Genomic DNA, 47729 nt, shown 5'->3' on the forward strand with positions numbered 1-47729 from the left:
GCCGATACCCAGATAACCTTTCAATTGTTTTTCTACAAAGGGTTGTCCGTCTTCCAGAACTAGGATTTCGTCACAAGACTCGATCAATTGATGCAATTGTTTTTTAGGCAATGGATATTGGCCGATCTTGAGTACCGGATATTCGCAACCTTCCGGATAGTTTTCCATCAGATAATTGTAACCGATACCACAAGCTACGATTCCCAGCTTTTTGTTAGGACCGTCTGTATATTTATTATAGGGCGATTCTTCTGAAGCTTTGATAAATTCGTCTTGGCGGGCAAGCAATACTTTGTAGCGTTTGCGGGCATTTCCCGGCAACAAGATGAACTGACGCGGATCTTCGCTGAAAGAGATGCTGTTCTGCGGCTTTTGCTCTTTGCGTTCTACTCCTGAACGGGAGTGTGCCAGGCGGGTTACCATACGCATCAGGATCGGTTCGCCTACTTTTTCAGAGAATTCGAAACCACTGTATACCATATCATACGCTTCCTGCTGATTGCTTGGTTCGTACATCGGTATCAGTGAGAAGTCTCCGTAGAAACGGCTGTCCTGTTCGTTCTGCGAGGAGTGCATACTGGGGTCGTCTGCGGCTATCACAATCAATCCGCCTTTCACGCCTGTGATGGCAGAGTTGACGAAACAGTCGGCAGCTACATTCATACCTACGTGCTTCATACAAACTAATGCCCGTTTACCTACGAAAGACATACCCAACGCAGCTTCCATCGCTGTTTTTTCATTGGCACACCAACGGTTGTGTATATTCTGTTCGGTCGTTATAGGGGCCATTTGAATATATTCCGTAATTTCAGTTGAAGGAGTACCCGGATAGGCATAAACGCCTGAAAGTCCGGCATCCAGTGCAGCTTGTGCAATGGCTTCATCGCCAAGTAAGAGTTGCTTGCTCATATCTATTTCTTTTATTTAGTGTTGATCACAGTTTGTTAATCTATCGGGCAAAGATAGGCTTTTCCGTTCGTTTTATCACAAATTTACCTGAAAATCTTTCTTTCATTCAGGGCTTTCCGGTATTTTCTTGCATTTGCCATGTGGTCGGCGTAATTGGAGGCAAAGTTGTGAGTACCGGAAAAATCTTCTTTGGCGCACATGTAGATATAGTTATGTTTGGTATAGTTCAACACGCTGTCTATTCCCTTTTTAGAGGGAATACGGATGGGACCCGGAGGTAATCCGGTATTTATATAGGTATTATAGGGAGAATTGACTTTTAAATGCTCGTTGGTAATTCGGCGCAGGCCAAAATCCTGCAGGGCAAATTTGATGGTGGGATCTGCTTGTAAGGGCATATCTTGATGTAACCGGTTGATATACAATCCGGCTACCATTGGCTTTTCTTCGTTGTTGTTGGTTTCTTCTTCAACGATGGAAGCAAGTGTGCTGACTTCTTCCGGTGTCATGCCGATGGCGGTAGCTTGTGACAGGCGATCTTTATTCCAAAATCGTTCGTGTTCGTCCTTCATTCGTTTGAAGAATTCGTCTACGCTCATGTCCCAATATACCTGATAGGTTTCCGGTATGAAAAGGCTGGGGAGTGTTATGTTGGTATATCCCATTTGAGCTTGGAAAGTAGAGTCGAACAGTTGGCTCGCGATTTCGGCAGAGTCTATCATGAGTTGCTTGCCGATGCTTCGCGCCAATCGGTCTAATGTCCGGACGCTTCCGATAGTAAGGTTCATAGGCTCCTGATAACCTCTGGAAAAACGGCTATATACATGATAAACATTGTCATTGGGGCGAATGGCGTAACGACCGGTATGGATATTCTGATCGAAATCCTTGTATTTTGCCATCCACTGGAATCCGGTGAACTTATTGACATGCCCGAATTCTTTTATTTTATGGTAAATAGAATCGGCAGTATCATCCCGGTCTACATAAATATATACGGTTTTAGATGGGTGAAATTGGGGGGCAAACAGATAATAATAAAAGGTGCCTCCGGCAACTGCACAAAGGAGGAATGCTCCGATTAGAATTGATAGTAGAATATTTCTCTTTTTTTTCTTCATCTTTTGAGGTGTATTTAAAAAGTTCGTCAAAGATAAAAAGAATTTGGATAGGAGTGTTCTCTTTTTAGGATGAATCATAAGGCGACTACATCAAAAGTATATTTCTTTCGGTGCGATTGTGAATTCATTCTTTCACGTTACGTCTGCCTTGCTTGATTTATTCAGCTGCTTATTGTGTCTCTTTGTTTTCATTGTGATTATCTTTTTGTTTCCAGAGTAGTTCCATTATTCCCATATATTGTGGGACTATTTTCCCGCAATATATGGGAATGTTTTCTCATAAAATAAGGGAATACTTTCCCACAATATGTGGGAATAAGACAATCTCTTGACGTTACAATGGGAAACCTTGAGAGTAATACAACAACTCCCTTTTATTGAAGTGCGAGTCTGTTTGTAACTAGAATGCCATTGGCACAAGGAAATGAATTCATTTCAGAGAAACGAGTTTTGCTACTTAATTAGGCCACAGGGAGTAATTAATATCTGCTTCTATTTTGTTTTCTATCTCATCGGGCAGAGGTGCGAAGAAATCCATGTTAGTCAGGTTCTCGATGCTATCTATTGTTACTGCATAGGATGATAGAGGTTCTACTGCCTGCTCATTATTAAATAAGAAACCGATAGCTCGCATCGGCTTGACAAAAGGAGAAAGGACTACTTTAAAAAACTTTTGAGGGACTACGACTTTATTCTTTCCGATTGTTTTGGGATATTTTTCAATAATAGGTCCACATATAATAATGATGGCACTGTCTGCTATAGCCCAATCCCGGATCTTTTCTTCCAGATTTTTCCATCCTCTTCTGTTTAGTTGTGGATGTTGCGGACACATATTGCTGAAATAAAATGATTCTTTCATGGCTTCAGGACTCCATTTCATATCTGCGGCGGGAGCCATATGACCTTTGTCATATCCTGAACGGGTATAGTCGGCATTTGTGGCAATCGGACCTGTCACTAGTGGATCGGTAATAAAGCGATTACCTCTTTTTTCTTTTCCTTTGGTTTCTTTTCTTGTTAATTCGTAAGAAACCCAGTTGGGAATTTTTAAATCTTTGTTGTATGATACCGTATATCCGCTATGGCGGATGATTTGTTCTTGCCGGGGAACTAGTGATATAGGTGTCTCCAGATCTTTACCGGGTGGAATTTGAAAGGAAGTATCAGTTTGCGGTTCGTTATTTTTCTGGATATTAATCTGCTGGCAATACAAATAAACACCAAAAAGAATAGGAATGAGCACAATAATGGCGATGATACATCCTAATCTATTATTAGAGTGTGATTTATTTTTGAATAGTTTTCTGTTTTTACCTTTTTTATTTTGATTCATTGATTGGCTGGTGATGACAGGTTTGTTTTATTCTTCTTTTCTCATGCTGAATTCGCAACCGCAATATTGTTGGTTGTAAAAGTTATATTCTTTAATGATGGCAATACGTCGTTCGCTAAGTCCCCCTTTCCGCCAATTCTGTTCCCAGTACGTAACATCCGGGTAAGAGGCGGTAGCATATTGTCCGGCTTCATTGATCTGCTCCAGGCTTTTCCAACGACTGGAGGCAAGTGTCGTGGTAATTACAGAGAAACCATGTTCGTGTGCGTAACGGGCTGTCTCCAATAAACGCAGTTTAAAACAACGTAGGCAACGTGCTCCTCTTTCAGGTTCCTGCTCCATTCCTATTATGTGACATCGCCAGTTTTCATGATCGTAATCAGCATCTATAATCTCCAATCCCAATGATTGGGCATAGCGCGTACATTCTTCTTTTCTTATCATATACTCTTCCTGCGGATAAATATTAGGATTGCAATAATAAATGACGGGGGTGATATGATGTTGCATCATACATTCAATAATGGCTGATGAACAAGGAGCACAACAAGTATGAAGCAAGACTTTATCGGCTCCTCCCGGAACTTCGAGTTGGAATTTCTTTTTCATGCTGTAAAGTTAGTACATATTTACGATACGAGTCAATGGTTTATGTTTTATTCAGAATAGTTTTTTTAGTATCTTTGTCCACTCAAGTTTATAACAGAACAATAATGAATGGATTAAATTGCGGGCAGGAAGAGCAATATGCAGGCCCGGAGAAGAAAAAGAGTACCTCGAAAATTGTAAAGAGAACTTTAGTTGTGGCTGCATTAGCTTTGGCGGTATATGTTGTATATTCCGTAGTTTATTTATTTGTTTCACCTGATCGTAATATTCAGCAAATCTATCTGGTTCCCGAAGATGCTGCGTTTATCATTCAATCATCGGCCCCGATTGAAGATTGGGAAAAGTTTAGTGGAAGTGAAACATGGCAATGTCTGAAGAAAGCGAAATCTTTCGAGGAAGTAACGGAGAGTGTAGAGAAGCTCGATTCGGTAGTCAAAAGCAATAAAGTGTTATTGTCGCTTGTTGGTGAACGGGATATGCTTATTTCGCTTCACAAGACTCGTGCCACAAAGTGGGATTTTCTGCTGATTCTGGATATGCAGAAAACATCGAAAATGGATTTATTGAAAGACCAGGTGGAAACCGTATTGGTCATGAGTGGCTTTACTGTCACCAACCGGATGCATAACGGCATTAATATCCTTGAAATGCGTGATCCCGAAACAAGGGATATTTTCTATATTGCTTTTGTGGATAATCATTTGGTAGGATCTTATACGTCCGGGCTTGTCGAGTCGGCTATTGATTCGCGTAATAAACCCAAAATCGGACTCGACCAGTCTTTTATTGAAACGGAGAAGTTGGTTTCCGGTAAGGGGCTTGTCAGAGTCTTTATTAATTATGCGCGCGTACCTCAATTCATGTCTATTTATCTGGGGGCAAGAAACGAATACATTGATCTGTTTAGCAATTCTATGAATTTTGCCGGACTTTACCTAAATACGGATAAGGAGCGGATGGAAGTGAAAGGGTATACGTTGAGAAAAGATTCTGCCGATCCTTATGTCACTGCTTTATTGAATTCGGGAAAACATAAAATGAAAGCGCATGAGATTCTGTCCGGGCGGACGGCTCTTTATACCAATATAGGTTTCAACAACCCGATAACTTTTGTAAAAGAGCTGGAGAATGCAATGTCGGTTCATAATAAACAATTGTATGATTCTTATCAAAGTTCCCGGAAAAAGATTGAAGGGCTATTCGGAATATCTTTGGAAGAAAACTTTTTGAGTTGGATGTCGGGAGAATTTGCTATTACGCAATCCGAACCGGGGTTGTTGGGGCATGACCCAGAACTAATTCTGGCTATCAGAGCTAAAAGTATAAAAGATGCCCGTAAGAACATGGAATTAATAGAAAAGAAGATTAAGCGGCGCAGTCCGGTTAAGATAAAGACGGTTAATTATAAAGATTTCGAGATTAATTACGTCGAAATGAAAGGCTTTTTCCGCCTGTTCTTTGGAAAACTATTTGATAAATTTGAAAAGCCATATTATACTTATGTCGATGATTATGTAGTTTTTAGTAATAAGGCTGCATCTTTGCTCTCTTTTGTGGAAGATTACGAGCAGAAGAATTTATTGAAAAATAATCCGGGATTTGAAAATGCGCTTTCCTATTTAAAGTCAAGTTCTACCATTTTCTTATATACGGATGTGCACAAGTTTTATTCCCAACTGAAACCTATGATGAATCCTGCCACATGGAATGAAATACAATCCAATAAAGATATTCTGTATTCGTTTCCTTACTGGACTATGCAGGTTATAGGAGATGGACGGTCAGCTTCTTTGCAATATGTGATGGATTACAGTCCATATCAACCGGAGGAGGTTGTTGCCATTGCTACCGATGAAGATGATGAGGAAATGAACGAAGATGCTGAAACTGAAAAAGAACAGATGAGCGAATTGAAGCGTTTCTATGTCGAAAAGTTTGAAGGAAACGTTTTGAGGGAGTTTTATCCGGAGGGAGCGTTGAAGAGTGAAGTGGAAGTAAAGGAAGGAAAACGTCACGGTCGTTACCGTGAATATTATGAAGATGGGACATTGAAGCTTCGTGGAAAGTATGCAAATAATAAACCGAAGGGGACATGGAAGTACTATACCGAGGACGGAAAATTTGAGCGCAAAGAAAAGTTCTAGATTACGTCAACAAAAGTTGATTTAAAAATTATGCTCAAAAAATAATCGGATTCTTTTTGTTTTCTCAAATAAAGCTGTAATTTTGCACGCCGTAAACGAGAGACAAACGCCGCTATAGCTCAGTTGGTAGAGCAACGCATTCGTAACGCGTAGGTCGCCAGTTCAAGTCTGGCTAGCGGCTCTCAAATTAGAACGCTGATTATTAATTAATAATCAGCGTTCTAATTTTTACAGGATTCCCTATTCTTATTTTAAAAGGGAAATCCTGCGTATGTAATAGATGTGAAATATAAAAATGTAATCTATGTTGAGTCGTATTATTGTTTTAGTGGTTGCCGGAGTAGCCGTAGTCTATATCGTTCGCTTTATAGATAACTTTTTCTCCCAGCGTAGAAGATAAAACTAACTTTCAAACATTCTGCTGCGTGCGAGCATACAAGCGCCAACGATGCCGGCTTTGTCTTTCAGCTTAGATGTGATGATGGCTGAATCTTTATTAACCAGATTTAGAGAGTACTTGCGTACGGCTGTTTTTATGGGCTGGGTGATATAATCACCGGTTAAAGATAAAGTTCCACCTATAATGACCAGTTCCGGGTTGAAGATATTGATTAGCCCGGCGATCTGTTTGCCTAGTTTCTGTCCGATTTCTTCTACAATTTCAATGCAAAGCAGGTCTTCTTTATTCACAGCGGCAATGATCTCATCAAGAGTGATCGGGTTTTCCTCTGTGGCGATTCGTGTAGATAGAATGGAACTTTCCCCACTTTGAATACGCTCTAATAAGATACGATGAAGTGCCGATCCGGAAGCTTCCGTCTCCAAGCAACCTTTTTTTCCGCAATGGCAGATTATCTCATTATCATAAGCACTCATGTGTCCAAATTCACCGGAGAATCCGGATTTCCCGGTATAAATCTTACCATCAATAATAATTCCGATACCTACTCCCCAGCTTACATTCACAAAAATGATATCTTTTTCTCCTTTCACGCAGCCTTGCATGTATTCGCCATAAGTCATGGCGCGTGTGTCATTATCAATGGTTACTTTATATCCCAATTTTTCGGATAATACATCCGCCAACGGCCTTTCCTCAAAATTGAATTGACTGAAGCTATACCCTGATTCAGGATTTACACGTCCCGACACATTTACATTAATATTTAAGATCTTCTCTTTATTAATAGTGAGCTTCTTTATAAAATTGAGAATATGCTTGCATAACTCATTCATCCCTTCGATTGAGTTCTCAAACTTATAAGGTATATTCATTTTCAATTCTACCATATCGCCTTTGAAATTTATCAGTCCGATATTGACGGCGAATCTTTTGATGTCTACACCCAAAAAGTAACCGGATTCCGGATTAAGCCCATAGAGGTTGGGATGGCGTCCGCCACTAGTCTCCAATTTGCCATAATCATTAATATATCCGTCATCACACATTTCACCGATAAATTTGGTGACAGTTGGTACACTTAAATCCAGCTCTTTTGAAAGATCGGGAATTGTAGAACTTCCATTATATATATAATGTGTAATAATCCTCTTTTTGACGAGAGCACTTTTAGAGCCCTTTTCTATTTCTTTCAAGAATTGTTGGTTCATAACTATGCATATTTGGTAATTCACACAAAGATAATTAATTTTTTTATTAATACGTGGTTTTGAAGCTTTGAAAATTAGAATATCTTGAATGTTATATTTCCTATATACTATGTAATGGATTTATATATAGGATAATGTAGCTATGGATGATTGTGGATATAATAAATGAAATAAGATGATTTGTGAGGTAATTCCTCCTTCTATTAATTAATAATGCGAGAAATAATGATTTTATTAATAAAATATTTTATTATCTATTGTTTATTTAATAAATATAGCTATATTTGTACCGTGATATTATTAATAAAACTCTATATCCTTAAATGAATTTAGTATGAGAAACTATTTTTTAGGTCTGTGTTTATTATTTGCTTTGTGTTTTACAGCATGCTCTCATTCAGATGATTCTGTTGATGTGCTAATTATTGGTGGAGGTGCCAGTGGAGTGACTGCTGGTATTCAGTCTGCTCGAATGGGGGCTGCAACATTGATAGTAGAAGAAACTGAATGGCTGGGTGGAATGCTTACATCTGCAGGCGTAAGTGCTGTTGACGGAAACTATGATTTACCGGCAGGTTTGTTTGGTGAGTTTCGCGAACATTTGGCAGATTATTATGGTGGACTTGATTCTCTAAAAACCGGTTGGGTGAGTGCAGTGTTGTTTGAACCTTCAGTCGGAAATAAAATTTTCCATGAAATGGTTGACGCGGAGAAAAATCTAAAAGTATGGCATAATGCTACCTTGGTAAAGCTGGAAAGAGAGAAAGATGTTTGGATTGCTCAAATTCAGATGAAAGATAATACAATCAAAAAAATACATGCTAAAATATTGATTGATGGTACTGAATTGGGGGATATAGCAAAAATGTGCGGGGTGAAATATGATGTCGGTATGGAAAGCCGTCATGATACAAAAGAAGATATCGCTCCGGAAGAGAAAAATAATATAGTTCAGGATATTACATACGTAGCAATCTTGAAAGATTATGGTAAAGATGTGACTATTCCTTGTCCTGAAGGATATAATAAGGATGAATTTGCTTGTGCTTGTGCCAGTCATGTTTGTATCACGCCTAAAGAACCGGATCGTGTATGGTCTAAAGACATGATGATAACTTATGGAAAACTTCCTAATAATAAATACATGATTAATTGGCCGATAGAAGGCAATGATTATTATGTAAACTTGATTGAAATGACCCGTGAGGAACGTGAAGAAGCCTTGAAATATGCAAAACATTATACGATGTGTTTCGTTTATTTTCTGCAACATGAATTAGGTTTTAATACATTGGGCTTGGCTGACGATGAATATCCTACAGCCGACAAATTGCCATTTATTCCTTACCATAGAGAGTCTAGGAGAATCCATGGGCTAGTACGTTTTGATTTAAATCATGCTTGTGAACCGTTCAGGCAGTCTCAACCTCTTTATCGTACTTGTATTGCCGTGGGGAATTATCCTGTGGACCATCATCATACGCGTTATCATGGATATGAAGAGTTGCCTAATCTTTATTTTCATCCGATACCGTCATACGGTTTACCTTTAGGAACTTTGATTCCGAAAGATGTTGAAGGATTGATTGTTGCTGAAAAATCAATATCTGTTTCTAATATAATTAATGGTACCACTCGTTTGCAGCCGATGGTTATGCAGATCGGGCAGGCAGCGGGAGCATTGGCAGCTCTTGCGGTGAAAGAAGGTAAAAACATAAGAGAAGTATCTGTTCGGGAAGTACAAAATGCGATTTTGGATGGAAAAGGATATTTATTGCCTTATTTAGATGTTGAGTTAGATCACCCAATGTTTAAGTCACTACAACGTATCGGCTCTACAGGTATATTAAAAGGTATAGGTAAAAGTGTTGACTGGTCAAATCAAATGTGGTTCAGAGCGGATACATTATTATTGGCAAATGAGTTGAAAGGATTGGGTGATGTTTATCCTTTTGTCAATAAGCAAGTATTCGAAGGTAATAATACCATATCAATTCAGAAAGCTACAGAGCTAATAGGAGAGATTGCAGAAAAAGAAGGTATTGAGATGAAAGAGGGTAGGGTAGAAGAGATATGGAATGAATTTGAATTGAAGGACTTTGATATGAATCGAGACATCCTACGAAGTGAAATGGCAATTTTGATTGATCAGATATTAGATCCTTTCAATAATAAAAAAGTAGATATTACAGGACAATATATTCAATAGGTAATAATAATATAAGTGTTAACTGCTGTTTTAATTAAACTAATATGAAAACATTAGATCGAAGAGACTTTCTAAAAAAAGCCACATTGGCTGGCGCGTCAGCCTTGACTGTACCAACTTTGTTTGAATCTTGTACTTCAAAAGCTAGTGCCAGTACAGTAGTGGCAACTGATGGTTTGGAAAGTAAACTCATTGTTCCTAAAAACAATGGCTTAAAAATTACCGGAACTTTTTTGGATGAAATATCACATGATATTCCACATCAGAACTGGGGTGAGAAAGAATGGGACTTGGATTTTCAGCACATGAAAAATATAGGAATTGATACAGTAATAATGATCCGTTCTGGTTATCGTAAGTTTGTCACTTTTCCTTCTCCTTATTTATTGAAGAAAGGTTGTTATATGCCTTCCGTTGACTTGGTGGATATGTTTTTACGTTTAGCTGAAAAGTATGGAATGAAATTCTATTTTGGACTATACGATTCGGGTAAATACTGGGACACAGGGGATATGACCTGGGAAGTGGAAGATAACAAATATGTAATTGATGAAGTTTGGGAAAATTATGGTTCCAAGTATAAAAGTTTTGGAGGATGGTATATCAGTGGTGAAATAAGCCGGGCAACGAAAGGGGCGATTGGTGCTTTCCATGCATTAGGAAAACAATGTAAGGATATATCTAATGGATTACCGACTTTTATATCGCCTTGGATTGATGGCAAAAAAGCGATCATGGGAACGACAAAAATGACTAAAGAAGATGCCGTTTCTGTACAACAACACGAAAAAGAATGGGATGAAATTTTTGATGGAATTCATGATGTGGTAGATGCATGTGCATTTCAAGATGGGCATATTGATTATGACGAATTGGATGCGTTCTTTTCTGTCAATAAAAAATTAGCAGACAAGTATGGTATGCAATGTTGGACAAATGCCGAATCTTTTGACCGTGATATGCCAATTCGTTTTCTACCCATTAAGTTTGATAAACTTCGGATGAAGTTGGAAGCAGCTAAACGTGCCGGATATGATAAGGCTATTACTTTTGAATTTTCTCATTTTATGAGTCCGCAATCAGCCTATCTACAAGCTGGTCATTTATATGACAGATATAAAGAATATTTTGAAATAAAATAAATGTTATGAAGTCTACAATCAATTTTGGTTATCTTATATTCCTTTCTGTTGTGGCAGCATTGGGAGGCTTCTTGTTCGGATATGATACCGCAGTTATATCGGGAACAATTGCCCAAGTGACTCAACTTTTTCAATTAGATGCACTACAACAGGGATGGTATGTAGGATGTGCTTTAGTAGGCTCTATCGTAGGTGTTCTTTTTGCTGGAATCTTAAGCGATAAGTTAGGAAGAAAACTTACGATGGTTATTTCAGCTGTGTTGTTTTCCACATCAGCTCTAGGATGTGCTCTATCAGCCGATTTTGCCCAATTGGTAGTTTATCGGATTATAGGTGGAGTAGGAATAGGGGTTGTGTCCATTGTTTCTCCTCTTTATATATCAGAACTAGCTGTAGCGCAGTATAGAGGACGTTTGGTGTCATTGTATCAGTTGGCTGTAACAGTTGGTTTTTTGGGAGCTTATTTAGTTAACTATCAATTATTGGCATGGGCGGAGAGTGGTACGCAATTAAGTGTGGATTGGTTGAATAAAATATTTATAACTGAAGTATGGAGAGGTATGTTGGGTATGGAAACATTGCCGGCAATCTTATTCTTCATTATCATATTTTTTATTCCGGAAAGTCCCCGCTGGTTAATCGTACGTGGAAAGGAATTGAAAGCTGTAAATATATTAGAGAAAATATATAATTCGATTACAGAAGCGAAAAGTCAATTAAATGAAACGAAATCTGTGCTGACCTCTGAAACAAAATCGGAATGGTCTTTATTGATGAAGCCTGGAATTTTCAAAGCTGTTATTATCGGTGTGTGTATTGCGATTTTAGGACAGTTTATGGGTGTGAACGCAGTACTTTATTATGGCCCTTCTATCTTTGAAAACGCAGGACTTTCAGGAGGAGATTCTCTTTTTTACCAAGTTCTGGTAGGACTAGTCAATACTTTGACCACGGTTCTGGCTCTTGTCATCATCGATAAGGTGGGCCGCAAGAAGCTGGTTTATTACGGAGTTTCGGGTATGGTGCTCTCTCTGGTCCTTATCGGTCTTTACTTCCTCTTCGGAGATTCCCTGGGAGTATCCAGCCTCTTCCTGCTCATTTTCTTCCTGTTCTATGTATTCTGCTGTGCCGTATCCATCTGTGCCGTGGTGTTCGTACTCCTCTCGGAGATGTATCCCACCAAGGTTCGCGGACTAGCCATGTCGATAGCAGGATTTGCTCTGTGGATCGGAACGTACCTGATCGGACAGTTAACCCCCTGGATGCTCCAGAACCTTACCCCCGCCGGAACATTCTTCCTGTTCGCCGTTATGTGCGTACCATATATGCTGATTGTCTGGAAACTCGTGCCGGAGACCACCGGGAAGTCGCTGGAGGAGATTGAAAGATACTGGACCCGTTCGGAATAAATATAAAACAGACCTTAATAACAATAAACTAACATTTTATAAATATGGATAGTAAGAATAACATTGGTCATTCAGCAGACATCTCTTTAACTGCTGAATTACCCATACCAATCTATAATGGAAATACGATTATGGATTTCAAAAAACTGGCAAGTCTGTACAAGGATGAGCTTCTGGACAACGTCCTTCCTTTCTGGCTTGAACATTCACAAGATCATGAGTATGGTGGTTACTTCACCTGTCTGGACCGTGAAGGAAAAGTATTCGATACGGATAAGTTTATTTGGCTGCAAAGTCGTGAAGTATGGATGTTCTCCATGCTTTACAACAAAGTGGAGAAACGTCAGGAATGGCTGGACTGCGCCATTCAGGGGGGCGAATTCCTAAAAAAATATGGACATGACGGCAATTATAACTGGTATTTTTCCCTTGACCGTTCGGGTAGACCATTGGTAGAACCGTACAATATCTTTTCATATACATTTGCTACCATGGCTTTCGGTCAGTTAAGTCTTGCCACCGGCAATCAGGAATATGCAGACATTGCCAGGAAAACCTTCGATATCATCTTGTCTAAAGTGGATAACCCGAAAGGCAAATGGAATAAGCTTCATCCGGGTACTCGCAATTTGAAGAACTTTGCTTTGCCGATGATCCTTTGTAACCTGGCTCTGGAAATAGAGCATCTTTTAGATGAAAGTTATCTAAAAGAAACAATGGAAACTTGTATCCACGAAGTAATGGAAGTTTTTTACCGTCCTGAACTCGGAGGGATCATTGTTGAAAATGTAGATATCGACGGTAGCCTGGTTGACTGCTTTGAAGGCCGTCAGGTAACTCCGGGACATGCCATTGAAGCGATGTGGTTTATCATGGATCTGGGCAAACGCCTGAACCGTCCGGAATTGATAGAGAAAGCCAAAGAGACCACCCTTACAATGCTTAATTATGGCTGGGATAAGGAGTATGGAGGCATTTATTACTTTATGGATCGTAATGGTTGCCCACCTCAACAATTGGAGTGGGATCAGAAACTCTGGTGGGTGCATATTGAGACGCTTATTTCTCTATTGAAAGGTTATCAGTTAACGGGAGACAAACAATGCCTGGAGTGGTTTGAGAAAGTACATGACTATACGTGGGGCCATTTCAAGGATAAAGAATATCCCGAATGGTATGGATATCTGAATCGAAGAGGAGAAGTGTTACTTCCACTCAAAGGAGGAAAATGGAAAGGATGTTTCCATGTACCAAGAGGGCTGTACCAGTGCTGGAAAACATTAGAAGAAATAACAAATATCGTATCCTAATTAGTTCTAAATTTAATATTATGAGAAAAATTCTATTTTTAATTTTAATGTTAAGTTCTGTCGGTATACAAGCACAGAATTTAATCGTAAAAGGAGTCGTCTCTGATGAGTCCGATGTATTGCCAGGAGTAAGTATCTTTGTTGAAGGTACATCTAAAGGAACAATTTCAGATATTAATGGAAAATACTCTATTGAAGTAAAAAAAGGGAGCAAACTAGTTTTCTCTTATGTAGGTTATCGCACAGAAGAGCTGATAGCAAATGCTCCTGTACTAAATGTAAAAATGAAAGCTGACGCTATTCAGTTGGAAGAAGCAATAGTAGTAGGGTATGCTAAACAGAAAAAAGCAACATTAACCGGAGCTGTATCTTCTGTTAGTTCTGAAACTATAACAAAAAGAAGTGTAGCATCTTTATCTACAGCCTTACAAGGTGCTATGCCAGGGGTGACTATTCAACAGACTTCAGGTGAACCTGGTGGTGATGGTGGTTCTATTCGTATTCGCGGTATCGGCTCTATTAATTCAAATACGGATCCGTTAGTTTTGGTTGATGGAATTGAAATGAGTATCGATCAAGTAGATGCTAACACAGTAGAAAGTATTTCTGTTTTAAAAGATGCTGCTTCTGCTTCAATATATGGTTCCCGGGCGTCTAATGGTGTTATTCTTATTACAACCAAAAGAGGTCAAAAAGGAAAAATAACAACGACATATAGTGGTTACCTAACAATCCAGCGCCCAACTAATATGCCTGAACCTGTAGCTGCATGGGAATATTTACAAGCAGAACTAAATGCTTGGGATAATGCAGAAATTACAGTATCCGACGCGCAAAGAGCTCAACAACTGCAACAGATAGAAGAACAAAAAACATTACGTCCGGATAATTGGAACAGGTACGATACCGATTGGAAAGATGAAACGATGAAAAATCATTCAATCATGCACAACCATAATGTAACAATTAGTGGTGGTAGTGACAAACTGACTTTCTTTGGTTCTGGTACTTACCTATACCAAGATGGTTTGATACCTAATGATAATTATAGTCGTACTAACCTTCGTTTAAATGCAGATGCTCAAATACTTCCATGGGCTAAGTTTAGTATTGAAACAGCATTAAGACAAGGTAAAAAAGTAAATCCGGGTTTGAGTACTCCCAAACAGATTATCAATCAGTCTTTATATATGTTGCCCACTCTTTCTGCTGCCAGAGAGCTAGATGGGAATTGGGGATATGGAAAGAATGGTATGAATCCTACAGCTCAAGCATACGATAGTGGAGAAAAAATAACAAAAGGGACAGATGCTGTGGTAAACGGAACATTAACTCTTACTCCTATCAAAGGCTTAGAGCTTGTAGGACAATATTCTCGCCGTCAATCCACAAGTAGAGGGCGTACATTAATAACTCCATATACGACGTCTCTAAGAGGTCAAATCATGGGATCATACCCTACAGATGATTCACTGACAGAAAGCTGGAGTGAAACCGTTAGAAATTATTATCGTGCACAAGCTTCGTATGAAAATAAATTCTTTGACCATTATGGAAAAATATTAGTCGGCTTCCAGGCAGAAGATAATCTGAATACTTCCTTTTCTGGTGGAAAAAGAGGTTTCGATCTAGGGCGTTATTATTTAGGTAATGGAGATTCTGCAACCGCAACGTCCTCCGGTGGAGCAAATTCTTGGGCTATGATGTCATGGTATGCCCGCTTGAATTACAACTACAAACAACGTTATTTACTGGAGGTAAATGGTCGTTACGATGGCTCTTCCCGTTTTACCAGAGATAATCGATGGGGATTTTTCCCTTCGTTGTCTGCCGGTTGGGTAATATCTGAAGAGAACTTCATGAAATCTACTCGTAAAGTACTTGACTTCTTAAAAGTTCGTGCTTCTTACGGTCTTTTAGGAAATCAGAACATCGGTAATTATCCTTATGCTGCAACCATTGCAACCGGATATGGATACTATTTAGGTGGTGAAGAAGCAGATAAAGAATTAGTATCAGGTGTGGCTCAAACAACACTAGCCAATTCGGATATTAGTTGGGAAAAATCAAAGCAAATAAATTTTGGTATTGATTTTAGTTTGTGGAATGGTTTGTTAAGCGTTACAGCGGATTATTACATCAAAAATATTTATGATATGTTGATGAAGTTTCCATTACCATACTATGTAGGAATGAGTCCAGCATATACCAATGCAGGAGATATGTCCAACAAGGGTTGGGAAGTAAGTGTCAGTCATAAAAATAAATTAAATGACTTCACGTATGGGGTAACATTTACTTTAAGTGACAACCGCAACAAAATAACCAATCTAAACGGACTTAATTCTCAAGATAAAACAATGGTAGAGGGTTATCCTAACAAAGGTATTTGGGGATATGTGACTGATGGGTATTATAAAGATTGGGATGATGTTAACAATTCTCCTAAATTAGGGGATGCTCGTCCGGGATTCGTTAAGTATGTTAAAACTTATCAGGGTGAAGACTCTGACCCTATGACAATTGATACTCGTGACATGGTATATCTTGGTGACCCGTTCCCACACTTTGAATATGGTGTAACGTTAAATGCCGGTTGGAAGAATTTTGATTTCACAGCTTTCTTCCAAGGAGTCGGGCAACGTGTGAATTATATGAGTGGAGTTGGTCTTAAACCTTTTGCTAACGGTTCGAATCTTTTCAGACATCAAATGGATTCATGGACTCCGGATAATCAGGATGCAGCATACCCCATTTTGGTTCCTGAAGCTAATGCAGGTCCTAACTATCAAAAATCCGATAAATGGGTACGAGATGCCTCTTATTGTCGTTTGAAAAATGTTGTTTTAGGTTATACTTTACCTAATTCATGGACTAAGAAATTAAATATTGGTAGCTTGAGAGTGTATGCAAGCGGACAGAACCTATTTACCATCAGTAATTTCTATAAGGGATATGACCCCGAAGTTGCATATAGCGGCTCTGTTGGAGGGGAATTCTACCCCATTATGCAAACATTTACGTTTGGTATTGATTTAAAATTTTAAATAATCAAATATTATGAAAAAAGCAATCAAATATATATTTAATAACAAAGTTCTTGCAAGTGGGGCTTTGATATTATCACTAGGAATAGCAGGCTGTAGTGACTACTTGGATAAAGAGCCTATGAGCGAATATTTATCGTCCAATTTTTATAATAACGATGGCGCAATAGCACAAGGGGCTAATGGGTGTTACCAGCGTTTGCTGATGGATCATAGTAATACTAGTAGTATACCTTATTGTATATTATGGGATATGTATACGCCTTATGGCATCGAACGTGCGGACAACAGTTCTATTGGTGTTGGTAATATTGAGTTACGAACAAATTTCACAGTAGAACAAACATGGGCTATTTTATATACTTCTGTGGCAAGATGTAATTCTGTGTTGGATGGAGCTAAGCCTTTTTATAATGAATTAAGCGATAAGGCTAAAATTTATCTTGCAGAAATTCAAGTTTTGAGATCTCATTACTATATTCAACTAGTTTCTTTATGGGGGGATATTCCATATTTCACATCTGCAGTAACGGAAGAACAGACAAAGCAGGTTTCACGTACTCCCTGGAAAGAAGTTGTAGATGATATATTAAAAACATTGGACGAAGCTGCCGATATTTTACCTTGGACAGCGGCTAATTATGGACGTGTCGACAAATCAGTAGCATTAGGATTGAAAGCAAGATTGGCTTTATATGCCGGTTCATGGTGTAAATTTGGTTTTGGTATGGATGGTGAAAAAGATCAGGCTAAAGCTACAGAATATTTTAAGATTGCAGCAGCAGCTTCTAAAAAAGTTATAGACGAAAGTGGACGTGATTTGGCTACTAATTATGCAGATCTGTTTACACGGACAGGACAACTAAAAGAAGACGTAAAAAAAGAAACGATGTTATTTATGATGTTTTCAAACCAAATTCATTCGTTTACTCAATATATGTCTTTAGGTGAACAAGTTCGTATGATTGGACAAAGTGGACGTTTTCCTACCCAACAGTTAGTTGATACTTACGAAATGAAAAATGGTAAACGTATTGATGAGACTGGTTCCGGGTATGATCCTAAGAAACCGTTTGATAGTCGTGATCCTCGTTTAAAAGAAACAGTTTACACTCATCATGATGTTATCATCGGAAATACTGGGGGAGACAACAAAATGAAATTCCTGATGGAAGTCTATAATCCTCAAACGACCTCTTGGGATAAAGATGGTAATGAAAAGTTGGTTGCCAACTTAGATTATGCTGGTGCTGTTGCTCAATATGGTTACGTAAGTAGTGGTGTAGGATTTGCATGGAAAAAGTATAATCATTTCGATGATGAGGCAAATGCCAATCCTAGTTATAACATTCTGATCATGCGGTTTGCAGAAATTCTTTTGACTTACGCCGAGGCTAAAATAGAACTTAATGAATTAGATGCAACGGTTGTAAATGCAATTGATCGAGTTAGAGCTCGTGTAGATATGCCTGGTATCTTATCTGTTGATCCGACACGTGAGAATGATCAATTAAAGATGCGCCAAATTGTACGCCGTGAACGTAAAGTGGAATTGGCCAAAGAGGCGTTAATGTTATTTGATATGCGTCGTTGGAGAACTGGTGATATTCAAAATGCCGAACCCACTTATGGTTACCCTAAAGCAACAGGGGTAGATCCGACCACAGGAAAATACCCCGATGGGTATGAACAGGCTACTCCAGATATGGTTCCTTCTTATGGCGCTTCAGGATCGGACAGAGATATAAACGATATTGCCAGTTATGCTGCATACGGTGATAAACTAAGATCTCGTGATAAAGGTCGTAGCTGGAATAACAGACATTACTTATGGCCTATCCCGCAAACAGAGCGAAATAAATGCCCTTGGCTGGAACAGAATAAAGGATATGGTGAGTAATATATAACGCATTTAGTATGAATAGATTAATTATTTTATTATCATTACTGTTAGTGCCGGTTTTTATATCGGCACAGACCGTAGTGACAATTGAAGCTGCAAGTCCAGATCCGACATTAACTGTACGTGGTCCTGAGAAGCAGATAGACTTATTCAATAATCCTGTTTGGGAAAAGCAAGAAAAAGGTATTGTTTTATTATCTACGGAATATCAAAATGCTATAAAATCTACTCAAAGCATATATACGGCCGTAATAGTAAATAAAGATATGAAGGTAACAAAAGTCCTGAACGGCGTAATCTCTAAGAATATCCAACCTGTATTTAAGACTCCTTTAGATATAGAATTAGGACAAGCAGAGTTTGCATTAATTGGTTATGATGCTGATTACTCAAAGGATGGCTATCGTAAGTTTCTTGCTGAAAATTTCCATGTAGGAGATGTCGTAAAGCTAAGAATTAATGGAGAAATACATTCATTGGATAAAGTAATAGCTTTTTCCCAAGGCAGTATTCCGCCTCAAATAGAACTGGATAATGATTTTTTATTTACTGTTGTTGGAAGTAAGACTACATTAAGCGGTTGTATTGCTAATTATGATAGGAAAGCCGGTTATCAGTTGTTTATAGAGAGTCAAACAGAAATAAAGCCAGTGCCCCTTACAGCAAAAGGACTATTTCACAATCAGTTAACTTTGAATAATGGCACTAATTTCTTTAACTGGATTTTGAAAAAAGGCGGGAAAGAAATTACTCGTAAGCCTGTTGCTGTCTTCTCTAAAGCTCCCGATCAACAACAGAGCGAACTGGTTATGTGGGTGGAGCAATTTCCTAATGCAAAAGTGTTGACTAATAGAGAAGCAGTAACCACTATGGTTAATAACGTAAAGAAAGCTGGATTCACTTCAATCGGGTTGGATGTAAAAGGACCGGAAGGATATGTTTCTTATCGCAAAAATGATCTTTCAAAGACTCCTTACCTGACAGCAACTAAAAATCCGAATAAACAAGTAAAGGATGATGGTTTCGATTTATTGGAAGTTGTACTTCAGGAGGCACACAAAATCGGATTGAAAGTTTATACTAGCTTTAATTTCTTCACGGAAGGAAATATAACTGTAAATGATTATGCAATTCTTCATGAGCATAAAGATTGGGAAGAAATAGTGCAACGTCCGGAAGATAAAGGCAAACTTCTGAAAATCACAGAAAGTACAAGAGGAAAAGAAGCAGCAAAAGGTAAGTTATTAGCTTTAGCTTTTGTGAATCCTTCTAATAAAGAGGTACAGGACTTTCAATTGTTGCGTGTAGAAGAAGTTCTAAAAAATTATGATATAGATGGCATTGTATTAGACCGCTGTCGATATGATAATTTATATGCCGATTTTAGTCATGTAACTCGAAACGCCTTTGAAGAATATCTGGAAAAAGAAGGAAAAGTTTTAGAAAATTTCCCTGCTGATGCTTTTAGAATAAATAAAGAAGGCGTATTAATAAAAGGCAGATTCTTTAAAGAATGGATTACTTTCCGATCTCAAACTATTTGTGATTTTACCAACCGGATTCGCTTATTAGTAGATAAGTATAAAGTTGAAAAGAATCCGGATTTGAAAATGGCAGCTTATGTCGGATCCTGGTATGAGGTGTATTATCAGAATGGAGTAAATTGGGCTAGTAACCAGTTTAAATATGATGATCGATTATCGTTCCCGGATAGTGAGATCTATGGAAAAAGTTATAATAGAACAAGCTATTTAGGTAATCTTGATTTTCTGATGATTGGCACCTATTATAAAACACCTAAAGAAGTTAATCGATATATTACTTTAGGGAATATTCTTACATGTGGACAAGTTCCATTGTTAGGTTCAATGAGCTTACCAGATTTAAGCGTTTCCGATCAGGGGAAGGTGTTTGGTGCTTCGTTAAAGAATTCATCAGGTCTGATGATTTTCGATAATTGTTATGTTGATTGGGAAACTTTCTTCGAACAAATGAAAATAGCTTTTTCCATTAAGAAAAAATAATGAACCATATAATACTCGTGAAAGATGAAAAAACTAATAAATTTAATATTCAGTATAATGTGCATCACTGCACTTTTCACTGTAACTTTTAGCTCTTGTTCAGATGATGACGAAAACAGAGCCTATGAATCTGTGCAGATAGTAGGAGTCAAAGTGAATAATGAATTGTACACGCCTTCTTCCGTCAGCGCAACTGAAACGACAGTATTGATTCCTGCTGGAGTCGATTTATCCAAAGCTAAACTACAATTGTTGGTTATAAACGGTACTGCCAATTTCATAAACGACCAAGAGTATGATGCCCGTAAACCCCTTGATTTGACATTAAATGGATTTGACGGAACTACGGTGCAGACAAAATTGCGTATTCAGTCTCCTCCTAAATTGGTGTCTTTTATAATAGAAGGAATGACTGTTCCCAATAGTGATATTCATACTGGTGAAGAATCATTGATTGTCCAGGTTCCGGAAGAGGCTGACCTTACAGCACTAAAGGTTACCATGGAATATATCAATGGGACAATTATGGACTTTCAAAATGGTGTTGCATTGGACTATACTAATCCGAGAAGTTTTAAAATAAAAGGTGTAGATGAAGAAACAATTTATACTTATGAGTTTATTATTACTACGGAGAAAGTAGGTCCTGCATCTATAAAAGCGATGACTATCAATGGCATTGAAACTGATTATGTGCTTACAGATGATAAGAATGTAGCAGTTCCATATATTCCGGCATTGATGGATTTCACATCTGTAAATGTAGAACTGACTGCTGGATTCGGTAATAAAATAGACGAATCTTTCACTGGTCAAGGATTAAATTTGATGAATGGTAACAATAAGGTTTCAATCAAAGGAAGTAATGGAGTGACAACAGAGTTTACAATTGGTATACCTCAAATTTCTGCAGAACCTACATTTAAGAAAAACTATACAGAATTAGTCGGATTTGGATCTGACAATCTAATTTGTACAGCAATTAGCGATCCTTATATTGTTGCGAGCAACCATTCTTCCTCTAGTAAAACTCCTGCGTATTTCGACTATACGGGAAATAAAATAGATAATTTGAGTGCAGTTGGATTGAGTATTGCGACACATGGTATACGCATATTGGCAACAGATGACAAAGGAAATATTCTTGGAGCTGCATTAGGAACGGATAAACCTGTAATATATCGTTGGAGTAATGTGACAGCAAAAGCTACTGAATTTATTTCATTCGATAAATCAGTCATTGGCGAGACTGCAACTCCTCGTTTAGCGGGTATTAGTATTATTGGTGATTTGGATGGTGATGCTACAATTGTAGCTCCTAAAGCACAATCTGTAGATGTATTTGTTTGGAAAGTTATAGGAGGTGTGCTAAATCCTGTTCCTCAAAAATATACATTCCCTGTTGCTACTCCAAGTTTTTACTGGACTGTAAATCCAATGCCCATCGGTATGTCCGGATATATGGGATTCTATACTGCAAAGGGTGCTAATGGCCTGATTTGGTTGAATAGTACAATGGGAGAAGTTTCTAGAATGTCTGGTCTTATTACTACTGGTGGCGATATGGTAAAAATAGAAAATCGTGTGTATGTAGCATATACAGTATATGCGGACAGTAAAGGTATTATGCGTATCTGTGATATAACTGATGGTAAATATAATCAAATATTCAATTATACAATGGAAGCATCGGGAGCTAATGGTAATAGCACAGCTTCTGCTTGTTTAATGGTGAAAAATAATGAATTATATGCAGTATTTGGCTGCACCGGTTCCGGCTTATACTTCTACCGCATAGCATGCAAATAATAACTAATAAATAAGACCATGTCTAATTGACATGGTCTTATTTAATCTCTTATTTAATATGAAACAGAATTATAATTATATATTTCTTCTTACTTGTCTCATTATAGGAGGTACAGCTTGTTCCCATAAATACAGAACATCTTCTTCCAAGCCAATAGAAACATTCTTTAAGAATGAAGTGAAACCAGAGAAATTCATTGAATGTTTTCCCGGTGCCTATTACCGCAAGGTGAATTCCAGTAAGGATGTTTGGTTGGGAGTTGGAGGAACTGTTACCTTACCTCAATTATCATTCGATCAAACTAGAAAAAACACTAAGAAGCCGGGACAGTTTCTTGATAATCCATCTGTATATTTAGGAGGAAACATGGGAGATCAGGAGACTGACTTCGGATTAGCGTGGGAAGTTATCCGGGAAAAAGATGGAAAACTATCCAAAGAGAGGAAAGCTTTTCGTCCATTTATGAGACGTAGTGAGCATATTAATGGACAAGAACCCAATTATGCGCAAGCACCGCCGGAAGATAAATACTATTGGTATCCGGGCGAAAAAGTCACAATGTATTTTCAAGTGTTAGAACCTCGTAAAGTACATTTTGTGATAGAAGGAGCCGGAAAACGCTTTGAATGTGATTATGATTGTGAAGGTTATATTCCGGGAGAACTGGGAACCTTTAAACGTGTAAATGCAATTGATCAAGTTGCGAATGAAGGTAAACCAGCGCAAGCAACGAAAACAAAGGTTTTGAATAGTCGATGGGATGAGAGCTATTATTTTAGAAAATATAAAAATGAAATTGTGAAAGTACCGATTCACGAAGGCCGTTTCACAGATATGCGTTGTCCGGACAGTCATTTCTTTGAAGTAACATCAACTGATGAAGGTCGAAAGATAGGAGCAGAAACGATTAGTATTAATGGAAATGGGTATTGATCCTCAAAAGAATATTATTGATTTACAAAAAACTTATTTAAGATGAAAAAATATTTATTCTATTCATTATTTTTGAGTTTAGCTATGGGATTCTATAACTGTTCTGACAGTGACGATGGAGAACCGGAACCAGAACCCACAGATCCAATTAACACTTACTTTAAAGATGAGATAAAGCCACAAGCGAGTGTTGCCTGCTTTGCCGGTGCCTATTATCATAAAGCCGTAACAAGTAAAGATTTATGGCTAGGTATCGGAGGGACAATAAAATTGCCTACAGCAACTTTCGATGAAGATCGTAAGAATCCTAGTAAACCAGGACAATATCTTGATAATCCTTCTATATATTTAGGAGGGAATATGGGTGGACAAGAGACTGATATAGGCCTAACTTGGGAAGTTGTTAAGGATGAGCAAGGTAATATCAGTGCTGAAAGAAAAGCATTCCGTCCATTCATGAGACGTACAAGTCATTCGAGCGGACAGGCATCCAACTATTCAAATGCTCCTGCGCAGAAAGAATATTATTGGTATCCGGGTGAAGAAGTCACCATTTCTATTCAGATCATAAGAAGTGGGGTTCTCAAATTTATTGTAGACGGTAACGGTAAGCATTATGAATCAGAATATGAATGTGCCGGATACAAACAAGGAACCCGTGGAGAATTCAAACGTGTAAATGCTATTGACCAAGTATCTAATGAAGGAAAGCCAACACAAGCCACGAATACAAAAGTTGAAGGTGCCCAATGGAAGGAAAGTTTTTTATTCAGGATGTACAACGGTAAAATAGTAAAAGCTCCACTTCATACAGGAAGATACACTGATATGCGCTGTCCGGATGTAATGTATTTTGACATAAATTCAACAGAAGCAGAAAAGAAGACTGGTGCTGAATCTGTAAATATTAATGGTGCAGGATATTAATAAATATATATATTATTTCAAATAATAAGTCATGAATAAAAGAGCTTTCTCTCTTGATGCTTTAAGGGGATATGCCATTATTACTATGGTTTTATCAGGTACTATTGCTTCAGGAGTATTACCAGGATGGATGTATCACGCACAAGTAGGTCCCCGCTCTAATTTTGCATTTGACCCATCATTTTATGGAATTACATGGGTTGATCTAGTTTTCCCATTCTTTTTATTTGCAATGGGAGCGGCTTTTCCTTTTTCTATCGGCAATAAACTGGAAAAAGGAGAATCTAAATTAAGAATAGCATGGGATTGTCTATTACGTGGATTCCGGTTAACATTCTTTGCAATTTTTATTCAGCACATGTATCCTTGGGTAACATCTTCTCCGCAAGATGTGCGATCATGGTTGTTAGCTCTGTTTGCATTTGTTCTGATGTTTCCCATGTTTATGAGAATTCCGGTTAAAATGTCTAAATGGTTACGTGGAGGGATACAACTATCTGCCTATACGTTGGGCATTGTCATGTTGCTTACTGTAAATTATGCTAATGGTAGAGAATTTAGTCTGTCATATAGTAATATTATTATTCTGGTTCTGGCAAATATGTCCATTTTCGGTTCGCTGGCATACTTGTTTACAGCAAAAAATAAATGGGCTAGAATAGCAATCCTTCCATTTATTATGGCTGTCTTTTTAGGAAGTAAAACAGATGGTTCCTGGGTAAAGGCTTTGATGAACTATTCTCCAATCCCCTGGATGTATAGTTTTTATTATTTGAAATACTTGTTTATTATAATTCCCGGAAGCATTGCCGGAGAATACTTAAAAGAATGGTTACAAAGCAAAAGTGAGGCTGATTCCCCTTTAGAAGAAAAAAGGAGAATCCCCCTAATTTTATTATTAACTATCGGGATTATTATTTTTAATCTGTATGGCCTGTATACACGTCAGTTATTATTAAACTTGTGTGGCACAGTTGTTATTTTAGTTTGTATTTATTGGCTTCTGAAAACAAGAAGCAACAATATGGATTATTGGAGAAAACTATTTGTTGCTGGAGCTTATTTACTTATGCTGGGGTTGTTTTTTGAAGCATATGAAGGCGGAATTCGTAAGGACGATTCAACCTATAGTTACTATTTTGTTACTGCCGGCCTTGCTTTTATGGCTATGATTGCTTTTTCAATACTATGTGATATTTATAAGTGCCGACAGCTGACACGTCCATTGGAAATGGCGGGACAAAACCCAATGATTGCTTATGTGGCCACTAATCTAGTAGTAATGCCCGTGCTGAATTTAATAGGGGTAGCATCATATTTATCCTATCTGCAACAAAATGCCTGGCTTGGTTTCTTACGGGGAATTATTATCACCATATTGGCAGCATTAATAGCTATCATTTTTACAAAACTTAAATGGTTCTGGAGAACATAATAGAAATATGAAACTACTAATAAAAAGAATAACATATGTCATCTTAATCCTGTGTTCCTATTGTTCTTATGGTGAAGCAAAAATTCAGCTCCCTTCTATTTTAGGTAATGGGATGGTGCTTCAACAAAAGTCGGAGGTAAAGCTATGGGGAAAAGCTACACCTAATAAGAAAGTTGTTGTATATACCTCATGGAACGCACAGCAGCAAGAAGTAGATAGTAATCGAAAGGGGGATTGGTCGGTGGCTGTCACAACTCCAGAAGCTGGAGGGCCATATACTATTCGCATTTCAGATGGTGAAGAACTGATATTGGATGATGTTTTAATTGGAGAAGTCTGGCTGTGCTCCGGACAATCAAATATGGAAATGCCAGTGAAAGGTTTTCGTGGTCAACCTGCCGCAGAATCACAGAATACGATAGTAAATGCAAATCCTAATCGCTTGTTAAGATTATTTACAGTGCAGCGTGCCTACAGCAGTGTTCCACAGGAGAATGTTATTGGCCAGTGGGAAAGGAATACTCCGAAGTCTGTTTCTACTTTTAGTGCCGCTGCTTATTATTATGGCGATCAATTACAGAAAGTTTTAGGAATACCGGTGGGACTGATTCATGCTTCTTGGAGTGGTTCTTCAATTGAGCCATGGATTAGTAAAGAAAACCTTCTACAATTTCCTGAAATAGATCTGACTCCGGCAGCAAATCCACAATCGAAATATGCAAATGGTACTCCTACTGTATTGTATAATGCCATGATTAAACCGCTGGAGAATTATAATATTAAGGGAATGATATGGTACCAAGGAGAGTCTAACTCTGCACGTCCGGAACAATATCAGCGTTTGTTTGCTGTGTGGGCTAAACAAAACAGGACATTGTTCCGTTCAAAAGACTTTCCCATTTATTATACAGAAATTGCTCCTGTTGCATCCCCTGTAGACAGACCGTTTCAAAGGGCAATTTTCCGAGAAGCACAGTTGGAAAGCATGTATGAAATCTCTAATACAGGTATGGCTTTCACAAACGATCTTGGTTCGGAGAAATTCATTCATGCTCCCCAAAAACGAGAAATTGGACAGCGTTTAGCATATTGGGCATTAGCAAAAACATATCAGTTAGAGGGATTTGAATATAGTGGTCCTATCCATCGTTCATATATGAAAAATGGAAAGGTTATTGAGATTCTTTTTGATCATGCAGATGATGGACTAAACCCGGAGAATGAACCTTTAGTGGGCTTTGAGGTTGCGAGCGATGATAGTATATTTTATCCTGCCAATGCCGAAATCATAAATGGAACCTCTCGAGTAAAAGTATGGAATGACAAAGTAATTCAGCCGGTTTATGTACGCTACGCTTTTCGTAATTTTTTGCGTGGAAACCTGATAAACAATGCCGGATTACCGGCAGCTCCTTTCCGAATGGATTTGCGAAAATTAGATTTTCAGAATCCTGAAAATCTAGGATGGACTCGCGTCACTACTTTTGGTAAATTACCTGAATACGTTAATGTTTATCATTCTCCAGAATGGATTGAAAGTACACGAACAAATGCTTATATAGCAGTTATAGATACAAAGAAAGGAGGAAGTTTAGATGTCGGAGGTGAAGAAAGTGGGGTAAAGACCCCGACTGAATTTTACCAGTCAGAAAAAAGAAAACCAGTGATTGTATTAAATGGAGGATATTTTGCCAATGGAAAAACTGTTAGTCTCATATGTAAAGATGGAAAAATATTATCTGACAACATATCTGTTGTGAATCGTATATTAGAGGGTAAAAAGACTGCATATTATCCTACCCGTTCTGTTTTTAGTCTTTATAAAGATGGAACATATCATGTTGACTGGATATATAAATCAGATCAACAGACCTATGCATATGATATGCCAGCCTTGAACAGTTCTACACGCCCTCCACTATCGGTTCCATCAAAAGGTTTTCCGAGAGGAGCAAAAGTCTGGAGCGCCAAAATGGGAATTGGTGCAGGTCCTGTGTTAATCAAGGATGGAATGATTCGTAATAGTTGGGTAGAAGAACTGTTAGATGTTGCAAGTGGCATAAATCCACAGACTTGTCAACCTCGTTCTGCGATAGGAATCACGCAAGATGGGAAACTAATTTTGTTCGTTTGTGAAGGACGTGAACAAACACCGGATGTTCCAGGTATGACTTTAGACCAACTTGCCCGGTTGATGAAAGCATTTGGATGTGTAGACGCGCTTAATTTAGATGGCGGAGGTTCGAGTTGTATGTTGATTAATGGTAAAAAGACTATAAAACCGTGTAATAAAGAACATCAACAACGACCAGTTGCTACTGTATTATTTGCAAGATAATGTAATCTAAAAACTATAATAAGAAAGAATAGTTAAATTATCAATTAATCATTTTTTATTCATGAGTGAAAAATTGAAGTTTTGTTTGTGTCTTGCAATTTTATTTATAAGCCTGCAAAGCATAGCAAAAACAACAGAGCAAGGAATCCGCGGAGTTTGGGTTCCTGCTCCTCGTTTCACCTCTGTATTACATACTTATCAGGGAGTGAAGAACTTTGTAAAAACATTAGATGAGTTGAATATGAATTCTATATTCCTTGTATCTTATGCGGAAACTAAAACAATATATAAGAGTGATGTATTGATGCATTATTCTACTTATAAGACACAAGAAGAAGGCTATCTGCTAAGCGGATATTCTAAACAATATCAAAGTCTAACTAATGACCCGATACGTGATTTGATTGATGAGGCTCATAAGCATGATATAAAAGTGTTTTTCTGGTTTGAATATGGTTTTATGGGGGAAGGACGTCCGATATCACTCGATAATCCTTTATTAGCAAAGAATCCTCACTGGTTAGGAATAGACAATCAACAACACCCCGCCAATTACAATCAACACGATTATTACTTCAATGCCTATAATCCTGCTGTACAGAACTTCTTAATAGAACTAATAGAAGAGGCATTGACGCTTTATCCTGATTTAGATGGTATTCAAGGTGATGACCGCTTACCTGCTATGCCTCGAAACTCTGGATATGATACCTATACAGTCTCTCTTTATCAATCACAACATCAAGGAAAAAATCCTCCTGCAGATTATAATAATCCGGAATGGGTACGTTGGCGTTTGGATATTTTAAATACCTTTGCAAAACGATTATATAAAAGGATTAAAGCAAAGAGTCCGAATGTTATGATTAGTTTCGCCCCAAATCCTTATCCCTGGTGTGAAGAGAATCTGATGCAGGAATGGCCTCGTTGGTGTAAAGAGAAAGTTTGTGATTTGTTGGCTGTTCAGTGTTATCGTTATAGTATCGAAGCGTATCGTGCTACGGTTTCAGAAGTATTGAAATATATACATCAGAATAATCCAAACCAATTATTTGCACCTGGTATGATTCTGATGGAAGGGAGTAGTTCCAAAATGTCACCGGAACTGTTACGGGAGCAGCTCCGTGTAAACCGGGAGTTGGGGATTAATAGTGAGATTTATTTTTATAATAAGGGGATTGATAATCTTTCTGTTAGAGAAGTCTTAAAACAGACATATTCCCAGAAGATTAAATTCCCAGCAAATTAAATACTATGATAAGATATATTTTGATTGGACTTTTACTTTGTGGACAAACTATAAGCTTTGCCCAAATTATATATCACGATGCATCAAACTTCCCTTTATTGGGAAAAGCTACAGAAACTAATAGTGCACGATACGAAAGGTTTCCAGATTCACTAAGGAATATATCTCGTTCTCCTCTTTGGTATTTGAGCCGTAATTCGGCAGGAATGGCCATACGGTTTCGTAGCAATTCTACTCAAATAGCGGTGAAATGGGAAAATCTCTTTAATAATCATATGAATCATATGACTGATACAGGAGTAAAAGGCCTAGATTTATATTGTTTGGAGGGAAATTGTCTATGGAGATTTGTGAACAGTGCCCGACCAACAGGAAAGATAAATCAAGTAACGATCATTGCCAATATGCAACCGGAAGAGAGAGAGTATATGCTTTATCTTCCTCTTTACGATGGTCTTGTTTCTTTGGCTATAGGAGTGGATTCATTAGCCACCATCGATCAGCCTTTAATTGATTATCCGATCCGCAAAAAGCCGGTTGTATTTTATGGCACCAGTATTCTTCAAGGAGGTTGTGCTTCACGTCCGGGGATGGCACATACCAATATCATATCGAGAAGATTGAACCGTGAATGTATCAACTTGGGATTTAGCGGAAATGCACTTTTAGACTTGGAAGTGGCCAAAGTGATAGCCGAAGTAGATGCCAGTGTTTTTGTTTTAGACTTTGTGCCTAATGCTTCTGTAGAACAGATGAAAGAACGAATGGAAACATTCTATCGTATCATTCGTAGTAAACATCCGGATACGCCAGTCATTTTTATAGAAGATCCGATTTTCACTCATACACTTTATGATGAAAGAATTGCTAAAGAAGTGCAAAGAAAGAATGACACGTTAAAGGAAATATTCAACCGGCTAAAGAAGGAAAATGAAAAGAATATCATTTTTATCTCTTCCAAAAATATGCTGGGAGAAGATGGAGAAGCTACTATAGACGGTATTCATTTCACAGATCTAGGCATGATGAGATATGCTGATTTAGTTTGTCCAATCATTAAGAAAGCAATCAAATAAAATAGTGACGCTATCGACTCGGTATAGCGTCACTATATGTAGCTTATAGTGACACTATTCTGTTGACATAGCGTCACTATTTTCAAGACTTCTGATAGATGGCTTTTTGTACGTTATATCAATAAAAACAAATCTTCAAATATCAAAATGGTAAAATATCATTTTGGTATTTGAATGATGCTATAATTGAATTTATTCAGGCAAACAGCCGGATATAGATAAGAATCGCATGGATTAACCATTAGTATTATTCAGAAATTAAAGAAATTCTTTCCTTATGGAGCACAATCATTATTATTTGATATCATACATTGCATAGTGAAGGTATTTCTCAATCTATTTATACTTTTTGTTCAACAAAACAAGTTCATAAAAGTACTTCTAATAAATCAATAAATCCTATTTTTATGAGTCAAAATAGCTTTCTTTTAAACGTACGTGGCGTTTCTTATAAACCAACCGTATGTTTCTTTAAAACGAACCGTACGTTTCATTACAATCAACCGTGTATTTTCCACAAACAATACGGTAATTTATATGCAAACGACCGTTCTTTTATTCGCAATTATGCATATAAATACCGTATTTTATTGTTTTCTCGCTCTACTTTCTTTCATTCATAAAAAGTGAAAAATAGTAGAATCAAAGAAAAAACGATAATATGTCGATCAATTTAATATAAAATAATCACATTGATATTTATGTTCTCCAAAACCATTTGATTTTTGTGAAGAACATAGTTACTAAAACAGCCAAAGAAGTAAGGATTACTCCTTGAAGAAATCCCAACCAGGCATTTTGTTGAAAATAAGATAATAATGAAGCAATTCCAAGTATATTAGCCAATGGCATAATCAACAAATCGCCGACCACATAAGCTATCATCGGATTCTGACCGGACATCACCAAAAAACGAGTACTTTTGACACATCGGAAATAATCACAAACGATACTTAGAAATAAAAGAGCCAGAAAAGCCAACCCGGAAGTTACAAAGAAATAACTAAAAGTAGTTGGATCTTTTTTAATGCCATTCTGGAAAGGCTCAAAACACAAACCCAGAAGAAGTAAATATGCTCCTGCGTTAAACAACTTTTTCCATAATAAAGCTATTCCATCCACCTTATGTGGAAATACACACTTGCCAGTTAATAACAATAAAACAGTAATCACCAGATTAACAACCAAATTACGAGTGTATAGACCGTAAAGATTGCCAATGATGATAACAACGGATAATATCATTAGCATAATACTCATTTTACGATAAGGAGATGTAGCATAATCATCCGTCTCTTTTTGATATGCTTTCATCCACTCCGCTAAATACTCACCGGCTATACTGCCGGGAATAACGATAAATAAGTATTTCAAATAGTCAAACCGATACATCCACAGCAAAGGAGTATAATTAAACACACTCTGTGTCCACGAACCATCAACTGTACTTCCTAATATCATAGCCATCAACAATATCAGAATTCCTAAACGCATCCAACGATTATGCATTGTGAAAATGTAAAGGATAGAACCGAAAATAGCCATATTGGCTAACAGTAAAATTATGATGTTGCTGGAGAATAAGCTGAATGTTTTCCCATCCGCATAAGAAGTGGTAGCCAACATAATAGCAGCAACAATGTAAGCTCCAACTTTTATTGAAGTATGTGCCCAATCCGGCATTTTCAAAGGAATACGCATGAACATGGGAAATAGAACAGCAAAACAGAGTATAGCCAGCAGCCATGCCCTCATATCTTGCGGGGAACTTAACATATACGGATAAAAATGCTGGATGAAAATAGCAAAGAAAGTCAACTGAATCCCTCGTTTGACAGCTTCATAAACGAGTTTTAGCTTTGAATCACCTTTTTCAGCACGTTTCCTTATGGAAAAAGGAAACGCAGCTCCCATAGCGAACAGGAAAAAAGGAAACACAAGATCTACCCAAGTAATACCGGGCAACAGAGGATTAAACACATGATCCGGCGGAGGTGTTTGAGCATGGCTCATCCAACCGGGAAGAACATGCGTTACGATGGTAGCCGAAAGTACCATCGTAATAATTGCATATCCTCGTAAGGCATCTAAAGCTAAAGCTCTGTTGTTCATAAAGATCCTCCCTCACGCATTCCTTTTTCTACTTCTTTCCAAAGATTCTTTTGGATGATGTGTACTATATCAAACACCATTAGTCCATCCGATCGACGAAGGTTCATTTCTATTGTTTCGGACAATTTCCCCGGATTATCATAGAATTGATCCACCAAGATACCCCCCATAAACTTGTTATCTTTAAGAATCTGACGCAAGTGCTGACAGGAACCTTCTACACAGTACCATGTACCGGCTTGAGCTTGCGAGTCTGTCTCGTTCCAGATGTTGCGGTTCGTTTTTTTGTATTCCTCTATCGTTATGTCTGTATAGTAATTTCCAGTTGCATACAAATCGATTAGTTCTGCGTATCCGTAATTTTTATATTCGGGAGTGGCCCAACTAAAGTCTTGAGCCGGATCATACTTTTTGCTAGCGAAATTAACTCCCACTTCGTAATAAGATGGATACCAAGCTCCGGTATATGTGCCAAAAGAAACTTTTGGATTGGCAGCCTTCACTTCCTTACGTGCCAATGCCATAAAATCAGTAATATTTTTCGTTCTCCATTCAATCCATTTATGGAAATACTTTCTCGGTTGTGTGATAAACTTTCCGTCCGTATTCTTCTTCCAAACAAAAATATCTTCGGGGAACTTAGCCACTTTTTTACCTATATATGCTTCAAACTTTTCACGTGAAAGCAGCGAGAAGTCAGCTGTTATACCATCATAACGTACACGGTCGAGCATCAGGCCATCCAAATCAGGATATTTGGTCACTACTTCTTTCAGTACATTTAGAATATGCGTACGATATTCCTCGTTCAAAGGATTAATCATAGCACCATATTTCTGTTTTTCTTCCGTAATCGGAATAATGCCTTTCTCGGGAGTATATACCATGGATGCCCAGTCCGAATGTCCGCTATACACCATTCCACGATCGAAATAATTGTGCCCGGCACAAAATACATTTAATGAAGCATGAACCTCAATCCCCAATTCATGCCCTTTTTTAATGAAGTATTGCAAATAATCAAAATTCCCGGCCTTTGCGCCTTTCCACTCTTTCATTTGTGGGGCAAACTGACTTTGATAAAGTACTTCTCCGGTAATGGGTCGGATGTCCACTATTGCATGGGTAAAACCAACTGATTTGATTTTCTCCAAATAATAGTCAATTGAGTCTTTATGGCTGAAACGTTCGAAATTAGCTTCGGCATCGAACCACATCAGTGCAGGTTTCTTTTTGATTACAATCCGGAAAGGAGAAGCAGGAATAGCCGCATTATTGCATAATTCTCCCAACATATAATTCCGGAAACAATAACGTACCTCTATGGGGTCATTGATCGAATTATTCCAGACCTTTACAGTAGAAGAACCATTGATAATTTCCGCTTTGGCCGGTCGGAATATACCATCCGTCCCCACTATTTCAAATCCTTTCACGTTTTGATTTTCCGGAGTCAATCCTTCTTCACCATGTTCAAAGTCTATTTCTACTACATTCCCTTTTACCCGGTGGGATTTGTATATAGGACCCGAATATTGAATACCTTTACGATGATACGTTTTTGCCAATGCCCAATAAGCCAGTCGTTCACCGACCTTTATCTTATAGGGCGAATGAATAAAGTTTTCACTCCCGGCGTCACCTGTGGTCACCATCCCAACATTTGGAACAGCTGACATCAACTCCAACTGACACTGGCGGAACCAAGCCCAATCCAGTTTATCATTGCCTTCCGATTTCCATGGCGCAATCTGTACGTAATAAAATGGCATTTGGGGATTGTTGAAGAATGTTCTCCATTGAGAAACCATTGCAGGAAATAATCTCTTATATAATCCGGGATCGGGTGTGTTTGCTTCACCTTGATACCAAATCACTCCTTTAACAGGAAATCCTTTCCATGGATTCACCATTGCATTCCACAACAATGTAGGAGTCCCTGCCGTCCACCCGAACTCTTTCTGTGCTACATCAGGCAATGCTATTTCCGGAAAGCCCGATAAAGTCTCTTTATTCATCCAAGCCTCTATTTTTGACATGCTCCAGGAACAATGTATCAGACCGACGGGAACATCCAAAGATTGCTGTAACTGATTGCCAAAGAAATAAGCAGTTGCACTGAAATCAGCAACATCTTCCGGAGAGGCTTCTTTCCATTCTCCGTCCACCCCAGCTTCCTGTGGAATGGTACTCCAAGCATTTTTTACAGTATAGAGACGCAGTGGACGTTTGGGATTAGCAGATACAATGTACGGCTGGGAACCAAACACAGGCTGTCCACGGAATCCTTTCACTGGCATTTCCATATTCGACTGTCCGGAACAGAACCAGACTTCTCCTATTAAAATATTCTGCAATGTGAGGTCCTCTCCATCCGAGAACGTAATACTATACGGACCTCCAGCTACCGGTGTTTGGAGAGAAAGTTTCCATTCACCTTTTGCATCAACGTTCGTTTGGATTTTTTTATTATTCCATGAAGCGGTAGCCTGTACACGTTTTCCCGAAGTTGCTGTTCCGGAAAAAGTAACTTCCGATTGTTGCTGTAACACCATATTATCCCCCCAAATGGAAGTAAGGGTTACTTTCGCTTCTGCCTTGAGGAGAAACGACAAGCATATCAATAATATAAAATATTTGGCTTTCAACATATGATCCTTATTTGTTTTCTATAACTTTAGTATACACGTTGCCGAAGCGATCTGTCACTTTCACTTCCATTTTAGCATTCTTATTGCGGGGAGTAGCATGAAAAAGATGTTCGGTAAGAACCGGGGAAATCCATTCATATTTCACTTTTTCTTTGTCAGAACAGATTGCTTTGGCTGCAGGATCATATCCTTTGTAGCGTTGCATTTCTCCCATTCGTTTTCCGTTTTCATACCATTCCACTTTCCACTGTTCATCCCAGTTCCATACATTAGCAATTATATCGGAAGGGTGCTCGTCAGATGAACCGGCTGGATATACATGTAACTGATGCTCTTTCGGGTAACCTGCACTTTTATAGATCCATTTCACTTGATTCCCGTCTACTTCATACACTCCGTACCCCCTCGGAGTACCATCCACATTGATGTCCGCACGCCACCAGGTACCGCATACAGCAGCCGTGTTATGCTCCATTAATGAGTCATTAAAGCATACATTCACATTGAAATGTGTATGTCCGGAAATGATGTGGGCATTGTACCCCTCCAATAATTTGTATAGTGCAGCTGTATTGACCGTTTCATCTTGATCCAGCGTGTTATACCTTAGCTTCTTCTCAAGACTGGAAGGAATGTGCATTACTACAAAGACAAGTTTGTCTTTGGACACATAAGAGAGATCTTTCTCCAGCCATTGGAAAGTACGTTCATCGATGTAACCTATATATTGATAGTCACGGTTGACATAAAAGCAATTGTCAAGCACGATATAATGCGCGTTTCCTTTATTAAAAGAATAGTAGATAGGACCGAAATAACTTTCGAAAGTGCGATAAGAGTATTCAAAAGTACGTCCTCCATACGTCATGTCGTGATTACCGATTGCCCGATAAATGGGAATCTCTAGTGATGATACCGTATTTATATAGGAAGGATATAAAGAAGGAGTATCTCCTACGATATCCCCACAATCTATGCCGAATACTTCTTTTTTGCCTGTATACGGACGAATATATTCTTTCATATCCTGCAGGTATTTAGCATAAGCTTTTACATCATCCTTGGAAGTTACCTGTACATCTGCCTGTACCAAAAACAGATGATTGTTCTCATTTTGCGTATTTCTTACCAATTCGAAGTCGTAAGCACCTTGCTGGGCCGAATCCAGCTTTTGATAGAATAAAGGGAGTGTTTGTTCTGTTTTCGGTAAATATCCGGAAGGAGTGGATAAATAAATGAAACGAACATCCCTGTTAGGGGGAAGAGTATATTGGCCTTGTTGGTCAGTCAGCGTACAGTCTATTCCGTCGGTAACTACTATTCCCGGGATTCCTGTCCCATTACAAGTCACTTTCCCACGAATAGGGTTAGAAGGAATTTGGGCTTGCAAATTCAAGCCCAGACCCATTAATAAAAAGAATTGTAATAAATATATTTTCATAATTAGTTGGTTAGTCCAAACCTTATTCTTCGATAGATTTCAGATATTTATCAAAGCCTGTTTTAAAAGCGTTCCAATAGTCGTATTTCTTAACGTGACAAAGGTCGAAGGCAAAGAAGCCGTCACTGTTATTGATACAAGCATCAATAGCATCCGGTATTTTTGCGGATTGTCCTCCGTCAGTCCATCCGGTACTGTTACCTATATCCGGTCCGCCTGCAAAAGGTACATCTCCCTGTAACAGTTCACGTCCATTCTTACAAAAACCTTCCATAGTCCATTCTCCGCTTCCATATATATTGTTCACGGAAGCATAGGCACCCAAAAAGATATAATCCAAATGGTCCGCATATCCATAATTCTTATAATCGGAAGTAGCCCATTTCGGATAATAAGCGGAGGTGTTGTATTTAGGGCTGGCCCAGTTTACACCTGATGTATAGTATGTTGAATACCAGGCACCGACATAAACTCCAAATTTGATATTGTTGTTGACTGATTTAACTTTCTCACGTGCCTTTACTATGAAATCATGAATAACTTTTGCTCTGAACTCCAACCACTTCTTAAAATAAACAGGCTGGTCAGAAGGTATTTCATCCGTACCGGGTACCATAATATCTGCCGGGAAGTTGGCTACAGTTTCACCGATGTATTCTTCGAACTTCTGTTTGGAGATATCTGAAAAATCACTTTCTAAACCATAATCATCATAACGACAACGGTCTAGTATGATGCCGTCCAAATCATATTTAGCCAAGTCGGCTAACAACTGTAAAACAAAGTTTTGTACATCGTCATTAGCCGGATTGAAGAACTTCGCTCCATAATCAACTCCATCATCCAACAAATCCATTGTATTCGTTAGCCCATCGGCCAGATTAGCTACACTAGCCCATCCCTTTTTAGAATCATCACGGAATAGTACTCCATCATGTCCTAAACTATATGGACATAAATAACCACCTACAAATGTATTGATAGAAGCATTCACTTTTAATTCCTGTTTACGGGCCTCATCAATAAATGCTTGTAAGTAATCCCAAGTTTCGGTTCGTTCATAATAACTATACCCTGAATTTCCCCATACATCCATGCGCTTCACCTGATCTACGACATCAGTATTGAATAACACATCTCCCGTAGTGGGACGCACATCGACAATAATATCAGTAAAACCTGCCGCTTTTATCTTTGCCATATCTTTGGCTATGTTTTCCTTATTATTGGCATAGTCCGGGAAATTGGCAGCCGCATCAATCCAAATATATCGTGGTTTAGCTTCTGTGACATCTGGCTCTTCCGGCTTTTCTGTCGAATTATCATTCCACGGCCATCCGGGAATTCCATCAGAATCGTCACTACAGGAGGTTATTGTAACCGCTCCCAAGAAAGTCAATGCTAGTATTTTTAGAAATTTTCTCATATGATACTTGTTTTATTAGGTAGATACTGCCGATAGATCCGCAGTACTATTTTTTTATTTAAGAGTAACTACTGATGCTACGGATCTCTCGTCTCCGCTAGAGTCACTTGTCTTGATAGTCTCTTGCCCATTGACTAACATGCAACTAGAACCACCGCCGTCCAGATTGATAGCATCCGTACATCCCAGTGTTTTCATAATGTTAGCTACATTTTCGGTAGTCATACCAGCAACTCCTGTTGTCATTCCATCTCCTTCACATACAAAAAGAATCATTTTTTTATCATTTGTGATACCAATGGCAGAGCGTGGTCTGTTTGCAGTGGCGCCAATGTCTGATAAGATCTCTTCTTCATATGTATTTTTAATATTCCCATCCAATAGAAGTACAGGTCCACCGCCTATTCCTGTTTTAGCATTTAAGACAGTTCCTGTAGACGGAAAGCTTTCATTAGGAGTTGTTTCTGATTTCACAGGTGATGGCTCCGAATACCAATAAGTAACATTGGATAGTGTAGTGTAAGTCCACATTGATTTAAATGAACCATCATTCATTTCACAGAATGCAGCTAATACAGGATACCAGAATGGGCCGTTAACCCAATCTTCTGTTGTTACATCATTGTTCTTGCATACTATTTCGCCGTTACGCCATATCAGGCTTAATGAACCCTCATAGAAGAAACCTCCATTGATTACAATTGTGGAGTTATTCTCTTCATAAAATTTCTTTGGCTTTTTCAATCCTGCCTTTTCTCCTAATACACCAAATGCTGCCTTACTCATATCACCTACTGCAATATAGGCTATCGCTTTTTTACCTTCCAGTGTTTCCGGTGACTTATATACGTTAATATGTTCAGGCAAAATTCCATAAGTGTCTTTCACATTGGTCCAGCCTAAATTTACAATATCAGGATTGGCTTCAACAGGTTCAGTTGGAGTCTCCGGTTCTGCCCATGGCCAATCCGGAATATCAGTATTATCATCACCACATGCTATGAAAAAAGGCAGTAATGATAATAGCCATAACATTTTTTTCTTTGTTGACATATAGCTACTCCTTTAAATGATTTACAGATTTCTTTATCCCATATATGATGAGTGGATACTTTCTCATCATATATGAAATAAAGAGATCAATTAATTATTTGTCGATACAATCAAACTCATATCCTCCGATAACCTTACAGTTGTTATCCACGTAGTAAGCACGGAGTTTATATCCATCTGTTGTCGGAGCAAGCAGTACATCACCTGTTGCAGCTATACCATCGGATGAATTGTATGAGGAAAGTGAAGGATTGAATGACAGAGCATCCGAAGTAGATATCGTACCCGTGAATGAGCCGTCTGACGTTACATCATACATATATAAGCATGGAGTTCCACCCCATTGCGGGAAATGAGCTGTACATACCAATACAAGATATTGTGCATTATTAAAGCTTCTTGTATCCAGACAATTGTTATTCATTGCCCAAGAATTACCATTGTCGGAGTCTTCCAAAGATTTACTTGCATTATTATTTGCTCCATTCACCCAATGAAGTATGTTAGGATCATAATATGACAAGAAATAATCACTTTGAGCAGTAGTTCCTTTAGTCACAACTTTAGTGTTTGATGCAGGTGCTCCCCAATTACCTACACCGTTTACTGAAATAACTTGAGGACTTCCCAATACGCCATCTGTTATAATCCAACGAACAAACTTATTGGAACCTGAACTGGCTGTTCCATCACAAGTGGCAATTATAGAGGCATTAGTATTAATATCTCCTTGAACAGATACTTTCGTACCCATATCCAAACCTGTATTATTAGTATAAGTAGTCAATAAAGTCGGAGCTGTCGTAACAGAAGAAGTCTTATAGATAGAGAAAGACTTGCCATTAGTAGCCTTCGTTGCTAATAATATATTTCCTTTACTATCACTTGTCATACATCCTAAAGATGCAACATTCACACTACCCAAAGTTACATTACCAACCTTATTTCCTGTAGACGCATTGTAATATGCAGGAGTTGTGGCACCATCACCCAGGCAAACCACCAAATTATTTCCGGTAACAGCCAAAGAAGGTGCATTTGCAGCAGTCCAAGGTAATCCGATGACTCCCATATCCAATTTAAACAATTCTGTTTCACTACCTTTTCTGTATCCGTAAGGAATCTTATCCGGTACTGCTTTTTGAATAGTATAAGTTTGCTTTGTCACTCCATCGTGAGCAATCACTGTAAGCTCAACAGGTGAATTAAAATTAAGAGGCTCTGTTTTAGGATCCGGTGACATGGTCGCATGAGCCGACAGTGAATAATCTGCCAAGCAAGAAGATAAATCTTCCGCAGAGATTAAAGATACAGTTTTGTGGTCTTCATCAATAATACCTGTAATGTCTTCAGACGGTATTGAGAAACTTAATAACTGACACTTAGTAGACTTAACTCTTTCGCTTGTGATGCAGATTTGTTTCTTATATCCTTGAGCGTCTGTATAAGTGAAATAATTCTCTTTAGTCAGATCGAGAATTGAAAGAACCGGTTCAATAGTACAGTTTGGTGCCAACTTTGCCTGAATCCTCATCGCTTTCATATATTCTGAAGTTTCATTATCACTATTTTCCGGATAATACCATGGCATAGGAATTACATACTTATCTACAGAAGCATCTGCAATAGTATATACCACAGCCTCTTTATCCACGTATGGCCCAGAAGTAAAGAGTGCAGTCAAGCTCGTGATTCCCTGTCTGTCCGCAGTAGGAAGCACATATTCCGGATCCTGGCAAGAACTCGTGAGAGCCAAAATCCCTAATAATAGATATAATATATTCTTTTTCATAATGTTTTCATTTTAGATTTATTGCCATTCTGCATATTGAGTTACCGCACCGTTATTGTCCAACTCTGCCTGTGGCATTGGGAAACGATACATCTTAGTCGGGAAATTACGATCTTTATCATCACATTCTGTATAAATGTAAGTGAAAGACCCATTTGCATTTTTCTCTATTTTCATTCCATGAAGACGAATACCGGTAAATGCTGTCGCAGATAATTTCCAACGACGCATGTCCCAATAATAATGTCCTTCATAAGCAAGTTCTACTTTGCGTTCCTGACGGATGGCTTTCATTAAATCATCCCCACTTTTGTCTGTGTAAGACAATCCCACTCTGTTACGAATATCTTTTATGTCTTTATTTGCCTTATCCGTATAGCCATTCAGATGATAACATGCTTCTGCATGATTCAGTAATACCTCTGCGTAACGAATTTCGGTCCATGGCTGTGTACTGGCTTGTATGGAAGTAAAATTATGAGCTTCATCTACCAGTTTACGTAAATAATACCCGGTAGTAGAACGTCCTTCTGGTTTAGTATCTGTTTTCCATGCAGCCCAACCATCAGTACCGTTTACGAAAGATTCTATTGTTCTGCCTTTCCATGTTGCTCCATTATAAAGAATGGTAGCTTTAAAGCGTGGTTCTAGTTTATCATAAGGAGGAGTCGTTGTAGTACCTTCAGCAGTATGCCATGCACTCCAATCGGGGAAGCCACTACCATCTGCATATTCATACGATTCAACCATCTCTTGTGTCGGAGTACCGAATCCACCAGTCATGGAATTGCCATCCAATGCTTTATCACCTCCAGGAACCATATATCCATCAAAGTCATGAGTCACAGTGGAACTCTTATCATAACAATATTGTAAAATGGCTTCTTTGCTTCCTGCTTTAAAGGCATTTGAATAGTCTTCTTTTGCTTCCAGTTCATAGCCCATTCCCATCACCTTTTCCGCTGCGATGCGAGCGTCATCCCATCTTTCTGCATACAACATGGCTCTTGATAACATTGCATAAGCTGCTCCGCTAGTAAGACGTCCGTTAGGAGTTTTATCAACAGGCAAATGTTCACCGGCATATTTTAAGTCATTATATACAAAGTTCCATCCATCAGCTTCCGAACTAACCGGCATATCCTTTTTTATATTATCCAGATTCTCATCGTATATAATCACTTCTTTATAACGCTTTAATAAATCAGTATAGAGATACCCTCTGAAGAAACGCATTTCAGCTTCCAGGCGTTCTTCATCCGTCTGACCAAATGAAGCATATTTCTTTAATTTGTTGATGCCTTCATTGACACGGCGTACATATTCGTACATCGTCCCCCAGTTGCCCAGGTAAGTACTAACATAATTCACTGTAAGAACAGAACCTCCATAAGCAATTTCACTAGGGATCTGACATTTAGCCATATAGTTGTAGGAACCATATTTAAGCTGGTCTGTCAAAGCTTCTGTCATTCCTGCCAAACATTGTCCGTCCCGATAGACTCCTAAATAATCTATATAGCGATAGAAATCGTTGACTGCCTGTTCTGCATAGTCGAGTTTACTCCATACAAGTTTATCTGATGCTCTGTCCGTTGGAGTCATGTCCAGATAATCACTACATGAGCCAAGCCCTAAAGAGGCTCCCAACAATATGATACTTAATACTTTTGTTTTCATAATAGAACTTTTAAAGGTTTAGAAAGTCAAAGTTATACCGCCCATAATGGTGCGTTGTTGAGGATAATATCCGTTATTTACTCCCGGAGATTCAGGATCGATTCCATCAGGAAGACCGCAGAGCGTAAATAAATTAGAACCTTCTACATAAATTCTAAGATTCTGAATGCCGACAGGACTCATCCATCTCTTGGGGAATGTGTAACCCAATTGTGCGGATTTGAGACGAAGGTATCTACCGTTACGTAACCAGAAAGTGGAAGCTAATCCATTATCTCCTCCATGTCCTTGATTACCCAGTGTAAGTCGTGGGAATGTTCCATTCGGATTTTCTACTGTATATGCATTCTGAACTAAATATAATGGTGAGTTGGCACCTTCTTTAAATGCCTGTGTCCATACAGTGTTGTCGTCATAACCATTATAATAAGTACCCGTCAATGATACGTCGAACAGTGCACCTCCAGTAAATTGTGCACTTAAATCGAATCCATTCCAGACACAATTCAGGTTCAAACCGTAAGTTAATTCGGGACGATTGCCACGTCCAACACGTGTTCTGTCATCTTCGTCTATTTTGCCATCACCATTTAAATCTCTGTATTTGATATCACCGACATTAGGACGAGTGCCATACCAGGCTGAATTGTCTATTTCTTCTTCTGAACGGAATAAGCCATCTGCAACCCACACAACAGAAGCATCGACACTACGTCCTGTGCGTTTTCTCCACTCTACTGTGTTCGGACTATCCGGATAACGGAGATAACGGTTTCTTGCAAATGTCAGATTGAAGCTTGCGCCATAGGAGAATGGCTTGCCTGCCAAGTTTAATTTATTACGATGGCTCACCGTTACTTCAACGCCTTTGCTATCGACCTTATTATAGTTGGCATAAGTATAATAATATCCTCCCATAGATGGGGGGTAATCGCCTCCCATTGCTGTCAAAATATCATAGGTATAATTATAGAATGCGTCAAACTCCATTCCCAACAGACCATTCCACATTGTAAAGTCAAATCCTGCATTGTAGGTTAAAGTGTTCTCCCAAGTTAGAGTAGGATTGGCAATTACAGAGGCGCGTAATGCTTGCATTACTTTTCCATTCAGAATTGTTTGGTATGCATTTTTGTTACCATCCATCAAATTGTAAGTACTAAGGAAAGCATACGGACTCACTGCATCGTTTCCTAATAAACCGACAGATGCACGTATCTTCATATCATCCAGAAATGTCAGACTAGACATAAAATCTTCTTTAGATATTCTCCAAGCTACTGATGCTGACGGGAAGAATGCCCAACGTTTCCCACTAACATTGCCGGCAAACTTGTAAGAACCATCATATCGACCTGTAAACTCTGCCAAATACTTATTGTCATAGTCATATTTCAAACGAAAAACATAACCAATACTACGGTTTGCATCACTGTATCCCGAGATTGGAGAGTCTGCCGGTTGTCCAAAGCTCAATTCCGGTAGTTCAGAGAAACTCATGTTCTTATTATAGCCGGAGAAACTGTTTTCTTTATAATCCCGGATTTCTGCCAATACCATTGCTTCTACATTATGTTTTCCGAAGGAGCTTGCATAGTTTATACTTCCTTGGCCTACCATTTGATGAGAACTATACTGTCCTTCACCTAAATTTATTCCATTTGCTGTGCCGCGAGGATCGTCTGCTTTAGACCAAGTCCAATCTGCTGTCGAAGTCGGCATTTTATGTATATATGTGGAGTAAGGCGTATTCAAATTCTTATTATGAGAAGTTGTATAGTCATAAGCTCCGGTTACTTTTACACTCAAACCTTTAACCCAAGGCACATTGTATTGCAATGAGATGTTGGTCTGCAAATCAAAGCTATTGGTATGCTTGTATCCGGATTCATAAATAGCAGCCAACGGACTGTTGGGCAGACTTGTGTTATTCTGTGTAGTAGCAGTATAAAGTCCGTCATATGTTTCCGGCAAATAGGGATGCATCATTATAGTCTGATGAGCTACTGACAACCAACCTTGTTCACCCAATTCGGAATTAGAATCCGTACCGCCTGAAGCATATCCCGGAGTTTCACGTTTACCGACATTTCCTGCAATACCTAAACTTAACTGGAAGTTCTTAGCCAGTTGGGTCTCAAGATTAGTTCTTAAATTGTATCTCTTGTAAGAGAAATTGTCAATGTTACCTTTTTGACCTAAATAACCCACAGAAGCAAAGTAACGCATCTTATCACTACCTCCCTGTATTGTTACATTGTGTTTCTGATTAATACCGGTTCCGAATACTTTATCAATATAGTTAACATTATCCCATCCGTCAGTAGGATCACCATTCAACATAGCTTCCACATTCGCCTTTGTAAAAACGGGATTATATTGACTAATGTTTGAAATGCTTCCATTAGCCATTTTATCCATCATGTCAGCCATATTATAATAATATGCAAATTGAGGTCCATTCATAAACTGCGGGAAGTTTGCATTCATAGATGCTCCTATTGAACCATTATAAGTGATTTTGGATTTTCCTTCCTGACCTTTTTTTGTAGTTATAATAATAACACCACCGGCTCCTTTTAATCCATAAACAGCTGCAGAAGCTCCATCTTTCAAAACAGATACACTTTCGATATCATTAGGGTCAATATCATTAATAGAACGAGGCATTCCGTCTACTATATAAGTAACATTATAAATAGAGCCACGAACTCGTAATGTAGCCTGATCGTCTCCGGGTTCACCAGATACTTGAACAGATGAAATACCTGGCAAACGTCCACCTAAAAGACTCGACACATTGGTTGCCGGTGCTTTCAGCAGTTCGTCGCCTTTCACCGCAGATACGGCTCCGGTTAAAGATTGCTTCTTGGCAGTACCATATCCTACCACAATCACTTCATCCAAAGCTGCCACATCATCTTTCATAACCACATTAATGGTCGTCTGACCTGCTACCTTTATTTCCTGATCTGACATTCCAACATATGAGAATGATAAAATGTCTTTTGCGGTGGCCTGAATGCTATATTTTCCATTTACATCTGTAATAGTGCCATTAGTAGTTCCTTTTACGACAACACTTACTCCTGGTAGCGGTTCTCCTATACCATCAGTAACAGTTCCTTTCACTAAACTCTGTGCATGACTACTGATAGCACATGCAAATAGCGCGCAGATTGAAAACATAAATATTTTCAATATACGAGAGTTCTTCTTGATTTTTGAGTTAAACTCTGTCATAGAATTAATTTTTAGATTATTAATATAGATTGGTTAACATATCCATTATTGTTTATAGCTGTTCCAATACTTTCCAGCATTGGTATAACCCTCTTGGTACATGGAAACATCCTTTCCATTTTCCTCCTTTGAGTGGTAGTAGCACTTCACCTCTCCGATTTAAGTATCCATACCATTCGGGATGCTCTTTATCTTTAAAATGGGTCCATGTATAATCGTGTACTTTTTCAAACCATTCCAGACATTGGTTATCTCCGGTCAATTGATAACTCTTCAGAAGAGATATGAGTGTTTCAATATGCACCCACCAGAGTTTCTGGTCCCATTCCAGTTGTTGGGGAGGACAACCGTTACGATCCATAAAATAGTAGATACCTCCATATTCTTTATCCCAACCATATTCAAGCATTGTAAGAGTGATATTCTTAGCCTTTTCGATTAATTCCGGACGGTTTAGGCGTTTCCCTAAATCCATTATAAACCACATGGCTTCAATCGCATGGCCAGGGGTAATCTGCCGTCCTTCAAAGCAATCTATCAGATTACCATTCACATCTACATTCTCAACAATGATACCACCAAGTTCGGGACGATAGAAGACAGACATAACTTCATGAATACAAGTATCCATCGCTTGTTCCAAATAGTCCTTGCCTAAAATATGCTCAATTTCCATAGCAAGATTGCATAGTATCATCGGCAGGGCAAAATTTTTTAGATTACGAGTGCCCGGATGAAGTTTATTCCATTTACCTTTCGGATTATCTACTTTGGAAAGGATAATATCGAAGGTTTTCTTGGCAATGTCAGCATATTCCTGATTACCGGTTGCAAGGCTTAATTGCCCGAAAGCCATGGCAGCGAATGTATATGAAAAGATATTGTATGGTTCTACCAATGGTCTACCCAAACGGTCAAGGGAAAAATACCAGTTATAGTCTCCATCATGTCCATATTTTTTTAAAAACTCACCACCTTGAACGGCACAATCCAGCCATTCCTTACGTTTTTCCACTTTATTGTAAAGCATAGAGAACATCCACACTTCGCGGCCTTGCAGCCAGATAAATTTATCTGTATCGAAAACTCTTCCTTCACGATCCAAACAGGTGAAGTAGCCTCCATATTCATGATCTTGTGAGTTTTCAAGCCAGAAAGGAAGAACATTATCCAAGAGTTCATCCTTGTATTGATTTGCCAGTTTCTTAAAATCCATACATCTTTTATTATTAAGTTATTAAGGTCTTTTTGTTTTACTATTCCGAACGGGTCCAATATCTTTCAATCTCTTCCAGCGACTTCCCGGTAGTCTCCGGCACGAGTTTCCAGACAATTAGCATATACGGTACGCACATAACGGCAAACAGGAAGAATGTTCCGGCGGGGGTAAGGTTCTGGAGCATCCAGGGGGTTAACTGTCCGATCAGGTACGTTCCGATCCACAGAGCAAATCCTGCTATCGACATGGCCAGTCCGCGAACCTTGGTGGGATACATCTCCGAGAGGAGTACAAACACCACGGCACAGATGGATACAGCACAGCAGAATACATAGAACAGGAAGAAAATGAGCAGGAAGAGGCTGGATACTTCCAGGGAATCTCCGAAGAGGAAGTAAAGACCGATAAGGACCAGAGAGAGCACCATGCCCGAAACTCCGTAATAAACCAGTTTCTTGCGGCCCACCTTATCGATGATGACAAGAGCCAGAACGGTGGTCAAAGTATTGACTAGTCCTACCAGAACTTGGTAAAATCAAAGTTTACTGTTTGCATAGTAATATTATA

Annotated in this window: 29 protein-coding genes, 1 tRNA gene and 1 pseudogene (1 of these 31 only partly in view); 16 read left to right on the plus strand and 15 right to left on the minus strand. The window is 38.5% G+C overall.

What is annotated here, in order from left to right; all coding sequences use genetic code 11:
- From DW862_RS11235 to DW862_RS11250, 4 genes are all read right to left on the minus strand, one after another.
- Positions 1-912: the 5' portion of a thiamine pyrophosphate-dependent enzyme gene (locus DW862_RS11235; protein ID WP_008644106.1), read on the minus strand. Its footprint begins 681 nt before the window's first position; the window shows 912 of its 1593 coding nt (coding positions 1-912); its start codon is at positions 910-912; its stop codon lies off the left edge, out of view.
- Between the two features lie 83 nt (positions 913-995).
- The gene (gene mltG, locus DW862_RS11240; protein WP_120068191.1) at positions 996-2033 is read right to left on the minus strand and encodes an endolytic transglycosylase MltG; all 1038 of its coding nucleotides are present in this window, start codon (positions 2031-2033) and stop codon (positions 996-998) included.
- A 457-nt stretch (positions 2034-2490) separates the two neighbouring features.
- Complete coding sequence (locus tag DW862_RS11245; protein ID WP_120068195.1) at positions 2491-3369, minus strand: DNA/RNA non-specific endonuclease; 879 nt, start codon at positions 3367-3369, stop codon at positions 2491-2493.
- A gap of 27 nt (positions 3370-3396) precedes the next feature.
- Positions 3397-3978, minus strand: a complete 582-nt coding sequence (locus DW862_RS11250; protein WP_004313253.1) for an epoxyqueuosine reductase QueH — start codon at positions 3976-3978, stop codon at positions 3397-3399.
- Between the two features lie 104 nt (positions 3979-4082).
- Here DW862_RS11250 and DW862_RS11255 point away from each other — a divergent pair, with 104 nt between their 5' ends.
- On the plus strand, positions 4083-6122 hold the full coding sequence (locus DW862_RS11255) for a DUF3352 domain-containing protein (RefSeq protein ID WP_120068198.1): 2040 nt from the start codon (positions 4083-4085) through the stop codon (positions 6120-6122).
- 108 nt (positions 6123-6230) lie between these two features.
- Positions 6231-6303, plus strand: a tRNA-Thr gene (locus DW862_RS11260).
- Between the two features lie 221 nt (positions 6304-6524).
- On the opposite strand, the gene DW862_RS11265 is transcribed toward DW862_RS11260, so the two are convergent.
- Positions 6525-7733: an ROK family transcriptional regulator gene (locus tag DW862_RS11265; protein WP_004307234.1), complete on the minus strand. Its 1209-nt coding sequence runs from the start codon at positions 7731-7733 to the stop codon at positions 6525-6527.
- 334 nt (positions 7734-8067) lie between these two features.
- Between DW862_RS11265 and DW862_RS11270 the strand changes: the two genes are divergently transcribed.
- The 14 genes from DW862_RS11270 to DW862_RS11335 all read left to right on the plus strand — a co-directional run bounded on the left by DW862_RS11270 (position 8068) and on the right by DW862_RS11335 (position 30545).
- Positions 8068-9942 carry an FAD-dependent oxidoreductase gene (locus DW862_RS11270; RefSeq protein ID WP_049702992.1) on the plus strand — a complete coding sequence of 625 codons (1875 nt, stop codon included), beginning with the start codon at positions 8068-8070 and terminating at the stop codon, positions 9940-9942.
- 44 nt (positions 9943-9986) lie between these two features.
- Positions 9987-11084, plus strand: a complete 1098-nt coding sequence (locus DW862_RS11275) for a DUF4434 domain-containing protein (protein WP_008644125.1) — start codon at positions 9987-9989, stop codon at positions 11082-11084.
- Between the two features lie 5 nt (positions 11085-11089).
- Positions 11090-12493, plus strand: coding sequence for a sugar porter family MFS transporter (locus DW862_RS11280; protein ID WP_120068201.1), 1404 nt, complete (start codon positions 11090-11092; stop codon positions 12491-12493).
- Positions 12494-12624: 131 nt separating this feature from the next.
- The gene (locus DW862_RS11285) at positions 12625-13803 is read left to right on the plus strand and encodes an AGE family epimerase/isomerase (RefSeq protein ID WP_120068304.1); all 1179 of its coding nucleotides are present in this window, start codon (positions 12625-12627) and stop codon (positions 13801-13803) included.
- 47 nt (positions 13804-13850) lie between these two features.
- Complete coding sequence (locus DW862_RS11290) at positions 13851-16850, plus strand: TonB-dependent receptor (RefSeq protein WP_008017521.1); 3000 nt, start codon at positions 13851-13853, stop codon at positions 16848-16850.
- A gap of 13 nt (positions 16851-16863) precedes the next feature.
- Complete coding sequence (locus DW862_RS11295; RefSeq protein ID WP_087319035.1) at positions 16864-18750, plus strand: RagB/SusD family nutrient uptake outer membrane protein; 1887 nt, start codon at positions 16864-16866, stop codon at positions 18748-18750.
- A gap of 17 nt (positions 18751-18767) precedes the next feature.
- A complete protein-coding gene (locus DW862_RS11300; RefSeq protein WP_120068205.1) occupies positions 18768-20777 on the plus strand; it encodes a family 10 glycosylhydrolase in 2010 nt (669 codons plus the stop codon).
- A gap of 24 nt (positions 20778-20801) precedes the next feature.
- A complete protein-coding gene (locus tag DW862_RS11305; RefSeq protein WP_120068208.1) occupies positions 20802-22586 on the plus strand; it encodes a hypothetical protein in 1785 nt (594 codons plus the stop codon).
- Positions 22587-22644: 58 nt separating this feature from the next.
- Entirely contained in the window at positions 22645-23520 is an 876-nt protein-coding gene (locus tag DW862_RS11310) for a hypothetical protein (protein ID WP_225449793.1), read from the plus strand.
- Positions 23521-23562: 42 nt separating this feature from the next.
- Positions 23563-24447 carry a hypothetical protein gene (locus tag DW862_RS11315; RefSeq protein WP_120068215.1) on the plus strand — a complete coding sequence of 295 codons (885 nt, stop codon included), beginning with the start codon at positions 23563-23565 and terminating at the stop codon, positions 24445-24447.
- A gap of 31 nt (positions 24448-24478) precedes the next feature.
- Positions 24479-25882: a DUF5009 domain-containing protein gene (locus DW862_RS11320; protein ID WP_120068218.1), complete on the plus strand. Its 1404-nt coding sequence runs from the start codon at positions 24479-24481 to the stop codon at positions 25880-25882.
- 7 nt (positions 25883-25889) lie between these two features.
- The gene (locus DW862_RS11325; RefSeq protein ID WP_087319041.1) at positions 25890-28220 is read left to right on the plus strand and encodes a phosphodiester glycosidase family protein; all 2331 of its coding nucleotides are present in this window, start codon (positions 25890-25892) and stop codon (positions 28218-28220) included.
- 61 nt (positions 28221-28281) lie between these two features.
- Positions 28282-29469 carry a glycoside hydrolase family 10 protein gene (locus DW862_RS11330; RefSeq protein WP_120068221.1) on the plus strand — a complete coding sequence of 396 codons (1188 nt, stop codon included), beginning with the start codon at positions 28282-28284 and terminating at the stop codon, positions 29467-29469.
- A gap of 5 nt (positions 29470-29474) precedes the next feature.
- Entirely contained in the window at positions 29475-30545 is a 1071-nt protein-coding gene (locus tag DW862_RS11335; RefSeq protein WP_120068226.1) for an SGNH/GDSL hydrolase family protein, read from the plus strand.
- Between the two features lie 699 nt (positions 30546-31244).
- Here the strand turns inward: DW862_RS11335 and DW862_RS11340 are convergent.
- The 10 genes and pseudogenes from DW862_RS11340 to DW862_RS11385 form a co-directional block, all read right to left on the minus strand.
- The gene (locus DW862_RS11340; protein ID WP_120068229.1) at positions 31245-32657 is read right to left on the minus strand and encodes a DUF5009 domain-containing protein; all 1413 of its coding nucleotides are present in this window, start codon (positions 32655-32657) and stop codon (positions 31245-31247) included.
- Positions 32654-35308: an alpha amylase family protein gene (locus DW862_RS11345; RefSeq protein WP_120068234.1), complete on the minus strand. Its 2655-nt coding sequence runs from the start codon at positions 35306-35308 to the stop codon at positions 32654-32656. Before DW862_RS11345 ends, DW862_RS11340 begins: the two co-directional genes overlap by 4 nt.
- 7 nt (positions 35309-35315) lie before the next feature.
- On the minus strand, positions 35316-36749 hold the full coding sequence (locus tag DW862_RS11350; protein WP_120068237.1) for a calcineurin-like phosphoesterase family protein: 1434 nt from the start codon (positions 36747-36749) through the stop codon (positions 35316-35318).
- 22 nt (positions 36750-36771) lie between these two features.
- A complete protein-coding gene (locus tag DW862_RS11355) occupies positions 36772-38175 on the minus strand; it encodes an alpha amylase family protein (protein WP_120068240.1) in 1404 nt (467 codons plus the stop codon).
- Positions 38176-38229: 54 nt separating this feature from the next.
- Positions 38230-39228: a phosphodiester glycosidase family protein gene (locus DW862_RS11360; protein WP_120068245.1), complete on the minus strand. Its 999-nt coding sequence runs from the start codon at positions 39226-39228 to the stop codon at positions 38230-38232.
- 94 nt (positions 39229-39322) lie between these two features.
- Entirely contained in the window at positions 39323-41020 is a 1698-nt protein-coding gene (locus tag DW862_RS11365) for a DUF5018 domain-containing protein (RefSeq protein WP_120068248.1), read from the minus strand.
- 18 nt (positions 41021-41038) lie between these two features.
- Entirely contained in the window at positions 41039-42700 is a 1662-nt protein-coding gene (locus tag DW862_RS11370) for a RagB/SusD family nutrient uptake outer membrane protein (RefSeq protein WP_120068251.1), read from the minus strand.
- A gap of 18 nt (positions 42701-42718) precedes the next feature.
- Positions 42719-45943 (minus strand): TonB-dependent receptor, encoded by a 3225-nt coding sequence (locus DW862_RS11375; RefSeq protein ID WP_120068254.1) that lies wholly within the window; start codon positions 45941-45943, stop codon positions 42719-42721.
- Positions 45944-45995: 52 nt separating this feature from the next.
- Entirely contained in the window at positions 45996-47159 is a 1164-nt protein-coding gene (locus tag DW862_RS11380; RefSeq protein WP_008651671.1) for an AGE family epimerase/isomerase, read from the minus strand.
- 40 nt (positions 47160-47199) lie between these two features.
- Positions 47200-47697, minus strand: a pseudogene (locus DW862_RS11385) (MFS transporter); the annotation flags it as partial.
- Positions 47698-47729 lie beyond the last annotated feature (32 nt).

Source organism: Bacteroides sp. AM37-9 (assembly GCF_003603455.1).
GTDB classification, from domain to species: Bacteria; Bacteroidota; Bacteroidia; order Bacteroidales; family Bacteroidaceae; genus Bacteroides; species Bacteroides xylanisolvens.

Coding starts and splice junctions, on each gene's coding strand:
- mltG (WP_120068191.1), bottom strand. CDS start 2,033: ATGAAGAAAAAAAAGAGAAATATTCTACTATCAATTCTAATCGGAGCA.
- DW862_RS11245 (WP_120068195.1), bottom strand. CDS start 3,369: ATGAATCAAAATAAAAAAGGTAAAAACAGAAAACTATTCAAAAATAAA.
- DW862_RS11250 (WP_004313253.1), bottom strand. CDS start 3,978: ATGAAAAAGAAATTCCAACTCGAAGTTCCGGGAGGAGCCGATAAAGTC.
- DW862_RS11255 (WP_120068198.1), top strand. CDS start 4,083: ATGAATGGATTAAATTGCGGGCAGGAAGAGCAATATGCAGGCCCGGAG.
- DW862_RS11265 (WP_004307234.1), bottom strand. CDS start 7,733: ATGAACCAACAATTCTTGAAAGAAATAGAAAAGGGCTCTAAAAGTGCT.
- DW862_RS11270 (WP_049702992.1), top strand. CDS start 8,068: ATGAGAAACTATTTTTTAGGTCTGTGTTTATTATTTGCTTTGTGTTTT.
- DW862_RS11275 (WP_008644125.1), top strand. CDS start 9,987: ATGAAAACATTAGATCGAAGAGACTTTCTAAAAAAAGCCACATTGGCT.
- DW862_RS11280 (WP_120068201.1), top strand. CDS start 11,090: ATGAAGTCTACAATCAATTTTGGTTATCTTATATTCCTTTCTGTTGTG.
- DW862_RS11285 (WP_120068304.1), top strand. CDS start 12,625: ATGGATTTCAAAAAACTGGCAAGTCTGTACAAGGATGAGCTTCTGGAC.
- DW862_RS11290 (WP_008017521.1), top strand. CDS start 13,851: ATGTTAAGTTCTGTCGGTATACAAGCACAGAATTTAATCGTAAAAGGA.
- DW862_RS11295 (WP_087319035.1), top strand. CDS start 16,864: ATGAAAAAAGCAATCAAATATATATTTAATAACAAAGTTCTTGCAAGT.
- DW862_RS11300 (WP_120068205.1), top strand. CDS start 18,768: ATGAATAGATTAATTATTTTATTATCATTACTGTTAGTGCCGGTTTTT.
- DW862_RS11305 (WP_120068208.1), top strand. CDS start 20,802: ATGAAAAAACTAATAAATTTAATATTCAGTATAATGTGCATCACTGCA.
- DW862_RS11310 (WP_225449793.1), top strand. CDS start 22,645: ATGAAACAGAATTATAATTATATATTTCTTCTTACTTGTCTCATTATA.
- DW862_RS11315 (WP_120068215.1), top strand. CDS start 23,563: ATGAAAAAATATTTATTCTATTCATTATTTTTGAGTTTAGCTATGGGA.
- DW862_RS11320 (WP_120068218.1), top strand. CDS start 24,479: ATGAATAAAAGAGCTTTCTCTCTTGATGCTTTAAGGGGATATGCCATT.
- DW862_RS11325 (WP_087319041.1), top strand. CDS start 25,890: ATGAAACTACTAATAAAAAGAATAACATATGTCATCTTAATCCTGTGT.
- DW862_RS11330 (WP_120068221.1), top strand. CDS start 28,282: ATGAGTGAAAAATTGAAGTTTTGTTTGTGTCTTGCAATTTTATTTATA.
- DW862_RS11335 (WP_120068226.1), top strand. CDS start 29,475: ATGATAAGATATATTTTGATTGGACTTTTACTTTGTGGACAAACTATA.
- DW862_RS11340 (WP_120068229.1), bottom strand. CDS start 32,657: ATGAACAACAGAGCTTTAGCTTTAGATGCCTTACGAGGATATGCAATT.
- DW862_RS11345 (WP_120068234.1), bottom strand. CDS start 35,308: ATGTTGAAAGCCAAATATTTTATATTATTGATATGCTTGTCGTTTCTC.
- DW862_RS11350 (WP_120068237.1), bottom strand. CDS start 36,749: ATGAAAATATATTTATTACAATTCTTTTTATTAATGGGTCTGGGCTTG.
- DW862_RS11355 (WP_120068240.1), bottom strand. CDS start 38,175: ATGAGAAAATTTCTAAAAATACTAGCATTGACTTTCTTGGGAGCGGTT.
- DW862_RS11360 (WP_120068245.1), bottom strand. CDS start 39,228: ATGTCAACAAAGAAAAAAATGTTATGGCTATTATCATTACTGCCTTTT.
- DW862_RS11365 (WP_120068248.1), bottom strand. CDS start 41,020: ATGAAAAAGAATATATTATATCTATTATTAGGGATTTTGGCTCTCACG.
- DW862_RS11370 (WP_120068251.1), bottom strand. CDS start 42,700: ATGAAAACAAAAGTATTAAGTATCATATTGTTGGGAGCCTCTTTAGGG.
- DW862_RS11375 (WP_120068254.1), bottom strand. CDS start 45,943: ATGACAGAGTTTAACTCAAAAATCAAGAAGAACTCTCGTATATTGAAA.
- DW862_RS11380 (WP_008651671.1), bottom strand. CDS start 47,159: ATGGATTTTAAGAAACTGGCAAATCAATACAAGGATGAACTCTTGGAT.